Annotated in this window: 50 protein-coding genes, 1 tRNA gene and 1 pseudogene (1 of these 52 running past the window's edge); 18 read left to right on the top strand and 34 right to left on the bottom strand. The window is 72.1% G+C overall.

The window, feature by feature from the left end:
- Both Q5762_RS12805 and Q5762_RS12800 read right to left on the bottom strand, forming a co-directional pair.
- On the bottom strand, positions 1-1,101 hold the 5' portion of the coding sequence (locus Q5762_RS12805; RefSeq protein ID WP_315892164.1) for a hypothetical protein. It extends 519 nt beyond the left edge of the window; 1,101 of the gene's 1,620 nt are visible here — the first part of the coding sequence; the start codon lies at positions 1,099-1,101; its stop codon lies off the left edge, out of view.
- Positions 1,102-1,309: 208 nt separating this feature from the next.
- Complete coding sequence (locus tag Q5762_RS12800) at positions 1,310-2,410, bottom strand: hypothetical protein (protein WP_399495095.1); 1,101 nt, start codon at positions 2,408-2,410, stop codon at positions 1,310-1,312.
- Between the two features lie 240 nt (positions 2,411-2,650).
- Here Q5762_RS12800 and Q5762_RS12795 point away from each other — a divergent pair, with 240 nt between their 5' ends.
- Entirely contained in the window at positions 2,651-3,244 is a 594-nt protein-coding gene (locus tag Q5762_RS12795) for a histidine phosphatase family protein (protein ID WP_315892162.1), read from the top strand.
- A gap of 25 nt (positions 3,245-3,269) precedes the next feature.
- Here the strand turns inward: Q5762_RS12795 and Q5762_RS12790 are convergent, their stop codons facing one another.
- A complete protein-coding gene (locus Q5762_RS12790) occupies positions 3,270-4,583 on the bottom strand; it encodes a tetratricopeptide repeat protein (protein WP_315892161.1) in 1,314 nt (437 codons plus the stop codon).
- 323 nt (positions 4,584-4,906) lie between these two features.
- Here Q5762_RS12790 and Q5762_RS12785 point away from each other — a divergent pair, with 323 nt between their 5' ends.
- Positions 4,907-5,380 carry a hypothetical protein gene (locus tag Q5762_RS12785; RefSeq protein WP_399495093.1) on the top strand — a complete coding sequence of 158 codons (474 nt, stop codon included), beginning with the start codon at positions 4,907-4,909 and terminating at the stop codon, positions 5,378-5,380.
- Between the two features lie 58 nt (positions 5,381-5,438).
- Positions 5,439-6,314 carry a fused MFS/spermidine synthase gene (locus tag Q5762_RS12780; protein WP_315892321.1) on the top strand — a complete coding sequence of 292 codons (876 nt, stop codon included), beginning with the start codon at positions 5,439-5,441 and terminating at the stop codon, positions 6,312-6,314.
- Positions 6,315-6,357: 43 nt separating this feature from the next.
- Here the strand turns inward: Q5762_RS12780 and Q5762_RS12775 are convergent, their stop codons facing one another.
- On the bottom strand, positions 6,358-6,906 hold the full coding sequence (locus tag Q5762_RS12775; protein ID WP_315892160.1) for a hypothetical protein: 549 nt from the start codon (positions 6,904-6,906) through the stop codon (positions 6,358-6,360).
- Positions 6,907-6,974: 68 nt separating this feature from the next.
- Between Q5762_RS12775 and Q5762_RS12770 the strand changes: the two genes are divergently transcribed.
- Positions 6,975-7,676 (top strand): response regulator transcription factor, encoded by a 702-nt coding sequence (locus tag Q5762_RS12770; RefSeq protein ID WP_315892159.1) that lies wholly within the window; start codon positions 6,975-6,977, stop codon positions 7,674-7,676.
- Complete coding sequence (locus Q5762_RS12765) at positions 7,673-9,097, top strand: HAMP domain-containing sensor histidine kinase (RefSeq protein WP_315892158.1); 1,425 nt, start codon at positions 7,673-7,675, stop codon at positions 9,095-9,097. The genes Q5762_RS12770 and Q5762_RS12765 overlap by 4 nt, the downstream gene beginning before the upstream one ends.
- A gap of 7 nt (positions 9,098-9,104) precedes the next feature.
- Here Q5762_RS12765 and Q5762_RS12760 read toward each other — a convergent pair.
- Positions 9,105-9,473 (bottom strand): annotated as a pseudogene (locus Q5762_RS12760) (winged helix-turn-helix transcriptional regulator); the annotation flags it as partial.
- Between the two features lie 387 nt (positions 9,474-9,860).
- Between Q5762_RS12760 and Q5762_RS12755 the strand changes: the two are divergent.
- Positions 9,861-11,360 (top strand): cellulose binding domain-containing protein, encoded by a 1,500-nt coding sequence (locus Q5762_RS12755; RefSeq protein ID WP_315892157.1) that lies wholly within the window; start codon positions 9,861-9,863, stop codon positions 11,358-11,360.
- A 151-nt stretch (positions 11,361-11,511) separates the two neighbouring features.
- Here Q5762_RS12755 and Q5762_RS12750 read toward each other — a convergent pair whose 3' ends face one another.
- From Q5762_RS12750 to Q5762_RS12700, 11 genes are all read right to left on the bottom strand, one after another.
- A complete protein-coding gene (locus Q5762_RS12750; protein ID WP_315892156.1) occupies positions 11,512-12,336 on the bottom strand; it encodes a carbohydrate ABC transporter permease in 825 nt (274 codons plus the stop codon).
- Positions 12,336-13,355, bottom strand: a complete 1,020-nt coding sequence (locus Q5762_RS12745) for a sugar ABC transporter permease (RefSeq protein WP_315892155.1) — start codon at positions 13,353-13,355, stop codon at positions 12,336-12,338. Before Q5762_RS12745 ends, Q5762_RS12750 begins: the two co-directional genes overlap by 1 nt.
- Positions 13,356-13,359: 4 nt before the next feature.
- Positions 13,360-14,634, bottom strand: a complete 1,275-nt coding sequence (locus Q5762_RS12740; RefSeq protein WP_315892154.1) for an ABC transporter substrate-binding protein — start codon at positions 14,632-14,634, stop codon at positions 13,360-13,362.
- 145 nt (positions 14,635-14,779) lie between these two features.
- On the bottom strand, positions 14,780-14,989 hold the full coding sequence (locus tag Q5762_RS12735) for a hypothetical protein (protein ID WP_315892153.1): 210 nt from the start codon (positions 14,987-14,989) through the stop codon (positions 14,780-14,782).
- Positions 14,990-15,022: 33 nt separating this feature from the next.
- The gene (locus Q5762_RS12730; RefSeq protein WP_315892152.1) at positions 15,023-15,571 is read right to left on the bottom strand and encodes a hypothetical protein; all 549 of its coding nucleotides are present in this window, start codon (positions 15,569-15,571) and stop codon (positions 15,023-15,025) included.
- 137 nt (positions 15,572-15,708) lie between these two features.
- Entirely contained in the window at positions 15,709-16,188 is a 480-nt protein-coding gene (locus Q5762_RS12725; RefSeq protein ID WP_315892151.1) for a hypothetical protein, read from the bottom strand.
- A gap of 86 nt (positions 16,189-16,274) precedes the next feature.
- Positions 16,275-17,525, bottom strand: a complete 1,251-nt coding sequence (locus tag Q5762_RS12720; RefSeq protein WP_315892150.1) for a helix-turn-helix domain-containing protein — start codon at positions 17,523-17,525, stop codon at positions 16,275-16,277.
- Between the two features lie 165 nt (positions 17,526-17,690).
- Positions 17,691-17,763: transfer RNA gene (locus Q5762_RS12715), tRNA-His, on the bottom strand.
- A gap of 154 nt (positions 17,764-17,917) precedes the next feature.
- The gene (gene orn / locus Q5762_RS12710) at positions 17,918-18,520 is read right to left on the bottom strand and encodes an oligoribonuclease (RefSeq protein WP_315892149.1); all 603 of its coding nucleotides are present in this window, start codon (positions 18,518-18,520) and stop codon (positions 17,918-17,920) included.
- Between the two features lie 152 nt (positions 18,521-18,672).
- A complete protein-coding gene (locus Q5762_RS12705; protein WP_315892148.1) occupies positions 18,673-19,842 on the bottom strand; it encodes a helix-turn-helix domain-containing protein in 1,170 nt (389 codons plus the stop codon).
- Positions 19,843-20,239: 397 nt separating this feature from the next.
- Positions 20,240-20,659 carry a hypothetical protein gene (locus Q5762_RS12700; RefSeq protein ID WP_315892147.1) on the bottom strand — a complete coding sequence of 140 codons (420 nt, stop codon included), beginning with the start codon at positions 20,657-20,659 and terminating at the stop codon, positions 20,240-20,242.
- Between the two features lie 390 nt (positions 20,660-21,049).
- On the opposite strand from Q5762_RS12700, the gene Q5762_RS12695 reads away from it, so the two are divergent.
- Together Q5762_RS12695 and Q5762_RS12690 are read left to right on the top strand one after the other, a co-directional pair.
- A complete protein-coding gene (locus tag Q5762_RS12695; RefSeq protein WP_137989180.1) occupies positions 21,050-21,571 on the top strand; it encodes a universal stress protein in 522 nt (173 codons plus the stop codon).
- 226 nt (positions 21,572-21,797) lie between these two features.
- A complete protein-coding gene (locus tag Q5762_RS12690) occupies positions 21,798-22,361 on the top strand; it encodes a GPR1/FUN34/YaaH family transporter (protein WP_315892146.1) in 564 nt (187 codons plus the stop codon).
- A gap of 289 nt (positions 22,362-22,650) precedes the next feature.
- Here the strand turns inward: Q5762_RS12690 and glmS are convergent, their stop codons facing one another.
- Complete coding sequence (glmS, locus tag Q5762_RS12685; RefSeq protein WP_315892145.1) at positions 22,651-24,468, bottom strand: glutamine--fructose-6-phosphate transaminase (isomerizing); 1,818 nt, start codon at positions 24,466-24,468, stop codon at positions 22,651-22,653.
- Positions 24,469-24,523: 55 nt separating this feature from the next.
- Positions 24,524-24,799 carry a hypothetical protein gene (locus Q5762_RS12680; RefSeq protein ID WP_315892144.1) on the bottom strand — a complete coding sequence of 92 codons (276 nt, stop codon included), beginning with the start codon at positions 24,797-24,799 and terminating at the stop codon, positions 24,524-24,526.
- Positions 24,800-24,986: 187 nt separating this feature from the next.
- On the opposite strand from Q5762_RS12680, the gene Q5762_RS12675 reads away from it, so the two are divergent.
- Positions 24,987-26,606, top strand: a complete 1,620-nt coding sequence (locus Q5762_RS12675; protein WP_399495014.1) for a beta-N-acetylhexosaminidase — start codon at positions 24,987-24,989, stop codon at positions 26,604-26,606.
- Positions 26,607-26,669: 63 nt separating this feature from the next.
- Here Q5762_RS12675 and Q5762_RS12670 read toward each other — a convergent pair whose 3' ends face one another.
- From Q5762_RS12670 to Q5762_RS12625, 10 genes are all read right to left on the bottom strand, one after another.
- Positions 26,670-28,442 (bottom strand): IucA/IucC family siderophore biosynthesis protein, encoded by a 1,773-nt coding sequence (locus Q5762_RS12670; protein ID WP_315892142.1) that lies wholly within the window; start codon positions 28,440-28,442, stop codon positions 26,670-26,672.
- Positions 28,439-28,969, bottom strand: coding sequence for a GNAT family N-acetyltransferase (locus tag Q5762_RS12665; RefSeq protein WP_315892141.1), 531 nt, complete (start codon positions 28,967-28,969; stop codon positions 28,439-28,441). Before Q5762_RS12665 ends, Q5762_RS12670 begins: the two co-directional genes overlap by 4 nt.
- Positions 28,966-30,267, bottom strand: a complete 1,302-nt coding sequence (locus Q5762_RS12660; protein WP_315892140.1) for a lysine N(6)-hydroxylase/L-ornithine N(5)-oxygenase family protein — start codon at positions 30,265-30,267, stop codon at positions 28,966-28,968. Before Q5762_RS12660 ends, Q5762_RS12665 begins: the two co-directional genes overlap by 4 nt.
- Positions 30,248-31,753, bottom strand: coding sequence for an aspartate aminotransferase family protein (locus Q5762_RS12655; RefSeq protein WP_315892139.1), 1,506 nt, complete (start codon positions 31,751-31,753; stop codon positions 30,248-30,250). Before Q5762_RS12655 ends, Q5762_RS12660 begins: the two co-directional genes overlap by 20 nt.
- A 135-nt stretch (positions 31,754-31,888) precedes the next feature.
- Positions 31,889-32,737 (bottom strand): siderophore-interacting protein, encoded by an 849-nt coding sequence (locus Q5762_RS12650; protein ID WP_315892138.1) that lies wholly within the window; start codon positions 32,735-32,737, stop codon positions 31,889-31,891.
- Positions 32,738-32,740: 3 nt separating this feature from the next.
- Positions 32,741-33,790, bottom strand: coding sequence for an ABC transporter substrate-binding protein (locus tag Q5762_RS12645; protein ID WP_315892137.1), 1,050 nt, complete (start codon positions 33,788-33,790; stop codon positions 32,741-32,743).
- 1,123 nt (positions 33,791-34,913) lie between these two features.
- Positions 34,914-36,077: an acyl-CoA dehydrogenase family protein gene (locus Q5762_RS12640; protein ID WP_315892136.1), complete on the bottom strand. Its 1,164-nt coding sequence runs from the start codon at positions 36,075-36,077 to the stop codon at positions 34,914-34,916.
- A gap of 7 nt (positions 36,078-36,084) precedes the next feature.
- Positions 36,085-37,023, bottom strand: coding sequence for a hydroxymethylglutaryl-CoA lyase (locus Q5762_RS12635; RefSeq protein WP_315892135.1), 939 nt, complete (start codon positions 37,021-37,023; stop codon positions 36,085-36,087).
- Positions 37,020-38,939, bottom strand: a complete 1,920-nt coding sequence (locus Q5762_RS12630; protein WP_315892134.1) for a biotin carboxylase N-terminal domain-containing protein — start codon at positions 38,937-38,939, stop codon at positions 37,020-37,022. Before Q5762_RS12630 ends, Q5762_RS12635 begins: the two co-directional genes overlap by 4 nt.
- A 26-nt stretch (positions 38,940-38,965) precedes the next feature.
- On the bottom strand, positions 38,966-40,582 hold the full coding sequence (locus tag Q5762_RS12625) for a carboxyl transferase domain-containing protein (protein WP_315892133.1): 1,617 nt from the start codon (positions 40,580-40,582) through the stop codon (positions 38,966-38,968).
- A gap of 87 nt (positions 40,583-40,669) precedes the next feature.
- Between Q5762_RS12625 and Q5762_RS12620 the strand changes: the two genes are divergently transcribed.
- The 5 genes from Q5762_RS12620 (at position 40,670) to Q5762_RS12600 (ending at position 43,494) form a co-directional block, all read left to right on the top strand.
- A complete protein-coding gene (locus Q5762_RS12620) occupies positions 40,670-41,278 on the top strand; it encodes a TetR/AcrR family transcriptional regulator (protein WP_315892132.1) in 609 nt (202 codons plus the stop codon).
- Positions 41,279-41,324: 46 nt separating this feature from the next.
- Positions 41,325-41,783 carry a hypothetical protein gene (locus Q5762_RS12615; RefSeq protein ID WP_315892131.1) on the top strand — a complete coding sequence of 153 codons (459 nt, stop codon included), beginning with the start codon at positions 41,325-41,327 and terminating at the stop codon, positions 41,781-41,783.
- A 71-nt stretch (positions 41,784-41,854) separates the two neighbouring features.
- Entirely contained in the window at positions 41,855-42,634 is a 780-nt protein-coding gene (locus Q5762_RS12610) for a phosphatase (RefSeq protein ID WP_315892130.1), read from the top strand.
- A 135-nt stretch (positions 42,635-42,769) separates the two neighbouring features.
- Positions 42,770-43,153: a type II toxin-antitoxin system RelE/ParE family toxin gene (locus Q5762_RS12605; protein ID WP_315892129.1), complete on the top strand. Its 384-nt coding sequence runs from the start codon at positions 42,770-42,772 to the stop codon at positions 43,151-43,153.
- A complete protein-coding gene (locus Q5762_RS12600; RefSeq protein WP_315892128.1) occupies positions 43,153-43,494 on the top strand; it encodes a helix-turn-helix transcriptional regulator in 342 nt (113 codons plus the stop codon). The genes Q5762_RS12605 and Q5762_RS12600 overlap by 1 nt, the downstream gene beginning before the upstream one ends.
- A 6-nt stretch (positions 43,495-43,500) precedes the next feature.
- On the opposite strand, the gene tesB is transcribed toward Q5762_RS12600, so the two are convergent.
- The 3 genes from tesB to Q5762_RS12585 all read right to left on the bottom strand — a co-directional run bounded on the left by tesB (position 43,501) and on the right by Q5762_RS12585 (position 46,849).
- The gene (gene tesB, locus Q5762_RS12595; RefSeq protein WP_315892127.1) at positions 43,501-44,367 is read right to left on the bottom strand and encodes an acyl-CoA thioesterase II; all 867 of its coding nucleotides are present in this window, start codon (positions 44,365-44,367) and stop codon (positions 43,501-43,503) included.
- Positions 44,368-44,372: 5 nt separating this feature from the next.
- On the bottom strand, positions 44,373-45,530 hold the full coding sequence (locus Q5762_RS12590) for an acyl-CoA dehydrogenase family protein (protein ID WP_315892126.1): 1,158 nt from the start codon (positions 45,528-45,530) through the stop codon (positions 44,373-44,375).
- A 143-nt stretch (positions 45,531-45,673) separates the two neighbouring features.
- A complete protein-coding gene (locus tag Q5762_RS12585) occupies positions 45,674-46,849 on the bottom strand; it encodes a helix-turn-helix transcriptional regulator (protein WP_315892125.1) in 1,176 nt (391 codons plus the stop codon).
- 152 nt (positions 46,850-47,001) lie between these two features.
- Here Q5762_RS12585 and Q5762_RS12580 point away from each other — a divergent pair, with 152 nt between their 5' ends.
- On the top strand, positions 47,002-47,661 hold the full coding sequence (locus Q5762_RS12580; RefSeq protein WP_315892124.1) for a hypothetical protein: 660 nt from the start codon (positions 47,002-47,004) through the stop codon (positions 47,659-47,661).
- An 18-nt stretch (positions 47,662-47,679) separates the two neighbouring features.
- On the opposite strand, the gene Q5762_RS12575 is transcribed toward Q5762_RS12580, so the two are convergent.
- Complete coding sequence (locus tag Q5762_RS12575) at positions 47,680-49,212, bottom strand: PucR family transcriptional regulator (protein WP_315892123.1); 1,533 nt, start codon at positions 49,210-49,212, stop codon at positions 47,680-47,682.
- 184 nt (positions 49,213-49,396) lie between these two features.
- On the opposite strand from Q5762_RS12575, the gene Q5762_RS12570 reads away from it, so the two are divergent.
- From Q5762_RS12570 to Q5762_RS12560, 3 genes are all read left to right on the top strand, one after another.
- Positions 49,397-50,875 (top strand): sodium:solute symporter, encoded by a 1,479-nt coding sequence (locus tag Q5762_RS12570; protein ID WP_315892122.1) that lies wholly within the window; start codon positions 49,397-49,399, stop codon positions 50,873-50,875.
- Positions 50,876-50,960: 85 nt separating this feature from the next.
- On the top strand, positions 50,961-51,935 hold the full coding sequence (gene speB, locus Q5762_RS12565; protein WP_315892121.1) for an agmatinase: 975 nt from the start codon (positions 50,961-50,963) through the stop codon (positions 51,933-51,935).
- A gap of 131 nt (positions 51,936-52,066) precedes the next feature.
- Positions 52,067-53,749: a thiamine pyrophosphate-binding protein gene (locus Q5762_RS12560; RefSeq protein WP_315892120.1), complete on the top strand. Its 1,683-nt coding sequence runs from the start codon at positions 52,067-52,069 to the stop codon at positions 53,747-53,749.
- 52 nt (positions 53,750-53,801) lie between these two features.
- On the opposite strand, the gene Q5762_RS12555 is transcribed toward Q5762_RS12560, so the two are convergent.
- Positions 53,802-54,740, bottom strand: a complete 939-nt coding sequence (locus tag Q5762_RS12555; RefSeq protein ID WP_315892119.1) for a sigma-70 family RNA polymerase sigma factor — start codon at positions 54,738-54,740, stop codon at positions 53,802-53,804.
- Between the two features lie 10 nt (positions 54,741-54,750).
- Complete coding sequence (locus Q5762_RS12550) at positions 54,751-55,965, bottom strand: FAD-dependent oxidoreductase (protein ID WP_315892118.1); 1,215 nt, start codon at positions 55,963-55,965, stop codon at positions 54,751-54,753.
- Between the last annotated feature and the right edge of the window lie 29 nt (positions 55,966-55,994).

Raw genomic sequence — 55,994 nt, 5'->3', positions numbered from 1 at the left:
CACCGCGTCGTCGCGGCGGGGCTGCGGCGGTTCACCTGCGACGACCCGGTCGCGGTGGCCGGTGAACGACCAGCGGTCGCGGGTCCAGCGGTCCGCGACCCGCGCGCCTTCCGGAAGCTCCCGCAGCAGGTCGAGCGCGCGCCAGACCGCGTCCCAGGTCGGCCGGAGCTGGGTGACGATCAGCCGGCGGATCTCCCGCTCGGCGCGGTGCAGTTCGCCGAGCCGGTCGTCGGCGCTCTCGCCGTCCTCGGCGGAGGCCAGCGCCTGCCGGGCCCGGTCGTAGCGCTCGATCGCGGGCGCGAGCAGCCGGTTGTCGAAGGCCGGGTCGGTCGCCGGTCCCGCGGGCGGGCAGAGCAGCTGCCCGTCCCGGTCCCGCCCGAGCTCGGCGCGCAGCGCCGCCTCGGCCCCCGACTCGTCGTCGTAGGGGTCGATCCAGGCGAGGAGCGCGCCGAGGTGCTGGTCCTCCAGGGAGGACTGGCCCGTCGCCCAGTGCCGGTTCAGCAGGTCCGTCGCCGAGAGCAGCAGCGAGGAGCCCGGCACCCGGGCCCGCTCGCCGAAGTGCGTCAGCCAGCGGCCGAGCAGCGGTACGCGCGGTGGCGCGGGGAACGGCGTCTCCGGGTCCTGTTCGGCCGTGCGCCGGAATCGCATCGACCGCCCGAGCAGCCGTACGTACTCGATGCCCGCCCGGCTCGGCACGACCAACTGCGGCGCGTCCGCGCACAGGTCGACCTCGACCTTGACCTTCTTCCCCGTCTCCGGGTCCGTCTCTCCCCCAGCCTTCGGCCGGGAGGTGCCCCCACGCTCGGCCGCCTCGACGACGTCCGTGAACCCGTCGATGTACGGCAGGACTTCCTCGGCCAGGTCCGCGAGGAACGCGAACCGCAGATCCCGGTCGCGCGGCTGCGCCACGACCAGCAGCCGGGGCTCGTCACGGTCCGTCCCGACGAGCGCCCCGAGCGGAGCGCCCGCCTCACCGGCGGTCGTCAGCGGTACGAGAACGAGGGGCCGCTCGGAGACATGCCGGTGCCGGACGGTGGCCAACGGCTGTGCCCGCCCGGACTCGACGGCCTCAAGGCGGGCGAGGGTGGAGATCAACGACATGAGCGGCCTCCGAGGGGACGTTCCGCCCCCGGGCGTCGGGTGGATCGACGGTCGGCGAGCCCCTGCGGGCGGTGCCCGGAGCGGACGTCCTGCGCGGGGCGGCGGCATCTCGGCCCCTGTCGGCGGTGCGCGCGGACGTCCTCCGCGCGGCGGGCCGCGAGAGGCCGCCAGCCGGAGGCTGTGCGCCGCGTCGGTACGAGGGTCCGGCTCAGCATGCGAGCGACCCCTGCCCGGTCCGGGCGGCGGGCGCGCCCGCGAGCGCCTCCGCGCGCAGCGCCTGCGCCCGGCGGAGCGCCTCGACCGTAGGGTCGTCCGCGTCGCCCTCCTCGCCGCGGGCCGCCGCCAGGACCGCGCCGACCGTCGTCAGGCCGCCCAACTCGCCCCGTACCGAGCGGCCCAGGGTCTCCACCGCGCCCGCCTCCCGGGCCCGGTCACGGCAGTGGAAGGCCAGCTCACAGGCGGACAGGCACTCCGGGGCGTACGCGTGCGGCACCGACTCCACGGCCGCCGTCAGTTCCTCCGCCGAGCAGGTCTCCACGTCGAAGGTGACGCCCTCGGGCAGCGCGGCCGCGATGTCCTCGACGCGGGTGAGCCGGGTCAGCTGACGACGGGTCACCGACAGCTGCTTGCGTACGTCGACGACCGAGGCCGTCGGCAGGTTGGAGAAGTCCTTGGGGCAGACGAGGACCACGTGGTGCGCCACCTCCGCGCCCTCGGTCAGCGCCGCGACCCGCTCCAGGGCCAGGACGTACACCGCCGACTGGCGGGCCGCCGCGCCCACCTTCGCCGCGTCCGCCGAACCGTCGACCATCGGGAAGGACTTGATCTCCACGACCGTCCACCGGCCGTCGGGGTGCACCACCACGGCGTCCGGCTCCAGATAGGCGGGGGAGCCCGCCACCTCCAGGGCCAGCATCGGGTGGTCGAGCAGCGCCCACCCGCCGGCGGCGGTCGCCTCGCGCAGCGCAAGGGCCGTGCGGGCCGCGCGGCCCTGGGGGCCGGCCGCCGCGAGATCCGGGCGCCGGACCGCCCCGGGCTCCTCGACGCCGAGCAGCCGCAGCAACTCCCGCCCGCCGTCCGCCTTGACCTTCGCCTCGAAGGCGTTGCCCCGCATGATCGCGAACTGCGACTGCCCGTACGCCGACGGCGCACCGAGCTTCGCCGCCAGCACGGTCTTGTCCACCCCGGCACCGTCGAGCAGCGCACGGCGCCGGCAGCCGGGGTTGGCGGCGAGCGCCGCCAGGGCCCGGGCGTCCAGCGGAGTCGGCACCACGGCCGGCCCGCGCAGCTCGGCGAGCCGCGCCCACACGCGCGGCTGGGCCGGGACCGGGACCGGCGCCGCGGCGGGGGCCGCGGCCGGGGAGGCCCCGTGCCGTCGTGTCGTCTGCGGAGGGAGAGGGGCTCCGCTGTCGAGGGATTCGCTCACCCGCCGAAGTCTCGCATCCGCCACTGACATCCGGCCGGGGTTGCCCGGGCGTCGCCGCGAATTCAGGTGGGCGATGATGGAGAGACATCGGAAACACAGCCCGTCGAACACTCAGGAGCCTTCATGGCACCGCGCATCCTGCTCGCCCGGCACGGGCAGACGGAATGGTCGCTGCTCGGCCGCCACACCGGCAGGACGGACATCCCCCTCCTCGACGAGGGCCGACGCGGCGCGAAGCTGCTCGGCGAGCGGTTGCACCGGGGAGTGTGGAACGGTCTGCCGAACCTGGAGATCCGTACCAGCCCGCTGGTCCGCGCACGGGAGACCTGCGACCTCGCGGGCTTCGGCGACCGGGCCCGGGACTGGGACGCGCTGATGGAGTGGGACTACGGGGCGTACGAGGGGCTCACCCCGGCGCAGATCCAGGAGCGGCAGCCGGGCTGGCTGCTGTGGCGGGACGCCGTCCCGGAGGGGGAGAGCCTGGCCCAGGTCTCCGCGCGCGCCGACGAGGTCGTGGAGTGGGCGCGCTCGGAGGACCGGGACGTCCTGGTCTTCGCGCACGGGCACATCCTGCGCTCGCTCGCGGCCCGCTGGCTGGGCGAGGAGGTGTCCTTCGGCGCGCGGATCCGCCTCGATCCGACGAGCCTGTCAGTCCTGGGCTGGGCGTACGGCGAGCCGGCGCTCGAACGCTGGAACGACACGGGTCACCTGGAGTAGCCGCACAGCCCACGGCCGGTGCGGCTCAGCGCGCCGTCGTCGCCAGAACCCGGCTCGTCTCCGTGAGGATGCGGCGGATACGGGAGGACTGGACGTCGCCCAGGGTGTCCACCACGCGGCGGGCCTCCGCCGCCGCCTCGTCCGGGCGGCCGGCGTGCGCCAGATCGCTCGCCAGGTGGGCGCGGTAGAGCGCGAGGTTGCGGGCGAAGTGGGGGTTCTGGAGGACCGTCGCGCGGTGGGCGTGGCGGGCCGCCCGGCCCCAGTCGCCGAGCGCCGCCCAGCAGTGCGCCTCCTGCGCCTCCAGTTCCGGCTCCCCGAAGAACGACATCCACTCCGGGTCCCGGTCGCTCTGCCCCTTCGCGAAGTGGCCGTGCGCGCGGCCGAGGGCCTGCTCGCAGGCGGACCGGTCACCGAGCCCGGCCCAGGCCCCCGCCTCCCGGAGGGAGAGGAGGGAGAGCAGCCGCGCCGAGGCCAGCGGCTGGGCCGCCCGCAGCCCGGCCTGCGCGGCGCGGACCGCCTCCCGGTACCGGCCCGCGTCCCTGGCCAGGAACGACGTGTTGCAGAAGGCGTGCGCCTCCAGGGCGTAATCGCCCGCCACGCGCGCGGTGGCCAGGGCCTCGGCGTAGTGCGAGCGGGCGTCGTCGAAGCGGCCCGAGTCGTGAGCCAGCCAGCCGACCGAGATCGCGAGCTCGCCCGCGCCCGCGTGCAGCCGGTCCTCGGTGCAGCGGCGGGCCGTCGTGCCCGCGTCGAGCAGGGCGTACGCCGCGCGCAGCGGCTGGGCGGCGGCCTTGTACAGGCCTTCGGCGCCGTGCCGGTCGTCGAGCAGCCGGATCTGCCGTACGGCGTCCTCGACGGCGCGGACCTCGGCCTCGCCGATCCTGTGGGCCCCGCGGGGGGCGGGGATCGCGACGGCCGTGCCGCCGAGTCCCAGCGAGACGGCCGCCACGGTGGCGGTGCCGCTCGTCATGAATGCGCGACGCAGCACGTCGCTCTCCTCATCGTTCCGGGTCGTGATGGCGGGTGCGGGCGGTGCCCCGGCCGGGACGGCCGAGCAGGGCGGGACGGCCGCCGGCCGTCGGCCCCGTACCGCCTCGCGCGCCGAGAAGCCCAGGTCCGCCAGGGAGAGACCGGGGAACATGTGCAGGAACACCCGCTCGTACGCGTAGTTGGGGCAGCGGATCTCGCCCGCCTCCACGCGCCCGATGTAGCGGGCGTCGCACGCGACCTGCTCGCCGATCTCCCGCGCCGCCCGGCGGACGGCCGCGGCGAACTCCGCCGGCGAGTGCTGTCCGCGGAGCCGGCGGAAGGCGAGATTGGGAACTGCCCCTGACACCGCCATGGCCGAGCCCTCTCCTGTGCTGCCGGTGTTCCGGCGGGCATGAACGTACCTGCTGTGACCGAGCGGCCACGCGGTGTTTTGCCATAAATCGGATATCTCGCTCGCGATCTGCCATGAACTGCCATCCTTTGCGGCGGCGTGCCGCCGTAGCCGTTGACGCGCACGGGCGTTGAACCATGCGGAGAGACGGAACGTGTCTTCTCATGACGAGGAGGGGTCCCTTGTTGGAGATCGGATCGCAGTCGACCGCACGGCACGCACCCACCCCGGACGCCAGTGCCCCGCCCGCCGGCGCCATGACCACCGACGCCCTTTCCGGTGCCATGACCACCGACGTCCTGACCGGCGCCCCGTCGGCCGACGTCCTGACCGGCGCCCCGTCGGCCGACGTCCTGACCGGCGCCACGGCCGCCGGGGCCCCGTCCGCCGAACCCTGCGACCTGGTGACCGTGCCGGTCCGCCAGGGGCTGGAAGCCGTGGACATCCTCCGTCGCGGCGGGACCCCGGCCGTCGGCCCCGTGCTGCACGACGGCGCCTGCGACACCCTCGGCTTCCTGGTGCCGCCCGGCACGGCGGCGGGCTGGGACATGCCCGGCAGCGCGTGTACGCAGACCTCCGGGCGCGGCCTGCGGATCCCCGAACTGCCGGAGCTCCCCGAGCCCGCCGGTGACGCCCCCCGCCCGGCCGGCTGGCTCCTGCCGCCCGGGGACACCGGCGAGGTCACCGACCCGGCCGTGCTGCGCGAGGCCCTCGGCCAGGCGGCCCGCCTGATCGAGGCGGCCGACGGCTGCCGTTAGGCGCCCGCCCCGCGGGCCCGGCGCCTCGTCGGGCGGGGACCTGGCACGCATGCCGATAATGGGGCACGTGGCAAGGAACAAGCAGCGTGAACGGGCGGCCGCCGCCGTCGCCGTCGTCGAGACCGTCGACGGCGGACTCGCGGAGCTCATACCCGACCGGGAGCGGCCCCGCGGCTGGACGCTGCTGATCGATGGCGCCCCGCAGTCGCACGTCGACCTCGACGACCCGGCCCATCTCTCCTTCGAGTACCAGCGCCGCCTCGGCCACATCGCCGATCTCGCCGCCCCGCCGAACCGGCCCCTCCAGGTCGTCCACCTCGGCGGCGGGGCCTTCACGCTCGCCCGCTACATCGCCGCCACCCGGCCCCGCTCCACCCAGCAGATCGTCGAGCTCGACGGGTCGCTGGTCCAGCTCGTCCGCCGCGAGCTGCCGCTCGACACCGCCGCCCGGATCCGGGTCCGCTCCACCGACGCCCGCGCCGGGCTCGCGAAGGTGCAGGACGGCTGGGCGGACCTGATCATCGCCGACGTCTTCAGCGGGGCGCGCACCCCCGCGCATCTGACGAGTACGGAGTTCCTCGCCGAGGTCCGCAGGGTCCTGAGGCCCGGCGGTTTCTACGCGGCGAACCTCGCGGACGGGCCGCCGCTGACGCATCTGCGCGGCCAGATCGCGACCGCCGCCACCGTCTTCCCCGAACTCGCGCTGACCGCCGACCCGACCGTGCTGCGCGGCCGCCGCTTCGGCAACGCCGTGCTCCTCGCCTCCGACCGGGAGCTGCCGGTCGCCGAGCTGACCCGCCGGGTGGCGACCGACCCGCATGCCGGCCGGGTCGAACACGGCCGGGCGCTCGCCGACTTCACCGGTGGCGCGGCCCCGGTCACCGACGCGAGCGCCAAGCCCTCTCCCGTACCGCCGGCGGCCGTGTTCCGGTAGCCGTCGCCCTCGGAGGTCGTCGGCCCTCAGCGGTCGTCCGCCCTCAGCGGTCGTCGATCTCCACGCGGGGCGCGGTGTCGTGCCAGACGCAGAAGACCGACAGCTCGCGGCCGTCCTTGGTGAACGTGACCCGGATCCAGGTGGGTTGCTTCCACACCTGCATCTGCCAGCCCGAGGACGGGGTGGCCGCGACCAGTTCCGCGGAGGTCTTGCCGAGGTCGAAGACGACCCGGCCGCCGTCCACGGTGTAGCTCTTCACGTTCCCGCCGTCCTGCGGCGGCTCCGTGCTCGGCGGCTTCGAGGTGGTGGGCCGGCGCGACGGGGTCGCCGACGGCGTCGGTGCCGTGGTGCCCGCCGGCGGCGTGGCGGAGGCGGGGCGTCCCGGGTCGTGCGTGGAGGAGGCACGCGTCTCGCCGCCCTCGGCGTCCGGGTCGTCGCTGCTGGTCCCGGCCGGGATGGGCAGCGCGCGCGGCGGGTCGTAGACCGTACCCGCGAGCACGGTGTACACACCCCACCACGAGAGGGTGACCGCCGCGCCCGTGGCGAGCGACCACGCCATGGCGTGTACCAGTCCTCTACGCATCCCGGCCATACTGCACCACCGGGCGCGGAGCCGTCCCCGAGGGTCCGGGTTCGCCCGTATGGCGTACGGTGCGGGCCATGGCAAGTGTGCTCGTGGTCGAGGACGACCAGTTCGTGCGCTCCGCCCTCATCCGGCATCTGACCGAGGCATCCCACACCGTACGGAGCGTCGGCACGGCCCTGGAGGCGTTGCGCGAGGTCGCCCATTTCCGTTTCGACGTGGTCATCCTGGACCTCGGACTGCCCGATCTGGACGGGTCCGAGGCGCTGAAGATGCTGCGCGGCATCACCGACGTGCCGGTGATCATCGCGACCGCGCGGGACGACGAGACGGAGATCGTCCGGCTGCTCAACGACGGCGCGGACGACTACCTCACCAAGCCCTTCTCCGTGGAGCACCTGTCGGCCCGGATGGCCGCCGTGCTGCGGCGCTCGCGGGCCGCGGCCGGCGACGCCCCGCCGTCGCGGGTGATCCGGGTCGGCGGTCTGTCGATCGACCCGCTGCGCCGGCAGGCGGAGCTGGACGGGGCCGGGCTCGACCTGACCCGCCGGGAGTTCGACCTGCTGGCCTTCCTGGCCGGGCGGCCCGGTGTGGTGGTGCCGCGCAAGGAGCTGCTCGCCGAGGTGTGGCAGCAGTCCTACGGGGACGACCAGACCATCGACGTACATTTGTCGTGGCTGCGGCGGAAGTTGGGTGAAACGGCCGCCCGGCCCCGGTATCTCCACACGCTGCGCGGGGTGGGCGTGAAGCTGGAGCCGCCGCGGGAGCAGCAGCCGTGAGATGGGCCCTCGTCAAGGTGTCGCTGGCCGTCACCGCCATGGTCGTCGTCGCCTTCGCCGTACCGCTCGGCCTCGTCGTCAAGGAGATGGCGAGCGACCGGGCCTTCTCCAACGCCGAGCGGCGGGCCGCCGGGCTCGCGCCCGTGCTCGCCATCACCACCGACCGCGGCGAGCTCGAACGGGCCGTGGCCACCACAGAGGACGGGGCCGCCGGGCGGATGGCCGTCCATGTCCCGCCGTCCGACGAGGGCGGCGCCGCCTCGGACTCGCGCGGCCCGAGTGGCCAGGGCCTGGAGATCGGTACGCGGCGGGCCACCGAGAAGGACCTGCGGACCACCCGGGAACTGGGGCGCGCCACCATCGCCGAGGTGGCGGGCGGTTCCGTGCTGCTCCAGCCGACGGCGCTCTCCTCGGGCCAGGTCGCCGTAGTCGAGCTCTTCGTCCCCGAGGGCGAGGCCACCAACGGTGTCACCACCGCCTGGCTGGTCCTGGCCGGGGTCGGCATCGCCCTGATCGTCGGCTCCGTCGCGGTCGCCGACCGGCTCGGCGTACGGATGGTGCGGCCCGCGCAGCGCCTCGCGGGCGCCGCCCACGACCTCGGCGAGGGCAGGCTCGGGGCGCGCGTCCCCGAGGAGGGGCCGCCGGAACTCAAGTCGGCGGCCATCGCCTTCAACTCCATGGCCGACCAGGTCGTCCAGCTCCTCGCCAACGAGCGCGAGCTCGCCGCCGACCTCTCGCACCGGCTGCGTACCCCGCTGACCGTGCTCCGCCTCAACGCCGCCTCGCTCGGCTCCGGGCCGGCCGCCGAGCAGACCCGGGCCGCCGTCGAGCAGCTGGAACGCGAGGTCGACACGATCATCCGTACGGCCCGGGACGCCAAGCCGCAGACGCAAGGCCCCGGGCCTGGCTCAGGATGCGACGCCTCCGAGGTCGTCCGGGACCGGATGGACTTCTGGTCCGCGCTCGCCGAGGACGAGGGCCGCAAGGTACGGGTCGCGGGCGTCGAGCGGCCGGTACGGATCCCGGTGGCGCGCCCCGAGCTGGTCGCCGCGCTGGACGCGCTGCTCGGCAACGTCTTCCGGCACACCCCGGAGGGGACGGCGTTCTCCGTCGACCTCCACAACGGCGACGACGCCGTCATCGTGCTTGTCTCCGACGCGGGGCCCGGCATCGCCGACCCGGCCGCGGCCCTGACCCGCGGCAACAGCGGCCGGCGCGACGGCTCGACCGGGCTCGGCCTGGACATCGTCCGGCAGATGGCGGAGGCCACCGGCGGCGACGTCCGCATCGGGCACTCGGTGCTCGGCGGTACGGAGGTCCGGATCTGGATCGGCCTGGACGGCCGCCGCTCCGGTGCGGCGGGCGGGCGGCCCGTACGGCGCGGCCGCCGCAAGAAGCCGTCCGCACAGCGCGCGCGGTGAGCGGGGGCTAGCGGGTCTTCCGCACGTGGGTGGTGTCGGCGTCGAGGCCGGCTCCGTCGGCGCCGGTAGGCGTGAACTCCGGCACGGGTGTGCCGTGCAGGTCGAGCAGGGTGGAGTGGGTCTCGCCGGGTGCGAAGGCGTGCCGCTCTCCCCACTGGCGCAGCGTGAGGATGACGGGGAAGAGCGCGCGTCCGGCGTCGGTGAGCACGTACTCCTGGCGGCGGCCCGAGAGCGCGGTGCGCTGGGCGAGGACTCCGTGGGCGGTGAGCTCGCGGAGGCGGTCCGTGAGGATGTTGCGGGCGATGCCGGTCCGCCGATGCAACTCGGTGAACGACCGTGCCCCGTCCATCGCGTCGCGGACGACGAGCAGGCTCCACCACCGCCTACGGCTGGACGGGCTCCAGCCTCCTCGGGGCCGGATTCGCGGCCTGCGCCCTGGCCGTCCGGGCGCTCGACAGGCGGCGGCCCGGCGCCGGGCCGGCGGCGGGCCGGCTGCGGGCGTGGACGGGTCGGCGGCGGGCCGGCGGCGGGCGTGGACGGGTCGGCGGCTGCGGACCCGGGCCGGTCGGCGGCGGATCCGGACGAGTCTGCGGCGGATCCGGACCGGTCGGAGGCGGTGAACCTTTCCTCGTCCCGATGCCTTCCTTAAGCGGAGCCTAAGGATCCCCAACCCTGGCCTCCTCATAGGCATTTGTCCGTTTCCCTGTCGCTAGCGTGCTGCCGCACCCCACCCTCACCCCCGGCACACAGAGGCAGGCACGCGATGGGCACCAGTTCGCACCGGCGCAGGACGAGCGGCAGGACCAAGGTCATCGGCGTGGTCGTCGCGGCAGCGGTGATCGGCGGCGCGGCCGTCGCCCTCACCGGCACCGCGCAGGCCGCAGCCGTGGGCGCCGCGTACACCCGAACCAGCTCCTGGACCGGCGGCTACACCGGGCAGTACGTGGTGACCAATGAGACCTCCAGCGTCCAGTCGGGGGGCTGGACGCTGGAGTTCGACCTGCCGGCCGGGACGACGATCGGCTCGCTCTGGAACGGCGAGCACACCGTCTCCGGCCGGCACGTCACCGTGAAGCCGGCCAGCTGGAACAAGGAGCTGGCCCCCGGGCAGTCCGTCACCGTCGGCTTCGTGACCTCGGCGACCGGTGAGGCGGGCGACCCCGCCAACTGCCTGATCAACAAGGCGACCTGTTCCGTCGGCGGCGCCACCCCGACGCCCAGCGGCCGGCCCACCGAGCAGCCCACCGCCACCGCGCCCCCGACCGCGACCGCCACCCCGAGCGCGCCCGCCACCACGGCCCCGACCACCGCGCCGACCACGGCCCCGCCGAGCCCCGCCCCGACGGCGACCGCCACCGGCACCCCGTCCGCCGCCGCCAGGTTCGCGCCCTACGTCGACACCTCCCTCTACCCGGCCTACGACCTGCTGGCGACCGCCGACGCCACCGGGGTGAAGGAGTTCAACCTCGCCTTCATCACCTCCGGCGGCTCCTGCGCCCCGCTCTGGGGTGGCGTGACCGACCTGGCGAACGACAAGGTGGCCGCCCAGATCGACGCCCTGCGCGCCAAGGGCGGCGACGTCCGGGTCTCCTTCGGCGGCGCAGCCGGCCACGAACTGGCCCTGAACTGCGCCAACTCCGCCGACCTCGCCGCCGCCTACGGCAAGGTCGTCGACCGGTACAAGCTCACCAAGGTCGACTTCGACATCGAGGGCGCCGCCCTGCCGGACACCGCCGCCAACACCCGCCGCTCTCAGGCCATCGCCCAGCTCCAGAAGTCCCACCCCGGCCTGAACGTCTCCTTCACCCTGCCGGTCATGCCCGAGGGCCTGACCCAGCCCGGCGTGGACCTGCTCGCGGACGCCAAGAAGAACGGCGTCCGCGTCGACGCCGTCAACATCATGGCGATGGACTACGGACCGGCCTACAGCGGCGACATGGGTACGTACGCGATCCAGGCCGCGACCGCCACCCAGGCCCAGATCAAGGGCGTCCTCGGACTGAGCGACGCCGCCGCCTGGAAGGCCGTCGCGGTCACGCCGATGATCGGGGTCAACGACGTGACGACCGAGATATTCAAGGTCGACGACGCCACCCAGCTGGTCGACTTCGCGAAGTCCAAGGGCATCGGCTGGCTCTCGATGTGGTCCTCGACCCGTGACAAGCAGTGCGCGGCGGGCGAGGTCAACTACGCCGACGCGACCTGCTCCTCGATCCTCCAGCAGCCACTGGCCTTCACCAAGGCCTTCGCCGCCTACAAGTAGCCCGAGTCCCCAAGCGGCCCCCGTACCCCCCGTACCCCCCCGACCCCCCCTCTCCCCCCCACAACGCGCGCCCCGGCCGGATCCCCCACCCCCGGCCGGGGCGCGCCCCTTCACCGCCGCCCCGGACCCGTCCCGGCCTCCACCTCGCCGGTCAGCCCTTCACCGCGCCCCGCATGATCCCGCCGACGATCTGCCGCCCGAAGACGACGAAGACGACGAGCAGCGGCAGCGTCCCGAGCAGCGCCCCCGCCATGATCACCGACTGGTCGGGGATGTACCCCCGCCCGAGCCCCGCGAGCGCCACCTGGACCGTCGGGCTGCCGTTCTGCGTCAGCGCGATCACCGGCCAGAAGAAGTCGTTCCACGCCATCACGAACGTCAGCATCGCGAGCACCGCCATCGCCGGCCGCGCCGCCGGGAAGACCACGTGCCAGACGAGCCGCAGCGTGCCCGCCCCGTCCATCCGGGCCGCCTCGATCAGCTCCGAGGGGAGCGCCCGGCTCAGATGCTGGCGCATGAAGAAGACCCCGAACGCGGAGACCAGCGCCGGCAGCACCACGGACTGCAGCCGGTCGGTCCACGACACCTCGGCGATCAGCATGAATAGCGGTACGACGGCCAGCTGCGGCGGCACCATCATCGTGCCGATCACCACCAGCAGCAGCGCGTTCTTGAACCGGAACCGCAGCTTGGCGAAGGCGAAGCCCGCGAGCGTGGAGAAGAGTACGGTGCCGGCCGCCACCGCCCCCGCGACGACGGTGGTGTTCAGCAGTGCCACCCCCAGATTCGCGTCGGTCCACGCGGTGGCGAGGTTCTCGGGCAGGTTGCCGCCGAACCAGAGCGGGGGAGGGGTCCGGGCGAGCCGCTGGTTGTCCCGGGAGGCGGCGATCGCCGTCCACACCAGGGGAAAGAGGGACCCGGCGGTGAAGAGGAGGAGCAAGGCGTACGTCAGCGGTCCCACCCTCGGCGTACGCATCAGGACTCCCCCCGCCCGGCGAACCACGGCCGCAGCAGCCGCGCCACCGCGCCGATCAGGAGCAGAAGCAGGAACATCGCCCAGGCGATCGCCGAGGCCCGCCCCAGATGGTGGTTCACCCACCCCTGCTCGTACAGATAGAGCCCCAGCGTCTGGTACTGGTGATCCGCGCCGCCCGTCGCCCCCGCGCCGCCGTTGAACAGCAGCGGCTCGCCGAAGAGCTGCGTCGCGCCGATCGTCGACACCACGACCGTGAACAGGATCGTCGGCCGCAGCGCCGGCACCGTCACATGGACGAACTGCCGCCACCGCGAGGCCCCGTCCAGCTCCGCCGCCTCGTACAGCTCGCCCGGGATCGCCTGCATCGCCGCCAGGTAGATCAGCGCGTTGTACCCCGTCCAGCGCCAGATCACGATCGTCGAGACCGCGGCCCGCGAGGCCCAGGTCCCGTTCTGCCAGTCGACCGGCCCGAACCCGACGCTCCCGAGCACCCAGTTGACGAATCCGTGGTCCCGCCCGAAGAGCAGCACGAAGACCAGCGTGGCGGCGGCCACCGAGGTGGCGTACGGGGTGAGGGCCGCGACCCGGAAGAACGTCCGGCCGCGCAGCCGGGAATTGAGCAGATGCGCGAGGCCGAGCGCGATCAGCAGCTGCGGAACGGTCGACAGGATCCCGATCGTGACGGTGTTCCCCAGCGCGTTCCAGAAGAAGTCGTCGTCCAGGAGCCGGGTGAAGTTCCGCGCCCCCACCCACTCCATCCGGTCGGGCGCGGTCAGCTCGACCCGGTGCAGCGAGGCCCAGCCGGTGTAGAGAAGCGGGAAGAGCCCGAAGGCGGCGAAGAGAACGAAGAAGGGGGCGATGAGGGCGTACGGCGCGGAGCGCACGTCGAGGCGGTGCCGGCGGACGCGCCGCGTGGCGCCGCTCGTGACGGCGGGGGGCGTGGTGGAGGGCGCGGTGGGGGGCGCGGTGGGGGGCGCTTCCTGCGCCGGTACGGCGACATCGGCTTCGGCCTCGGTCATCGGTTCACCGGTCCAGGGCGTTGTCGATCGTCTTCACGGCCGCGTCCCAGCCGGCCCGGGGCGGCCGCCCCTTCTGGTCGACCTGCAGCATGCCGATGTCGGCCAGGTTCTGGGCGATGACCGCGTCCTTCGGCCCGGTGACGGCCACGGGGACGCCGCGGGCGGCCGCGGCGAAGATGGCACCGACGGGCGCGCCGCCGAAGTACGCGTGCCGGGCGCCGGAGACGACGGGCAGGGCGAGGGCGGTGGGGGAGCTGGGGAAGCTACCCCGCTTCTCGAAGAGCGTCGCCTGTTGGGCGGGCGCGGTCAGCCAGGCCACCAGCTTCGCCGCCTCCGCCCGGTGCTTCCCGGCCGACGGTACGACGAGGAAGGAGCCGCCCCAGTTGCCGGGCCGGGGCGCCGCCGCGACATCCCACACGCCCCGGCCGGCGGGCCCGGCCTTGTCCTGGATGTAGCCGAGCATCCAGGCCGGACAGGAGACGGTGGCGAACCGCCCGTTGGCGTACGCCTGGTCCCAGGCGGGCGTGAACTGCTGGAGCCGCGCGGTCAGCCCCTCGGTGGCGAAGGCGGCGGCCAGATCCCAAGCCCGCCGAACGGCAGGATTGCCTTTATAGATGACCTCGCCGTCGGCGTCGTAAAAGCGAAGTGGACTGCTGCCGGTGATCGCCGCCATGACCCCGGAGGCGGAGTCGACGAAGGCAACCCCCTCGGGCGCTGTGGCCCGGAACCTCCGACCGGCATCCAGATACTTCTCCCAGTCCCCGGCCCAGAGCCGCCCGACGGCGCTTCGGTCCGTGGGCAGTCCGGCCCGCGCGAACAGATCCTTGCGATAACAGACGGCCTGCGGCCCGATGTCCGTCCCCAGCGCGACCGTTCGACCGAGGCGATCGGTCCCTTGCGCCCATTTCCACGGCAGGAAGGCGCCTTTGTCGACACCGGGCACAGCGCCGAGGTCTTCGAGCCGGTGCCCCTGGGTGGCGGTGATCTCGGCGATGTTGTTCACCTCGACGGCCTGGACGTCGGCGAGCCCGGAGTCGGACACGAGGTGGGTGAGCAGCTGCGGGTAGTAGTTATCGTTCCGCTCGATCGAGGTCTGCCGCACGACGACCCCGGGGTGCATCCGCATGTACGCGTCGTAGAGCCCGGCCTCCTTGAGCCCGAAGGCCCCGAACACCCCGACGGTGAGCGTGACCCGCCCACCCTCCGCACCGCGCCCGCCGGCACACCCGCCCGCCAGCGCACCGACAAGCACGGCGACGACGACACGGCTCCAACGCATGGGGCGGCCTCCCGGGTGCCAGCGCCTGGTGACCGACGCCACGTTAGGCCCCCACCCCACCCCCCACCCCGACCACGCCACACCCGCTCACCCGAAGGGCCCCGGAAATCGCCGGCCCTGACCCGCCGGGGCGCTCTTCGAACCGCTAGCGCGCGATGACGAACCCGCGGGTGGGCTGGTGACGGTCCGCGGCGGCCACGGCAGCGAGGGTGGCGTCAGTGATGTCCCGCTGGTCGACGGGGTCCACTACGCGCCAGGCGCCCGACCGGTTCTGAGGGTCTACCGGTGTGAGGACCCCCGGGAGTCCGTACCTGCGCATCGAGTCGTACAGAGGCGAGACGTCGCGCGCGTCCATGACCCTGCTCCTTTCCCTTGGGAGCCAACGAGCCTATTCCCCGGGGTCGGGCAGGGAGGCGCATCCGCCCGGGTTGATCGGACCGCAGCCGCCGGGCATCGGGGTGTGCGAGCACTTCGCGGTGACCGTGACATTCGACTTCTTCGGTCCCGTCCAGAGATCGGCGTCGGGGGTATGGCCCGCCTGTTCGATGAGGGCCATGGTGCGGGTGAGGACGTTCGGGCCGTGGCGGGACGCGTCGGGTCGCTCGGGGTAGTGGTGGACGGCGCGGCCGAGGCGGCCGCACAGGGTCGCGTACAGGTGCGTGTGGAGGATGAGGGCATGCCACCCTTCATCCACCTCGCGCGTGGGGGCGATGCGAACCGTCGGGAACAGGCTCGCGGCGTGCACGAACTTCAGGGCCTCGGTGACGATCCGGCCCGCCATCGAGGGCTGCATACCGGGGTTGTTGTCGAGGACCGCGTGCATCACGCCGTTGAATGCCGCATCGCTCAGTAAGGCTCGGGCGCCGGGTGATCCGCCGCCGTCGGGATTGACGGAGCAGGGCGGCGGGACGGGTTCCGGCTGGTTCTTGCAGGCCATGGGTTCCTCCTGGTGGATTTCCGATGTGCGTGGACCCGCCCCGCGTGGGGCGGGAGTTCAGAGGGTGATGCCGACGGCGAGGACGGCGAGCATGCCCAGGACGATCAGGCAGTAGAGCGTCTGCCGCTGCCACTCGGTCACTGGACGTCCGGCGCGATCGGTGGCAGGTCGGAGCGGCCGACGAACGACGGGAGGGTCTGGTTCTGCTTGGCGCGGTGCTCGCGGAGGGTGCGGATCAGATCGCGGGCCACGAGCGCGAGCTGCCTGGTGTACGACCAGGTGCCGAGCGGTCCGTCCTCGGGGCCGTCCGCCTTCAGCTTGGCCCAGGTCTCCAGGACCCCGTTCCCGCGGATGCCCCGCTCGTCCGGCCGGATTCCCTCCACGCCTCCGGAGAGCCCGGCGCAGCGGGTCAGCAGCCGGTCGGTGAGGTCGGCGAGGGCGACGTCGCCAGGGTGGTTGTTCAGGCCCAGCGCCTCCGCGATATCTCGCTCCGCGGCCTTCTCGGCGTGTTCCTCGAATTCGTCGCACGCCCGGAGGAGGAGCGCGGCGAACCGGGCCTCAACTCCAGGCACGGGCTCGACGCCGTCCGATCGGTCGTGCTGGATATGCTCGCGCATGGCCGCTCCCTACCGTCGTTGACCTGCGGTACGAACGACGGTAGGGCCGCATACGGGCAGTAGAGGGGGGAAATCTCCCCCCTTCGTCACGCGGCCAACAGGCCCACGTTCACAGCCAGCTCGGACGCCCGGCGGCGGCGCGCTGCGACCTTCGACTCGACCTCCTCCAGGATGATCGAGCGGGCATAGCCGTTGTACCGGATCGTCTCCGGTGCGGCCTCGTACGCCTGTGACAGCGTCGCGATCGCTACGTCCGGCTGGCCGTCGAGCTGGTAGCCGCGGGCCTGCTCGATACGGTGCCGGGCCCGGCGCGGCCGGGACGGAATCGCTGTCGCGTCCGCGCGCGCGGCCTGCCGTACGGATTCCGGTCCGGCGTGCAGCTCGACGGCGACGGTGACCGCGTGGGCGCCCATGATGGCCTGCGAGAACGACGTGACCGGGTGGTAGTACGTCTCGGGCAGCCGCTCGGCCATCCTCTTCGCCTCGTCCCAGTGCCGCCACGCGGTGGCGGTCTCGCCACGGCGCGCGGCTGTGTAGCCGACCTCGAAGGTCAGCGCGCCCGCGATGGCGAGGACGTCGTCGGTGGCGTTCGGGAGAAGGGGGTTGAGGTACGCGAGGGCGTCGAGGTTGACGGCGTCGGCGGCGTCGTAGTGGGAGGGGCCGGAGTCGCGGTGGGCCTGGGTCAGGAGCCATGAGGAGACGCCGATGGCGTGCGGGTCGTCGGACTGCTGGGCGGCGACCAGGCTGCGTTCGGCGACGCGCCACAGCAGTGACGAGTCGGGCTGGTAGGCGAGGAAGAACTGACTCAGGCTGTAGACCTCGGCGAGAACGGCCTGTGCGGCGCGCCAGTCGGGCGGTGACTCGGCGTGCTTCACGGCGAGTTGGGCGTCGCGAATCAGATCAGGGAGCAGCGCGCCGATGACCTCTCGGTGATTCGGCGCGGAGTGCCGGGCCGACCACGCGCGCGCGAGGCGGGCGGCGATGTGTCGGCCTGAGGGTGCTAGCTGCTCGGCGGCCGGGCCGAAGGAGTCGACTGCGGCGCGTACGGCAGCGAGGCGGGGGTGTCCAGGGCCGATGAAGAGGTCGACGTGCATGTCGGGGTGTCCTGTGAGGTCGGCGAGGTTGCGAACGCGCAGTGCCGAGGCGATGCGATAGACGGTCTCAACCCCGGGCGCCTGGGTTCGCCCGCGCTCCAGGTCCTTCACCCAGTCCGAGGACTTGCCGAGGAGGCCGGCCAGCACCTGACGGGTCATGCCACGGCGTTCGCGGAGAATCTGCATGCGCTGCCCGAAGGCGACCGGGTTGGCGTACGGGTCCGGGGTAGCGTCCGATGACAAGGCCTTGCCCCTCTCTCGACAGACTCGACACCTGACAGCGTATGGGGCGACGTCCCTGTCGTGTGATCCAGATCGCAGGAAATCACCGCCTGCCGCCCGACGGGGAGAGGGCCCCGGAAAACGACTGAGGCCCCGGTTCTTTCGAACCGGGGCCTCGGCCTTCAGGGTGAGTGACGGGACTCGAACCCGCGGCATCCTGGACCACAACCAGGTGCTCTACCAGCTGAGCTACACCCACCATGACCGGCGGTTTCCCGAAGGTTTCCCCGACCGGCCGAGAAGAAGTCTACAGGGTCTGGGAGGGTGCTCGCGCCCGCATTCGACCCGGGGGCGTCAGGGGGGCGTCAGGGGGCGTCCGGGGCGCGAGCGGGGGGCTTGGCCGGTCGTCCGGGCTACTCCGGGGGCAGGACGTGGCGGGACGCGATCTGCTTCGCCGTGTCCGAGTCCGGGCCGGGCTGCGGGACGAAGATCGCCTCGCGGTAGTAGCGCAGCTCGGCGATCGACTCGCGGATGTCGGCGAGAGCGCGGTGGTTGCCGCTCTTCTCCGGACTGTTGAAGTACGCCCTCGGGTACCAGCGGCGGGCCAGCTCCTTGACCGAGGAGACGTCGACGATCCGGTAGTGGAGGTGGTTCTCCAGAGCCGCCATGTCACGGGCGAGGAATCCGCGGTCGGTGGAGACCGAGTTCCCGCACAGCGGGGCCTTGCGGGGCTCCTTGACATGTTCGCGTACGTACGCGAGGACCTGCGCCTCCGCGTCGGCGAGGGTCGTGCCGCCGGCGAGGGCGTCGAGCAGGCCGGAGGACGTGTGCATCTCGCGCACGATCTCGGGCATGGTCTCCAGCGCCGCGTCCGGCGGACGGATCACGATGTCCACGCCGTCGCCGAGCACGTTCAGTTCCGAGTCGGTGACCAGTGCGGCCACCTCGATGAGTGCGTCGTCCGTCAACGAGAGCCCGGTCATCTCGCAGTCGATCCACACCATGCGATCGTTCATGCGTCCTACCTTAGGGCCTGTCCGGCGGGCGGACGGGGGCCGCGGCCCCGAGCCGTACCGGCGTACGCCGACGGGCGCCCGGGAGAGGTGTCCCCGGACGCCCGTCGGTTTCTATCGATGCGCGGCTTGTGGCGCGCGGTCTGGACGGCCCCCTAGGGGGCGCTGCGCTGGCCCGGCAGGGCCGGACGCCCGGAGGCGTACGCGTCGGACTGCGACTTCCCCGGCTCCAGCGGACCACCGGGCCGCCGGATCATCGGCGCGCCCTGCGACGGCACCAGCGGGTCGAGCACCGCCGTCGTCGTCTCGGACTGCGGGCGCCGGGCCCGGTAGGCCGCGCGGTACGCGGCCGGCGAGGAGCCGAGCTGGCGGCGGAAGTGCCCGCGCAGCGCCACCGGGGAGCGGAAGCCGCAGCGACCCGCGACCTCGTCGACCGAGTAGTCGGAGGTCTCGAGCAGCCGCTGCGCCTGCAGCACCCGCTGGGTGATCAGCCACTGCAGCGGTGCCGAGCCCGTCAGCGAACGGAAACGGCGGTCGAACGTCCGCCGTGACATGTACGCGCGAGCCGCCAGCGTCTCCACGTCGAACTGCTCGTGGAGGTGCTCCAGGGCCCAGGCGACGACCTCCGCGAGCGGGTCGGCGCCGATCTCCTCTGGTAAAGACCTGTCGAGGTAGCGCTCCTGACCGCCGCTGCGCCGCGGCGGGACGACCAGCCGGCGCGCAAGCGCGCCCGCGGCCTCCGCGCCGTGGTCGGTCCGCACGATGTGCAGACACAGGTCGATGCCGGCCGCGGTGCCGGCCGAGGTCAGTACGTCGCCGTCGTCGACGAAGAGCTCCCGCGGGTCCACATGGACCGACGGATAGCGCTTCGCGAGCGTCGGCGCGTACATCCAGTGTGTGGTGGCCGGGCGGCCGTCGAGCAGCCCGGCGGCGGCGAGCACGAACGCGCCGGTGCACAGCCCGACGATCCGCGCGCCCTCTTCGTGTGCCCGGCGCAGCGCTTCGAGTGCTTCCGGCGGCGGCGGCGAGGTGATCGACCGCCAGGCCGGTACGACGACGGTTCCGGCGCGACTGATCGCGTCCAGGCCGTACGGCGCGGTCAGTTCGAGGCCCCCTGTGGTCCGCAGCGGGCCTTCCTCGCCGGCGCACACCAGCAGCCGGTAGCGCGGCACTCCGGCGTCCTGCCGGTCGATTCCGAACACGGAGAGCGGGATGGAGCTCTCGAAGATGGGGCCACCACTGAACAGCAGCACTGCGACTACTTCGCGGCGGCGGCGCCCGGTCAGCTTCCGTGCGGCCTCCGTTACGGCGGAGTCCTGGCTCATGACGCTAAGCCCCCCTCGGTGTTCGCGTCTCCCTGGTCCTGTCGCTCCTGCACGTTTCCCCTCGGTTTTGCACGAGACCCCAGTCTTCGATACCCATGATCGAATCTACTGTGTTCCGTGGCGCCGGGGTGACAAGTTCTCCATCCGGCACATTGTCGACAAGGCAACTTGGCGCGAAGCATTCGATCACGAAGCGTTCCACTCGCGGGCCGCGCAGGGAAGAGCGCTGTGCCCGCATGGCCCGTCCCCGTAGGGTGCGTGGGCCCGGCCCGCGGCTTCCGGGCCTGGTGGCGAGGGGGTTGAGGGGGCGTTCCGACAAGGACTCGCCGGCTTTTGGAACTTGGCTGAAATTATACGGGTGTGGGTGTGCGAACCCGTCAGCTTCGCGAGGGACGCGTCAGCCCTGACGGTGGTTTCGGCCGCCGTGCGAGCGACGTGCCCGGGGTCCCGCGGACTCGGCCCGCAGACCGTGTTCCGCGCGGCGCAGCAGCACCCGGCAGACCGCCGTCACGGCGGCGAGCCCGAGGGCCGTTCCGGCGGCCCCGCCCAGCGAGGTGCCGTAGGCGACGAGGACGACCGGGACGAGCACGCAGCAGAAGACCGCCCACCGGACGACGTCGCCCGCCGGGTCCGCGGTCGCGCTCGCCGAAGTACCCCCCGGCGGCTCCGGTGGGCGCCTCCGGCCGGGCCCCGGCGCCGGCGCGGGGGAGTGAGCCGGGGGGTGAGCCGGGGAGTGGGCCGGGGAGTGGGCCGGGCTGTGGAGGTCGGAATGGAGGTCGGCGGGGCGGGCGGTGGCGGCGGCCGTTGGTGCGGGCACGGTCGGGGCTCCCTGCGACGGTGACTGGACCTGTGGGAACGAGAAGCGGAACGTTCCGGTCACTGCCGGGGGCGCCGACGGGCGTCCGTTTGGCCCCTGGTCGGCTCCCTGGTCGGCCGCCGGGTCGGTCCCCGCGAGGACGGCTGGAGGGCAGCTGTAGGGCACAGGCGGCATTGCCATAACGGGACGGGCTCGTGCATGCTCCCTGGAACGCCGTGCGAGCGCCGCGGGTGGGCCTGGACGGCTCTGGGCAGGAGAGGAGTGTCGCCGTACCCTTGGGGGTATGGGCTTGGGAAGATGATTCCCGGACACAGCTCCGCCGCCAACCGTTGTTCCGTACGACGTTCTCCACATTCCCTTCCCACAAGGATCTTCTTCGCCGAGACACCGATGGCCGGTCACGAATTCCCCGAACCCGCGGACCGCAAGCGCGTCGCCGACTCCACGGTCGACCCCCTCGCGGTGGAACAGCCACGTCACTCCTGTGACCCCGCCTTCCGGCACGGAGTGGTCGTCGGTTTCGACGGCTCCACGTCCAGTGAACGGGCCCTCGCCTACGCCATCGGCATGGCCCGGCGCTCCGGATCCGGCCTGATCATCGTGCACGTCGCCAACAGACTGCCCACGACCGTCTGGGCGGGCTGCGAGCCGCCGGTCTTCGTCGACGTCCCGGACCACCGCACCGAGGTGCTCGGTCTGGAGCTCGCCTGCGCGGACTATCTGGCCGAGGTTCCCTGGATCCTGGTCGAGCGCGGCGGTGACATCTGTCACGAGTTGGAGGAGGTCGGCCGCGAGTACTCGGCCGACGCGATCGTGGTCGGCTCGACGCACGGGATCGTCGGCCGGATCTTCGGCTCGGTGGCCGGCCGGCTCGCGAAGCGCGCGCAGCGGCCCGTCATCGTCATCCCGTGATCGCCACGCCCTGATCGCCCGATCGCCCTGTCCGCCCTCATCGTCCTGATCGTCAGGCCCTGTTCGTCATCCCCTGAGCTTCACTTTCTCGACGCCTCGTCAACTCCCTTGGTACGGCGATAATTTCTGCCGCCGTCAGGTGATTTGTTCGCTTGTGAAGGGTACTTAAAAGTCACCGGAACAAGCAGCTCACGCAGCACAACTGCCCACTTGAAGGGAGCCCGCCGTGGACAACGACGTCGCCGCGGGAAACACGACCTCCACTCTCGGCCACCTCGCGCTCGGACTGACCCTGCTGGCCTTCGGCATCGGCAGCACGGGCGTCATCGACAACGTCGCGGCGTCGGACGCCGCATCCCTCGCCACCTGGGTCGGCGGGGTGGCGCTCTTCCTCGTCGGTCTGCTCGCCCTGCGCGCCGGCAACGGCGGTGAGGGCACGGCCTATTCGGCGCTCGGCGCCTTCTGGTTCACCTGGGGGACCGGAGTCGGCGACGGCGGTTCGGCCGAGGCGACCGGTCTCTTCCTGCTGCTGTGGGCGCTGCTCGCGCTCACGCTGACCATGGCCGCCGCGGGCAGCGGTCTGTTCGGACAGGGCGTCTACGGGCTGTTGTTCGTCGCCCTGCTGCTGCTCGGCATCGGCGCCCTCGCCGACAACGGCGGGCTCGGGAAGGCGGGCGGCTGGGTCGCCGCGGTGGCGGGCCTGGTGGCCTGGTACGGCGCGACGGCGGCGGTGGCCCACTGGCCGACGTCGCTCAGCCGCTCGGGCCGCAGCGCGGCCGCGGCGAGCTGACGCGTAGCCCAGGAAGAAAGCGGTCCCCGCGCACGAGTGACGTGCGCGGGGACCGCTTTCGTGTCCGGCCGGGCGTCCGCCCTTCCGGGGACAGGTCCGGAATGCGGGCGGACGGGCTTTCCCGGCCGTGGTCGAGAGCTCCAGGTGACAGGCCCGGGCTGCACTCGACCTCCGGGGACAAGCCCGGAAGCTGCTGCTCGTCCTCCGGGACAAGCCCGGAAGCTGTTGCTCGTCCTCCGGGACAGGCCCGGAAGCTGTTGCTCGTCCTCCGGGCCGCGCCCGGAGGCTGCTACTCGACCGTGACGGACTTGGCCAGGTTGCGCGGCTTGTCGATGTCGCGGCCCATGGCGAGCGCCGTGTGGTAGGCGAGGAGCTGGAGCGGGATGCCCATCAGGATCGGGTCCAGCTCGTCCTCGTTCTTCGGCACGACGATGGTGTGGTCGGCCTTCACCTGCGGCTGGTGCGCGACCGCGAGGATGCGGCCGCTGCGGGCCTTGATCTCCTCGAGGGCGGCGCGGTTCTTCTCCAGCAGGTCGTCGTCGGGGACGATCGCGACCGTCGGCAGGGCCGGCTCGATCAGCGCGAGCGGACCGTGCTTCAGCTCGGAGGCCGGGTACGCCTCGGCGTGGATGTACGAGATCTCCTTGAGCTTCAGGGAGGCCTCAAGGGCGACGGGGTAGCCCCGCACGCGGCCGATGAACATCATCGACTGGGCGCCGGCGTACGCCTCGGCGATCTTCTTGATCTCGTCCTCGGTCTCGAGGATCTCGCTGATCTGGCCGGGCAGCTTGCGCAGGCCCTCGATGATCCGCTTGCCGTCGGTCACCGACAGGTCGCGGATGCGGCCGAGGTGCAGCGCGATCAGCGCGAACGCGGTGACCGTGTTGGTGAAGCACTTGGTGGAGACGACGCAGACCTCCGGGCCGGCGTGCACGTACACGCCGCCGTCGGCCTCACGGGCGATGGCCGAGCCGACCACGTTGACGACGCCGATGACGCGGGCGCCCTTCCGCTTCAGCTCCTGCACGGCGGCGAGCACGTCGTACGTCTCACCCGACTGGGAGACGGCGATGTACAGGGTGTCGGGGTCCACGACCGGGTTGCGGTAGCGGAACTCCGAGGCCGGCTCGGCGTCGGCGGGGATCCGCGCCATGGACTCGATGAGCCCGGCGCCGATGAGACCGGCGTGGTACGAGGTGCCACAGCCGAGGATCTTGATCCGGCGGATCGAGCGGGCCTCGCGGGCGTCCAGGTTCAGGCCGCCCAGGTGGACGGTGGAGAACCGGTCGTCGATCCGGCCGCGCAGCACGCGGTCGACCGCGTCGGGCTGCTCGGAGATCTCCTTGTGCATGTACGTGTCGTGGCCGCCCATGTCGTAGGAGGCGGCCTCCCACTCGACGGTCTCCGGGGTGGCCGTGGTCGTGGCGCCCGAGGTGGTGTACGTACGGAAGTCGTCGGCCTTCAGGGTGGCCATCTCGCCGTCGTCGAGGGTGACGACCTGGCGGGTGTGGGCGATCAGGGCGGCGACGTCCGAGGCGACGAACATCTCCTTCTCGCCGATGCCGAGGACGACCGGGGAGCCGTTGCGGGCCACCACGATGCGGTCGTTGAACTCGGCGTGCATGACGGCGATGCCGTAGGTGCCCTCGATGTGCTTGAGCGCCTCGCGGACCTTCTCCTCCAGGGTGGTGGCCTGGGAGCGGGCGATCAGGTGGGTGATGACCTCGGTGTCGGTCTCGGAGGCGAAGACGACGCCGTCCGCCTCCAGCTTGGCGCGCAGCTCCTGGGCGTTGTCCACGATGCCGTTGTGGACGACCGCGACCTTGTTCTCCGGGTCCAGGTGCGGGTGCGAGTTGATGTCGCTCGGCGCGCCGTGGGTGGCCCAGCGGGTGTGGGCGATGCCGGTGGTGCCGGTGAAGCGCTTGGGGACACGGGCTTCCAGGTCACGGACCCGGCCCTTGGCCTTGACCATCTTCAGGCCGGCGGCCTTCGGGCTGGTGATGACGATGCCCGCGGAGTCGTAACCCCGGTACTCCAGCCGCTGCAGGCCTTCCAGCAGCAGCGGGGCGACGTCGCGCTTTCCGATGTAACCGACAATTCCGCACATAAAGGTGTTACCCCTCCAGGTTGGTGAACGTGCCCCGCCGTGTGTCCGTCATGACTCAGCCGTAGACGATCCGGCGCAGCTGCCGGAGCGAGAGCTCCGGTGGCGCCACGGCGCGGTGCGGCAGCTCGGCCGCGACGCGCTCGAAAATCTCGGCGTTCACGGCGCCGCCCGACTGCAGCTCGCGGTGGCGGCGGCGGACGAAGTCCTCGGTCGACTCGTCGAAGTACGCCAGCACGTCGAGTACCACCCGGGCTGCCTCACCGCGCTGGAGCGCGGTGCTGCGCACCAGGTGGTCGATGAGGTCGTCATGCGACGGGCGGCGATCGAGCACCTGTGAATACTGAGGGGTACCCCCGGCTCTTCGCAAGAATCCTGCCCGAATTCGGGCAGATGGCTTCATGATCACCGTCCTGGCGGGGGAATTGGTCTATACCTTGACCCGCGGAAGTGGTCCACGGTACGCATGGTGACTGTTCGGATACGCATACCCACAGCCGCGAAGTCCACCGAAAGGGACCATGCCTGTGAGACAGCGCAGAACGCTTCCCCGTGTGCTCGGCGCCCTGCTGCTCCTTGCGGCGGCCGGCATCTCCTGCGTCGGAGCCGCCCCCGCCTCCCACTCCGTCGCCGAACCCACCACCCGCCCGCTCGGCCAGATCGTCCCCGTCCCCGCCTCCGTGGCACCGGCCGGGCAGCCGTACGCGATCACCGGCGCCACCCGCATCCGGATCGACGAGCGCTCCCGCGAGTCCCGCGCGATCGCCGACTACCTCGCCGGCATCCTGCGCCCCTCCACCGGCCACTCCCTGCGCGTCGTCGACGAGGACGAGGCGCGCGGCGGCATCCGGCTCCGCCTCAGCGGCGCGGAGAAGTCGCTCGGCGACGAGGGCTACCGGCTCCAGTCCGGACGCGACGGCATCACCCTCACGGCCCACCGGCCCGCCGGACTCTTCCGCGGCGTCCAGACCCTGCGCCAGCAGCTCCCGGCCGCCGTCGAGATGAGGACCGTCCAGTCCGGGCCCTGGAACGTCGCGGGCGGCACCATCACCGACACCCCGCGCTACGCCTACCGCGGCGCGATGCTCGACGTCTCCCGGCACTTCTTCACCGTCGACCAGGTCAAGCGGTACATCGACCAGCTCGCCCTCTACAAGGTGAACAAGCTGCACCTGCACCTCTCCGACGACCAGGGCTGGCGCATCGCCATCGACTCCTGGCCTCGGCTCGCCACCTACGGCGGCTCCACCCAGGTCGGCGGCGGCCCCGGCGGCTACTACACCAAGGACGACTACAAGGAGATCGTCCGCTACGCCGCCTCCCGCTATCAGGAGGTCGTCCCCGAGATCGACCTGCCCGGCCACACCAACGCCGCCCTCGCCTCGTACGCCGAGCTGAACTGCGACGGCGTCGCCCCGCCGCTCTACACCGGCACCGCCGTCGGCTTCAGCTCGCTGTGCGTGCCGAAGGACATCACGTACGACTTCGTGGACGACGTCATCCGCGAGCTCGCCGCACTCACCCCGGGCAAGTACCTCCACATCGGCGGCGACGAGGCGCACTCCACGCCCCAAGCGGACTACGAGGCCTTCATGGCGAAGGTCCAGCCGATCGTCGCCGCGTACGGCAAGACCGTCGTCGGCTGGCACCAGCTCACCGGCGCCACGCCCGCCAAGGGCGCGCTCGCCCAGTACTGGGGCCTCGACCGTACGGGCGCGGCGGAGAAGGAGCAGGTCGCGGCCGCCGCGCGGAACGGTACCGGGCTGATCCTCTCGCCCGCCGACCGGGTCTACCTCGACATGAAGTACGACAAGGACACCAAGCTGGGCCTCGCCTGGGCCGGCTACGTCGAGGTGCAGAGGTCGTACGACTGGAACCCGGCTGCCTACCTGGCGGGGGCGCCCGCCGAGGCCGTCAAGGGCGTCGAGGCGCCGCTCTGGACGGAGACGATCTCGCAGAACGCGGACATCGACCAGATGGCCTTCCCGCGCCTGCCGGGCGTGGCCGAACTGGGCTGGTCCCCGGCGGCCACGCACGACTGGGAGAGGTACCGCGTGCGCCTTGCGGCGCAGGGGCCGCGTTTCGAGGCCCTCGGGATCGACTACTACCGGTCGCCTCAGGTTCCGTGGCCGGCGCAGTGACGTAAGGACGGGCTCCCCGGAGGACCATACTCCGGGGAGCCCGCCTGTTCTTGAGGGGCTGAGCTACCGTGCGAACCGCGCGATCGGGTTCACCAGGTCGCCGACCAGCTGGAGCGCCGCCGACGGATCCGACAGGTCCACCATCTGCTGGTTGTTGCGCAGCTGGAGGCGGTTGAGCGCGGAGAGCGCGAACGTCTCGGCGAACAGGTCGTACCGGTCGAACTTCTCCGCCAGCTCCGGCTTCGACTCCTGGTAGCCGCGCACGCACTCCGCGACCGTCCGCCAGAACGCGTCCTCGTCGAGCGTGCCCTCCGCCGCCAGCGTCGCCGCGAAGAAGCGGAAGAAGCAGTCGAAGACGTCCGTGAAGATCGAAAGCAGCTTCATGTCCTCCGGGACGTCCGCCCGGATCCGCTCCACCGCCGGCGGCAGCACCGCCGTCGGGTCCATCACGCAGATCTCCTCGGCGATGTCCTTGAACACCGCCCGGACGACCGCGCCCCGCTCGTCGAGGACCAGGATCACGTTCTCGCCGTGCGGCATGTAGACCAGGTCGTACGCGTAGAAGCTGTGCAGCAGCGGCAGCAGGTACGCGTCCAGGTAGCCGCGCAGCCACTCCGTCGGCACCTGGCCCGAGTCCTTGATCAGCGCGGCGGCGAAGGACGCGCCCGCGTGGTCGACATGGAGCAGCGAGGCCATCGTCGCGAGCCGCTCGCCCGGGGCGAGGGAGGCCACCGGCGACTCGCGCCAGAGCGCGGCGAGCATCTTGCGGTACGGGGAGTAGCGGTCGGTGGCCGCCTCGTACTCCAGGTGCCGGTAGCCGACCGCCGCCCGCTCGCGGATGATCGAGAAGCGGGCCGTGGCGAAGACGGGGTCGGCGTCGATCAGCCCCGCCAGCCAGTCGTTGATCGCGGGGGTCGCCTCCATGTACGCCGCCGAGAGCCCGCGCATGAAGCCCATGTTGAGGACCGAGATCGCGGTCTTCACGTAGTGCTTGGCCGGGTCGGCGGTGTTGAAGAAGGTACGGATCGACTGCTGCGCCAGATAGCCGTCGTCGCCCTCGCCCAGGTACACCAGGCGTTCCTGCGCCACCTCGGCGGCGAAGGTGACGGACAGCTTGTTCCACCACTGCCAGGGGTGGACCGGCATCAGCAGGTAGTCGGCGAGGTCCAGGCCCCGCTCGGCGAGGGTCGCGGCGAAGCCGTCGACCGCCGTGTCCCCCAGCTCGGTGCGGATGAACGCGTCGTACTCGATGCCCGCGCCGGCCGTGAAGGTGGTGCGGTCGCGGCGCGCGGCCAGCCAGATCAGGTGGACGGGGGTGGCGGCCTCGGGGGCGTACGCGTGGTACTCGTCGATGCCGAAGCCGAGCCGGCCGTTGTTGGCGACGAAACAGGGGTGGCCCTCGGTCATCCCGGTCTCGATCGCCTGGAAGTCCGCGCGCGCCAGCTCGGCGGCGGTGACGGGCGGCTTGGTCGCCTTGTACGCCGTACCGGAGAGGGTGGAGGAGACCTCCTCCAGGTAGACGGGCAGGACCTCGTCGCTCAGGCCGAGCGAGCCGCGCAGCTCGGTGACGAACTGCAGCGCGTCGAGCGGGAGGTGCTCGTCGCCGCGGTGGCGGCTGATCGACTCGGCGTGGACCTGCCAGTGGTCGAGCGCGTACCGGTCGGCGGTGAAGCGGTACTCGACCGTGCCGTCGTCGCTGAGGACGCGGTAGCGGTCCTCCCCGAGCTCCTGCGGGTTGAGCAGCCGCTCGTGGGCGAACTCGGCGAGGCCCTTGCGGATCAGCGCCCGGTTGGCGTCGGCCCAGCGGGCGGGGGTGAGGTGGGCGACGGGGTTCATATGCGTACTCCCACGGCGGCTTCGAACTGGGCGCGGGTGCAGAAGGACAGCAGCGCCTTCTTCTCCGGCTTCTGGATCTCGCGCTCGGCCACGAAGCCGACGGCCTCGTTGAGCGCGTGGACGGCCTTGTTGGCCACGTCCGGCTCGACGACGACCCGCTCGGTCGCCGGGTCGGCGAACAGCTCGCGCATCACGGCGGTGATGACCCGGCGGGTGAAGCCGTGCACGGGGGTGTCGGTGGGCGCGACGAGGAAGTGCATGCCGACGTCACCGGGGAGCGGCTCGTACAGTCCGACCAGCTCCAGCTGGGAGGGGTCGTACCGCTCCATGAGGATCGCGGGCACGTCGTCGACGAGGCCGATGAAGGCCTCGTGGTGCGGGTTGGCGGCGAATGCCATGTACTCGCGCTCGACGTCCTGGAGCTTCGCGTCCTGCATCATCCAGAAGGCGGCCTTGGGGTGGGTGACCCAGGCGTGGATCAGCTCGGCGTCCGCGAGCGGATCGAGGGGGCGGAAGCGGATGCTCATACTGCGAACTCCTGGAACGCGATGGTCTTCTCGACGGGGTAGTGGTCGTAGCCCAGCATCGCTCCGATGATGTACGCGTTGCGGTACGCGCCCATGCCCAGGTCGGGCGAGGTGATGGAGTGCGTGTGCACGGAGGCGTTCTGCAGGAAGACGCCGCGGCCCGTCGTGTCGATCGAATAGTTGCGGGCGACGTCGAAGCGGCCCTGCCCGTCCCACATGAGGCGGTCCTTGACCGGCTCCAGGAACGCGGGGACGGTGTACTTGTAGCCGGTGGCGAGGATCAGGCCCTCGGTCTCCAGCGTGAAGTCCTTCCCCTGCTCCTCCTGATGGAAGCCGAGCGTGTACGTGCCGCTGGTGCCCGTGCCGCCGGTGTCCGTGCCGCTGGTGTCGTCGTACGCGGCGGAGTGCAGCGCCGAGTTGGTCAGCAGACGAGTCTGGACCGGTCCGGCCAGGTTCTTCTGGTAGAGCAGGTCGAAGATGGCGTCGATCAGCTCGCCGTCGATGCCCTTGAACAGGTTCTTCTGCTGGTTCTCCAGGCGGCTGCGGGTCTGCTCGGGCAGCGCGTGGAAGTAGTCCACGTACTCCGGCGAGGTCATCTCCAGGGTCAGCTTGGTGTACTCCAGCGGGAAGAAGCGCGGGGAGCGGGTCACCCAGTTGAGCCGGTAGCCGTGGACGTCGATCTCGGAGAGGAGGTCGTAGTAGATCTCCGCCGCGCTCTGGCCGCTGCCGACCAGGGTGATCGACTTCTTCTTCTGCAGCGCTTCCTTGTTCTGGAGGTAGCGCGAGTTGTGGATCACGTCGCCGCCGAGGCCCTGGCAGGAGTCGGGGACGTACGGCGGGGTGCCGGTGCCGAGCACGAGCCGGCGGGCCCGGAACGATTCTCCGGCCTCCGTCGTCACCACGTACTCCTCGGCGGTCTCGTCGTAGGTGACGGCGGTGACCGTGGTGGAGAAGCGGATGCTGCTCAGCTGGTCGGCGGCCCAGCGGCAGTAGTCGTTGTACTCGGTCCGCAGCGGGTAGAAGTTCTCGCGGATGTAGAACGAGTACAGCCGCCCCTTCGCCTTCAGGTAGTTCAGGAAGGAGTACGGGGAGGTCGGGTCGGCCATCGTGACCAGGTCCGACATGAAGGGCGTCTGGAGGTGGGCGCCTTCGAGGAACATCCCGGAGTGCCATTCGAAGTCCGGCTTGGACTCCAGGAAGAGGCCGTTCAGTTCGTCGAGGGGCTCGGTGAGGCAGGCGAGGCCGAGGTTGAACGGCCCGAGCCCGATGCCGATGAAGTCAAGAGGCTGCGTGGACAAGGGTCTCTCCCAGGTACTGCTCGGCGTGGCCGGCTATCAGATCGAGGACGGCGGCGATGTCGGGCACGGTCGTCTCGGGGTTGAGCAGGGTGAACTTCAGGTACTGGCGGCCGTCGACCTTCGTCCCGGCGACCACGGCCTCGCCGGAGGCGAAGAGCGCCTTGCGGGCGTAGAGGTTGGCGCGGTCGATCTCGGCGGGGGAGGTGACGGCCTCGGGGATGTAGCGGTAGACGAGCGTGGACAGCTGCGGCTGGACGACCACGTCGTAGCGGGGGTCGGCGGCGAGGAGTTCGAAGCCGGCCGCGGCCAGGTCGCAGACCTCGTCGAAGAGCTCGCCGACGCCGTCGGCGCCCATCACGCGCAGGGTCATCCACAGCTTGAGCGCGTCGAAGCGGCGGGTGGTCTGGAGCGACTTGTCGACCTGGTTCGGGATCTGCTCGGCGACCGTGGGGGTCCCCCCTGCTCGAGCGGAGCCGAGAGCTTGGGGGAGCGGGTTGAGGTAGTCCGCGTGGTACGTGGCGTGGCGCAGGGTGGCCCCGTCCCGGACCAGGAGGGCGGAGGAGCTCACCGGCTGGAAGAAGGACTTGTGGAAGTCGACGGTGACGGAGTCGGCCCGCTCGATGCCGTCCAGGAGGTGGCGGCGGGTGCGCGAGGCGAGCAGCCCGCAGCCGTAGGCGGCGTCGACGTGCATCCAGGCGCCGTACTCGTCGGCCAGGGCGGCGATCTCGTGCAGCGGGTCGATGGAGCCGAAGTCGGTGGTGCCGGCGGTGGCGACGATCGCCATCGGGGTCAGGCCCTCGGCGCGGCAGGCCTCCAACTCGGCGGCGAGGACGACGGACTGCATGCGCCTGGTCCGGTCGACCGGGATGGAGATGACGGCGTCGGGGCCGAGGCCGAGGAGACCGGCGGACTTCTGGACGCTGAAGTGGCTGCAGTCGGAGGTGAAGACGCGGAGCTTGGACAGGTCGCTCGTCTTCGCCTCCTCGCGGGCCAGGAGGAGGGCCTGGAGGTTGGACTGCGAACCCCCGCTGGTGAAGACGCCGTCGGCGGAGCCATCGGCGGACGGAGCGTTGGTGGCCTCGAATCCGATCCGGCCGTTCGTCCAGTCGATCAGCTTGCGCTCGATGAGGGTGCCGCCGGCGCTCTGGTCCCAGGTGTCCAGCGAGGAGTTGACCGCCGAGAGGACGGCCTCGCCGAGGACGGCGGGGATGACGACCGGGCAGTTGAGGTGGCCCAGGTAGCGCGGGTGGTGGAAGTAGACGGCGTCGCGGAGGTAGACGCTCTCCAGCTCGTCGAGGGCGGCGGAGGAGTCGCCGAGCGGCTTGTCGAGGTCGACGGCGGCGACGGTGGGGGCCAGCGCGGCGGGGGTGACACCGGTGAACGGGCGGCGCGTCGTGGCGAGTTTCCTCGCCACCCGCTCGACTCCTTCGGTGACGGAGCGCCGGTAGCTCTCCGCCGTGGCGTCGTTGAGCAGGTGCGAGCGCATGGGGATGGTCCTCCGGACAGGGAGCGGGGAGAGGGGCGATGCAGAAGTAAGGTTAGCCTAACCTAAGTTTGCGAGCAAAAGACCCCCCACCTAGGACAGGTGAGGGGTCGTCGGGCGTACGGAAGGGCTGTGCCGCTACGCGTCTTCCGACGTCTCCGCAGGTGCCTCGCGCAAGGCGTCCTCGGACAGGCCCTTGCGCCAGTAGCCGACGAACGTGACGCGCCGGCGGTCGAGTTCGCGGTCGCGTACGAAGTGACGGCGCAGCTCCTTCACCGAGCCGGACTCGCCCGCGATCCAGACGTACGGGGATGTGCCCGGCAGTTCGGCGGCGCGCACCGCGTCCACGGCGGACGGCGCCCCCTCCTCCCGTACGAGCCAGGTGACCGTGGCGTCGGCCTCGGTGGTCAGCTCGGTCCGGTCGCCGGAGTACGGGACTTCGACGTGGACCAGGGCGGGGATCCCGGCCGGCAGCCACTCCAGGATCGCCGAGGCGGCCGGCAGGGCCGTCTCGTCCGCCCAGATGACGACGGAGTCGGCGTCGGGCGGGAGTTGGAAGCGGACGCCGGTGTTCTCGGCGACCGCCGGGCCGAGCACGACGACCCGGTCACCGGGCTCGGCCTGCTGGGCCCAGCGGCAGGCGGGGCCGCCGTCCTCGTGGAGGGCGAAGTCGATGTCGACCTCGGCCGGGTCGTGGCGTTGCTCCCGGACGGTGTACGAGCGCATCACGGCCCGCTCGTCGTCCGGCATCGCGCGCCAGGCGCCCAGGATCGCGTACATGTCCGGGTCGTCCAGCGGCGGCAGGACCGGGGCCTCCTGGCCGGGGTGGGGCAGGAAGAGGGAGAGCGACTGGTCGCGCCCACCGGCGGCGAAGGCCTTCAGGTCGGTGCCGGTGAAGGTGATCCGGACCAGGGACGGGCCGAGCCGCCTCGTCCGGTCGACCTGGAGGGAGAAGAACTGGAACGGGGCGGTCTCGGCGTTCGTCATGGGTCAGGACACCTTCTTCGCGTTCTCCAGGGCCTTCGCCAGGTCCTCGAGGAGCGGGGCGCACTTGGCGTACGAGTAGATGGGCTCGGTCACGCGCGGGATGACCTGGCCGGCCTTGACGGCGGGCAGCGCGGCCCAGGTCGGCTTGGCCTTGAGCGCCTCGGGCTGGAGGGCCGAGGTGCGGTTGTCGAGCATGATGATGTCGGCCTGGTACTTGTCGACGTTCTCCCAGCTCAGGCCCTCGAACCAGCCGCCCTGGTCAAGCTTGGTGGGCGTGACGATGTTGACGCCCAGCTCCTTGAAGTAGACCGTGTCGGTCGGCCGGACCGGGGTGGAGACGTAGAACAGGTCGGGGGAGCCGGAGCCGATCAGGACCTTGATGTCCTTCTTGCCCTTGGCGGCCTGGCGGACGCGCTCGGCGGCGGCCTCGAAGCGGGCCTTGTCGTCCTGGATCTGCTTGGTCTTCACATCGGCGCCCAGGGAGGCGGCGAGGTCGGCGTGGCGCTGGAGGACGGCCGGCATCGACTTGTCGGCGGCCCACAGGGCGACGCTCGGCGCGATCTTGAGGATCTTGTCCTTCTGCTCGGCCGGGACGTACCAGAGGTCGTTCTTCTCCCACATGTCGGTGATGAGGAGCTCGGGCTGGAGCTTGAGGTACTCCTCGATCTTGAACTCGCCCCAGACGTTGCCGAGGACCTTGACCTTGGCGATGTCGAGGTCGCCGGCCTGGACGTCCGGCTTCTTCTCCTTGGTCTTCGGGTCCTCGACGTAGGTCGGACCGAAGACGCCCTTGACCTCGATGCCGAAGTCCTTGAGGGCGGCGGCCATTCCGGTGAAGGCGACGATGTTCTTCGGGGTGGACTTCGCCTCGACGGCCGTACCGCGGTCGTCGGTGAACTTCCACGGACCGGCCTTCTGCCCGGTGTCGGCGGCATCGCCGCCGCCCGCGCTCTTGGTGCCACAGGCGGCGAGCGCGGCGCCGAGCCCGAGGGCGCCGCCGGCGGTGAGCAGGCCACGACGGGTGAGGGAGGTGACTCGGGCGTTGCTGGGCATGGAGGTGTCGCTTTCGGTACGTGCCGGGTACGGCCGGGGCAAGTCGAAGGTAGGTTAGCCTAACCTCATGTGGATCAGGAGGGGTGGGGCTGAGGTCTGCGTCACATGCCACTGGAATATGCGGTTGGCGTATGCGGGCGCTTCTGAAGTCCGGTCGGACAGGGGCCGGTTACGTGACTCCTGCCGCAATTCACGGCGTTCGTGAGCGCGGCGGCGGAGGGCCACCTCGGCTGACGCCCTCGCGGGGGCGTTACCGTGCAGCGACCGACCGCCGGTGGGCGGCCGGGCCCCACGCCCCGCTGATCACCGTCCGGGGGAGATTCCCCCACCCCACCCCACCCCACCCCACCCCACCCCTTCCCGAACCCCCTGCCGGGAGCGGGTGGGTGGACGTAACTGCGTTGTACTCGCGGTAACCCTGCATGGGTTGTGGGTGTTTCCGGGCGAAACGGCCAAGGGGGCCGGGAGTTCGGGCAGTTATGTTCACTCGCGCAGGCCTGGGGCATGGGGCGCCTGTTTTCCCTGTACGGCGCGGCGGCGGTGAGCGCGGCCGGAGCGAGGGGCCGAGGGGGACGGAGGCTGCCGGCCTGCCCGAAGGCGATCTTGTTCCCCCGCGATTACGGGGGTCGCCCCATCCCGGTTCGAGGTCACCCCAAGCCCTCGGCAGGGTTTCGGGAAGGGGTGGTCACTCCCGCTACTGGAACCGTTCCACAGGCGTGCGCAGGCCGACTCGGCGTCGGTCAGCGGTGTCGTGCGGTGCGCGCTGTAGTAGAGAGAGACGCTCATGGCGGAAGCGTATGACGGGGGTGTGACAGCGGGCCGAGTGCCGGGCCGGCCCCCGCCCGGGACCGAGGCCGACCGAGCTCGGATCAGCCCTCCGGCCGCGAAGTCCACGGCTGGTACTCCAGCCGGACTTTGATGTCCTGCCTGGTCGGCCGCCGGGTGGTGGGGAGCGTACTGGGGTGGTGCCGAGTGCGGGGCGGGGCCGAGCACGGCGATCCATGCCGCGCAAGACCACCCGCCGCGCACGCGCCGATCCCCGCCCAGGCGCGAACTCGCGCCCCGCGTGGCCCCGCCCCCAGGGCCCGCCGCCCCGGGGACCGGCCCCGCCCCGCCCCCTCCGTCACGCCGCCGACAAGCCCAGTTCCCTTGCGATCAGCATGCGCTGGACCTCGCTCGTGCCCTCGCCGATCTCCAGGATCTTGGAGTCGCGCCACATGCGGGCCACCGGGTACTCGTTCATGAAGCCGTAGCCGCCGTGGATCTGGGTGGCCTCGCGGGCGTTGTCGACGGCGACCGTGGAGGAGTACAGCTTCGCCAGCGCCGCCTCCTTCTTGAACGGCTCGCCGAGGACCAGACGGGACGCCGCGTCGCGCCAGCCGATGCGGGCCATGTGCGCCCGCATCTCCATGTCCGCGATCTTGAACTGGATGGCCTGGTTGTCGCCGATCGGGCGGCCGAAGGCGTGACGTTCCTTCGCGTACTTCACGGACTCGTCCACACAGCCCTGCGCGAGCCCCGTCGCGAGCGCCGAGATCGCGATCCGGCCCTCGTCCAGGATCCGCAGGAACTGCGCGTACCCGCGGCCCTCCTCGCCCAGCAGGTTCGCGGCGGGCACGCGGACGTCGTCGAAGGACAGCTCGCGGGTGTCCGAGGCGTTCCAGCCGACCTTGGAGTACGGCGCGGCCACCGTGAAGCCGGGGGTGCCGGACGGGACGATGATCGACGAGATCAGGGGGCGGCCGTCCGCCTTGCGGCCGGTCACGGCCGTCACCGTGACCAGGCCCGTGATGTCCGTACCGGAGTTGGTGATGAAGCACTTCGAGCCGTTGATGACCCAGTCGTCGCCGTCGCGTACGGCCGTCGTGCGGGTCCCGCCCGCGTCCGAGCCCGCGCCGGGCTCCGTCAGGCCGAACGCGCCCAGGATCTCGCCGCTGCACATCCGCGGCAGCCACTCCTGCTTCTGCTCCTCGGTGCCGAAGCGGTAGACGGGCATCGCGCCGAGCGAGACCCCCGCCTCCAGGGTGATGGCGACGGAGGAGTCGACGCGGGCGAGCTCTTCGAGGGCGATGCCGAGGGCGAGGTAGTCGCCGCCCATGCCGCCGTACTCCTCGGGGAACGGCAGCCCGAACAGGCCCATGCGGCCCATCTCGCGGACGATCTCGTACGGGAACTCGTGGCGCTCGTAGTAGTCGCCGATCTTCGGGGCGACGACATCGTGCGCGAACTCCTCGACGGTGCGGCGGAGTTCCTCGTGCTCTTCGGAGAGCCGGTGGTCGAGGGACATGGTTACGTCACTCCTTGTGGGAGAGGGCGCGGACGGTACGGGACGGGCTCGGTCGGCCCAGTTGTTCGGCCATCCACGCGCTGGTGGCGGTGAGGGCGGCGAGGTCGACCCCGGTCTCGATGCCGAGGCCGTCGAGCATCCACACGAGGTCCTCGGTGGCGAGGTTGCCGGTGGCGCTCTTGGCGTAGGGGCAGCCGCCGAGGCCGCCGGCGGAGGCGTCGACGGTGGTGACGCCGTGCCGGAGGGCGGCGAGGGTGTTGGAGAGGGCCTGGCCGTAGGTGTCGTGGAAGTGGACGGCCAGGCGGGAGGTGGGTACGTCGGCCTCGTTCAGGGCCTGGAGGAGCTGCGTGACGTGGCCCGGGGTCGCGACGCCGATCGTGTCGCCGAGGCTCAGCTCGTCGCAGCCCATGTCGGCGAGGGCCTTGGTGACGCGGACGACCTGGGGGATGGGGACGGGCCCCTCCCAGGGGTCGCCGAAGCACATGGAGAGGTAGCCGCGGATGCGGAGGCCCTGCTCTATGGCGCGGGTGACGACGGGCTCGAACATGGCGAGCGCCTCGTCGACGGTCCGGTTGAGGTTGGCCTTCGCGAAGGACTCGGTGGCGGAGGCGAAGACGGCGACGTCGCGGGCGCCGAGGGCGAGGGCGCGGTCGAGACCGCGTTCGTTGGGGACGAGGACGGGGAGCCGTACGGGGAGGTCGCCGACCTGAGGGAACAGCTCCTCGGCGTCGGCGAGCTGGGGGACCCACTTGGGGTGGACGAAGCTGGTCGCCTCGACGGTGGAGAGCCCGGCGGCGGCGAGGCGACGGACGAACTCGGCCTTGGTGGCGGTCGGGACGACGGTCTTCTCGTTCTGGAGACCGTCGCGGGGGCCGACCTCGTGGATCCGGACGCTGCCCGGGAGGGTGGGGTCGGTCACGGTCATGGGCAGACCGGGCGCGGTCATGCTTCCTCCCTGGGGGCCACGACGGCGAGGATCTGGTCCATGGCGACGGTGGAGCCGGGCGTGACGTCCAGCTCGGTGACGGTGCCGGCGTGCGGGGCGGAGATGACGTGCTCCATCTTCATGGCCTCGACGACGAGGAGGCTCTGCCCGGCGACGACCTCGTCCCCGACGGCCACCTTGACGACGGTGACGGTTCCGGGCATGGGCGCGGCGAGCGTGTCGGCCCCGGAGTGCGCCGCCCCGGAGAGCGCGGCGGCGACGGGGTCGTGGTCCTGGACGTGCCAGGAGTCGCCGTCGCGGCCCAACCAGTTGCCGCTGCGGTGGAAGTGGTGGGTGATTCCGTCCACCGAGACGGTGACCGTCCCGGCCGTGACGCTCGCCCCCACCGGAGCCTGTGCTGTCACGGGTTCGAGTCCCGCTACTCGCAGCGGGCTGACGAGGGGAGCGGGGCTGCCGCCGAGACGCCACCCGCTCGGTACGGAGAAGGGGTCCGTCCAGCCGTCCCGGGACTCGGGAGCCAGTTCCGCGAGCCGCACGGCCGCCGCCGCCGCGTACACCTCGTCCGGGACGCCCTCCGGGACCAGGGTCTCCGCGTCCCGTTCCACCAGGCCCGTGTCCAGGTCGCCCGCGACCACCGACTCGTGGGCCAGTAGGCGGCGCAGGAAGCCCGCGTTCGTGGGGACGCCCAGGGTTACCGTGTTCGCCAGGGCCGCGCGGAGGCGGCGGAGGGCCGCCGGTCGGTCCGCCGCGTGGACGATCACCTTCGAGAGCATCGGGTCGTACAGGCTGCCGACCTCCGTGCCCTCGCTCAGGCCGGAGTCCGTGCGCACCCCGTCTCCCTGCGGCTCGTGCAGGGAGAGGACCGTGCCGCCCGACGGGAGGAAGCCGCGCGAGGGGTCCTCCGCGCAGATCCTTGCCTCGATCGACCAGCCGCTGAGGTGGATGTCCGACTGTGCGAACGCCAGCTCCTCGCCCGCCGCCACCCGCAGCTGCCACTCCACCAGGTCCACGCCCGTGATCAGCTCCGTCACCGGGTGTTCCACCTGGAGGCGGGTGTTCATCTCCATGAAGTAGTACGAGGACGGGTCGTCGCCCGGCACGATGAACTCGACCGTTCCCGCGCCCCGGTATCCGCACGACCTCGCCGCCTCCACCGCCGCCGCGCCCATCTGCTCCCGGAGTTCCGGGGTCAGGAGCACGCTCGGGGCCTCTTCGATGATCTTCTGGTGGCGCCGCTGCAACGAGCATTCACGCTCGCCCAGGTGCACCACGTTGCCGTGCGCGTCCGCCAGGACCTGGATCTCGATGTGGCGCGGGCGGTCGATCCAGCGCTCCACCAGGAGCGTGTCGTCGCCGAACGAGGAGCGAGCCTCCCGCCTTGCCGACGCGATCTCGTCCGTCAGCGTCGACAGGTCGCGTACCAGGCGCATGCCCTTCCCGCCGCCGCCCGCCGACGGCTTCAGCAGCACCGGCGCGCCCAGCTCCCGCGCCGCCGCCTCCAGTTCCGGGTCCGCCGCGCCCGGCACCACCGGGACGCCCGCGGCCTTCACGGTCTCCTTCGCCCGGATCTTGTCGCCCATCAGTGAAATGGCCGTTGCCGGGGGGCCGATGAACGTCAGGCCCGCCTCCTCGCAGGCCCGCGCGAAAGCCGCGTTCTCCGCCAGGAAGCCGTACCCCGGGTGCACCGCCTGCGCGCCCGTGCGCCGGGCCGCGTCCAGCAGCGCCGCCACCGACAGGTACGACTCCGAGGCCGGCGGCGGGCCGATCCGTACCGCGGTGTCCGCCTCCCGGACATGGCGGGCGTCCGCGTCCGCGTCGCTGTACACCGCCACCGACCGGACGCCCAGTGCGCGCAACGTGCGGATGACGCGGACCGCGATCTCGCCACGGTTCGCGACGAGCACTGTGTCGAACATCTTCTGAGGCATCTTCTGAGGTCCCCTCACATCCGGAAGACGCCGAACTGGGGGTCACCCAGCGGCGCGTTGGCGCAGGCCGTCAGGGCGAGGCCCACCACCTGGCGGGTCTCCATCGGGTCGATGACCCCGTCGTCCCAGAGCCGCGCCGTGGCGTAGTACGCGCTGCCCTGGGTCTCGTACTGCGCGCGGATCGGGGCCTTGAAGGCCTCCTCGTCCTCCGCGCTCCACTCGTCGCCGCGGGCGTCGTGCTGGTCCCGCTTGACCGTCGCGAGGACGGACGCCGCCTGCTCGCCGCCCATGACCGAGATTTTGGCGTTGGGCCACATCCACAGGAACCGCGGCGAGTACGCCCGGCCGCACATCGAGTAGTTGCCCGCGCCGTACGAGCCGCCGACGACCACGGTCAGCTTCGGCACGCGCGTGGTCGCCACCGCCGTGACCATCTTCGCGCCGTGCTTGGCGATGCCGCCCGCCTCGTAGTCCTTGCCGACCATGAAGCCCGAGATGTTCTGGAGGAAGAGGAGCGGGATCCCGCGCTGGTCGCACAGCTCGATGAAGTGCGCGCCCTTCTGCGCCGACTCCGAGAACAGGATGCCGTTGTTGGCGACGATCCCCACCGGGTGCCCGTGGATCCGGGCGAAGCCGGTGATCAGCGTCTGCCCGTACTCCGCCTTGAACTCCTGGAAGCGCGACGCGTCCACGATCCGCGCGATCACCTCCCGTACGTCGTACGGGGTACGGGAGTCCACCGGCACCGCGCCGTACAGCCCCGCCGGGTCCACCTTCGGCTCCTCGGCCGGCTCGACCGACCAGGGGAGCGGCCCCCGGGAGGGGAGCGTCGCGACGATGTTCCGGACGATGCGGAGCGCGTGCGCGTCGTCCTCCGCCAGGTGGTCGGTGACGCCCGACGTACGGGAGTGGACCTCGCCGCCGCCCAGCTCCTCCGCCGTGACGACCTCGCCGGTCGCCGCCTTCACCAGCGGCGGTCCGCCGAGGAAGATCGTGCCCTGGTTCCGTACGATCACGGCCTCGTCGCTCATCGCCGGGACGTACGCGCCGCCGGCCGTGCACGAGCCGAGGACCGCCGCGATCTGCGGGATGCCGGCGCCCGACATCCGGGCCTGGTTGTAGAAGATCCGGCCGAAGTGCTCGCGGTCCGGGAAGACCTCGTCCTGCATCGGCAGGAACGCGCCGCCCGAGTCCACCAGGTAGAGGCAGGGGAGACGATTCTCCAGCGCCACCTCCTGGGCCCGGAGGTGCTTCTTGACCGTCATCGGGTAGTACGTGCCGCCCTTGACGGTCGCGTCGTTCGCGACGATCACGCACTCCCGGCCGGAGACGCGGCCGATGCCCGCGATCACGCCGGCGGCCGGCGCCGCGTCCCCGTACATCCCGTTCGCCGCGAGGGGTGCCAGCTCCAGGAAGGGCGAACCCGGGTCGAGGAGGGTGTCCACCCGGTCCCGTGGCAGCAGCTTGCCGCGCGCGGTGTGCCGGGCGCGGGCCTTCTCGCCGCCGCCGAGCGCGACCGCCGCGAGCTTGGCGCGGAGCGTGGTGGCCAGCTCCTCGTGCGCCGCCTCGTTGGCCTGCCAGGCCGCGGACGCGGGGTCCGCCGCGCTCGTCAGCACAGGTGCCTGCTGCATCCCTCGAGCTCCCTTGCTCGGTTAATGAGCGTTAACGTATGTCCTTCAGGTTAACGACCGCTAACCCTGTTGTCTAGAATCGTCTTCATGACCACCACCGCCAGGACCGACGCCCCCACGCGACGCGAGCAGATCCTCAAAGAGGCCGCTCGCCTCTTCGCCGAGCGCGGCTTCCACGGCGTGGGAGTCGACGAGATAGGAGCGGCGGTCGGGATCAGCGGTCCCGGCCTCTACCGGCACTTCCCCGGCAAGGACGCGATGCTCGCGGAGCTGCTCGTCGGGATCAGTGAGCGGCTCCTCGACGGGGGGCGGCTGCGCGTCGGCGACGCGGCGGGTGACCCGCGGGAACTGCTCCGCGCGCTCATCGACGGGCACATCGACTTCGCGCTCGACGACCGGCCGCTGATCACCCTCCACGACCGGGAGCTCGACCGGCTCAAGGACGAGGACCGCAAGCGGGTGCGGCAGTTGCAGCGGCAGTACGTGGAGTTGTGGGTGGCGGTGGTACGGGAGCTGTATCCCGGGGCGTCCGAGGGGGAGGCGCGGGCGGCCGTTCACGCCGTCTTCGGGCTGCTGAACTCGACGCCGCACCTCGCCGCGCTGGGGCGCGAGTCGATGGAGGAGCTGCTGCGCCGGCTCGCCCACGGGGCGTTCGGGGCGCTGGGCGGACAGCCGGGCGATCAGATCCCCGGGTGACCGGCCGGCCGGATCCCGGCGGGTTCACGTCTGACACGACGAGTCCATGACACGCGGGGATTCGGGGGAGTCGCCCGACCGGGCGGCGGTACTGCGGGAGATCGGCGCCGCCCTGGTGGAGGCGGTGCCCGAGGGCTGGCGCCGCGTCCGGTTCGAGTTCTTCGGCACGGTCCAGGTCGACTCGGCCCTCCTGGAGTCGGTGTCGGACGACGGGTCGGCCAGCCGGCACTCCGTGCCGAGGGTGGCCATGCGGGAGTTCGACCGGTTGCGTTCCACGATGTACCGGCCGGGCGCGGGCACCTGGTTCACCGCCCGCTACGTCATCGAACGCTCGGGGGAGTCCACGATCGACTTCGATCACGACAACGAACCGGGTTTCGTCCCGCAGTTGACCGCGGGCGCCTACCTGGTCGACTTCGAGCGCTTTCCCCGCGACGAGGAGAACACCCCCGAGTGGCTGCGGGACAGGCTCCGCGAGGCCCGGGCCGCCCGGGCGCGGGCGTGAGGCGCGACTCGACCGGGAGTGCGAGGGAATCGGCTGGGACTCCGGCCCGGCGGCCCGGCAGAATGAGCACCATGCCGATACTCAGTCGCCCCGCCCTTGTCGAGCACCTCGTACGGACCCGGATCGCGGGAGACGTCGCCACGCCGCGTGACAACAACCTCTCCCACTACCGCAAGCTCGCCAACGGCGACCGGCACTACTGGCTCGGGCTCGAGCTCGGGGACCGGTGGACCGACGAGCAGGACGTGCTCGCCGTGATGGCCGAGCGGTGCGGGGTGAACGACGACCCCGCCCACCGCGCCGGGCAGGACACCATCGACCCCGAGCTGACCGTCGACGCGATCGACCGGGCCGCCGCCCGCCTGCGCAAGGCCGCCGCGGGGAAGGAGCGGGTGCTCTTCGCGACCGGGCACCCGGGTGCGCTGATCGACGCCCACAGCCGGGTCGCCGCCGGGCTGCGGGCCAAGGGCTGCGACATCGTACGGATCCCCGGCGGGCTCACCGCCGACGAGGGGTACGTCGTGCAGTTCGCGGACGTCGCCGTCTTCGAGCGGGGCGCGACCCTCTGGCACACCCATTCCCCCGAGCCCATGAACGCGATCCTGGACGGCCTGGAGGCCCTGGGCGAGCCGCTGCCCGACCTCGTCGTCGCCGACCACGGCTGGGCCGGCCGGGCAGGTCAGCGCGGGATCGACTCCGTCGGTTACGCCGACTGCAACGACCCCGCCCTCTTCATCGGCGAGGCCGAGGGCACCATGCAGGTCACGATCCCGCTGGACGACCACGTCATCGACCCCCGCTCCTACGAGCCGCTCACCGACTACCTGCTGGACGCGTCCGGCCTGCTCTGACGCCGCGCCGGACCGCGGGTGCGCCGTGAAGGGGCGGACCGGTCGTCCGTCCACACGGTCGAACCATCGCTCGGTCGGGGGACTTTCCGCGACTTCCGGTGCGTCATATAGTGGGGGGTATATATGTTCGGCTGTATGGAAGATCCCTACACTGTCGAGATCGAGCCGGAGGTCCGCCTGTGGCTGGCAAACCTGCCGGTGCGCGACTACCTCAACGTCGAGGACATCGTCGACCGTCTCGTGCATTTTCCGACCACTCTCGGGGAGCCGTACGCACGCCACCTGGGAGGTCCCGTCCGTGAGTTGCGCTTCAGCCTTGGGCATGACCGTGATGCCGTACGGATTCCGTATTGGCTCGGCCCGGGACGGAGGATCATCCTGCTGACGGTTTTCCGCAAGAGCAGGCAACGCGAGGCGGCGGAAGTGGACCGCGCGCTCCGGACCCAGGCGGTCTGCGCGGCCGAGCACGGGCCCGCCCATGAGGAATTCGCTCGCAACATCGAGGAGGAGCGGCACTGATGACAGGCCACATGCGATGGAAGCTCGCCCGTGACAAGCAGGTTGCCGAGGGGATCAGTGAAGGTCCCGAGGTGGCGAGGATGCGCGAGGAGATCCGGCTGGCTCACGACCTCGGGCAGGCTGTCTACGACCGGCGGACCGAGCTCGGACTTTCCCAGACCGAGCTGGCCAAGCTGGCCGGTATGACCCAGCCGCAGATTTCCAAGCTGGAGCTGGGCGGGACCATGCCGACGCTGCCCCTGCTGGCCCGGCTGGCGCGGGCGATGGACGCGGCCCTCGAACTGGAGCTGGTCGGGGACACCTCGCGCGTCGCCTTCACCGCGCGTACCAGCGCGGCCTGATCCGCGTCAGTCGCGGCGCGGAACGCGAACGACACCCTCCTGGATGACGGAGATCGCCAGCCGGCCGTCCTGCGTGTAGATCCGGGCCTGGCCCAGGCCACGGCCGCCCGAGGCGGACGGCGACTCCTGGTCGTACAGCAGCCATTCGTCGGCCCGGAACGGCCGGTGGAACCACATCGCGTGGTCCAGCGAGGCCCCGACGACGTCCCCGACCGCCCAGCCACCCCGCCCGTGGGCGAGCAGCACCGAGTCGAGCAGCGTCATGTCGGAGACGTACGTCGCCAGGCAGACGTGGAGCAGAGGATCGTCGGCCAGCTTGCCGTTCGTACGGAACCAGACCTGCGAGCGCGGCTCGCGCGGCTCACCGACCGAGCCCCAGGGCGGGGTGTCGACGTACCGCAGGTCCACCGCCGCCCGCGCCTCCACCAGCCGTGCGGCGACATCCGCCGGGAGGTGGCGGGGCAGCATCTCGGCGGCCGTCGGCAGCGTCTCCGGGTCCGGCGAGGCGGGCATGTCGTACTGGTGCTCAAGCCCCTCCTCGTACGTCTGGAAGGACGCGGAGAGGTGGAAGATCGGCTGCCCGTGCTGGACGGCGACGACCCGCCGGGTGGTGAAGGACCGGCCGTCGCGGATCCGGTCGACCGTGTACACGATCGGCGCGCCCGGGTCCCCGGCGCGCAGGAAGTACGCGTGCAGGGAGTGCGCGAGGCGGTCCTCGGGGACGGTCCGGCCCGCCGCGACCAGCGCCTGGGCGGCCACCTGGCCGCCGAAGACGCGGGGGACGACGGCGGACCGGGACTGTCCCCGGAAGAAGTCCTGCTCGATCTGCTCCAGGTCGAGCAGATCGAGCAGGGCGTCCAGAGCCTGGGTCACGTGGACTACAGGCCCATCGACTTCGCGATGATCGACTTCATGATCTCGCTGGTGCCGCCGTAGATGCGGTTGACGCGGTTGTCCGCGTACAGGCGGGCGATCGGGTACTCGTTCATGTAGCCGTAGCCGCCGTGCAGCTGGAGGCAGCGGTCGATGACGCGGTGCGCGACCTCGGTGCAGAAGAGCTTGGCGCTCGCGGCCTCGGCCGGGGTCAGCTCGCCGGCGTCCAGGGCCTCCAGGGCGCGGTCGGCGACGGCCTCGGCCGCGTCCACCTCGGCCTGGCAGGCGGCCAGTTCGAACTTGGTGTTCTGGAAGGAGGCGACCGGCTTGCCGAAGACCGTGCGGTCCGTGACGTACTGCTGGGCGAACCGGACGGCGGCCTTGGCCTGCGCGTAGGCGCCGAAGGCGATGCCCCAGCGCTCGGACGCCAGGTTGTGGCCGAGGTAGGAGAAGCCCTTGCCCTCCTCGCCGAGGAGGTCCTCGACGGGCACCTTGACGTCGACGAACGCCAGCTCGGCGGTGTCGGAGGTGCGCAGGCCGAGCTTGTCCAGCTTGCGGCCGATGGAGTAGCCCTCGGACTTGGTGTCCACGGCGAAGAGGGAGATGCCGAAGCGGCGGTCCTCGGCCGTCGGGGCGGACGTACGGGCGCAGACGATCACGCGGTCGGCGTGGACGCCACCGGTGATGAAGGTCTTGGCGCCGTTGAGGACGTAGTGCGTGCCGTCCTCGGAGAGCTTGGCCGTGGTCTTCATGCCCGCGACGTCGGAGCCGGTGCCCGGCTCGGTCATCGCAAGCGCCCACATCTCCTCGCCGGTGACGAACTTCGGCAGGTAGCGCTTCTTCTGCTCGTCGGTGGAGAGCATCTTGATGTAGGGGAGCGCCAGCAGCACGTGCACGCCGGAGCCGCCGAACTGCACGCCCGCGCGCGAGGTCTCCTCGTAGAGGACGGCCTCGAACTTGTGGGTGTCCAGGCCCGCGCCGCCGAACTCCTCGGGGACGTTGATGCCGAAGATGCCCAGCTCGCCGAGCTTGTCGTAGAACTCGCGCGGCGCCTGGCCCGCGGCGAACCACTCGTCGTAGACGGGGACGACCTCGGCCTCGATGAAGGCGCGGATGGTCTCCCGGAACGCCTCGTGGTCCTCGTTGAATACGGTACGGCGCACGAGCCGCCTCCTTCGGAGTCCTGGACATAAGTCTAAGCGCTTGCTCAGTCAAGTTACCCACCGGTTCTTGTCGCTGTCCAGGGCTGAGCGGCCAGGGTTGCCCACATCACTTTCGGCCGTCGGACCGGTCGCCGCCGGACAGGTCAGGGAGAAGGGATCCAGCGGCGGCCGAGGGTGTCGTACTCGAACACGGGTCCCTCGATCGCGCTCGTACGGAACGGGCGGCCGCCGTCGTCGATCCGGACCGTGCCCGAGCGGCCCGCGCCGCTCCACTCCAGCTCCAGATACCAACGGCAGTCGCAGCCCGCCGTACGGGCGTTGACGAGCAGCTCCTCCGGGGCGGTGGAGGTGATGGCGTACGGGAGGGAGACGGCGGGGATCGGTGCGCCCTCCTCGCCCACGAGGGCGTCGAAGCCGGCCACGGACCGGGCGACGGGGCGGGGCTTGTCCAGGTTCACGTCGAAGTGGCGGGGGCTGACGGCGCCGCCGCAGCCGTTGTCCATCCGGTACGCGTTCCAGGCGGGCGGCTCCGCACGGCCGGTGACCCGTACGTGCAGCGCCTGGAGCACGACCGCCTCCGTCGCGGACCTGCCCTGGAGGGAGACGCGCACGAGGGTGTCCCCGCCGTGCACGGCCCCCTGCGCGCCCGCCCACGGCGCCGCGTCCTGGGCCGCCGGGGGCGGGGGGACACGGTCGGGGCCCCGGTCGACGAGGTAGGTGTGGCCGCAGCCCTGCTTCCAGACCTGGGACGCGACGGTCCAGGTAAAGGGGGGAGCGGGGGTGGTGGTGGGCTTCGCGGCCAGGGTTACGGGAGCGGTGGGGGTGTTGGGGACGGCGGAGGTGTGGGGAACGGTGGGGGTCGTGGGCGTTGACGGGCCGAGGGTGAGGAGGGCCAGTGCGGCAGCCGCGACGGCGACGGCGGCGGGGCCCGCTCGGCGCAGCCGCGGGCGGCGGGCGGGAGTCTCGGCCGGCGGGGCGGGCTCCGGTTCCGGCCCCGGTGCCGGTTCCGGCCCCGGTTCCGTTTTCGGCTCCGGTGCGGGCGGAGGCGTGGGTGTCGGCGGGCGCCGGATCCGGTCCGCGCCGGTCCACAGCCGGTGGAGCGCGCGCCGCTCCTCCTCGGTCGCCCCGCAGAGCCGCGCCAACCGGTCGATCACGGTGAACCGTTCCGGCACGGTCTCACCGGAGCAGTACCGGAAGAGCGTGGAGGTGCTCACGTTGAGCCGTCGCGCGAGAGCGCCGTAGCTGCGCCCCGAGCGCTCCTTCAGCGTGCGCACCTGCCGGGCGAACTCCTCGACCGCCGGGTCCTTCGTACGTCCCATCCGCGTTCCACCCCCTTGTACGTACTCCCACGTCAGCGGGGGTGGAACGGTTCCGGCACGGCCGGGCCGCGCGCCACCGTTGCGTCCGCCGTTCCTCCGCCCGGATGCTGACGGTGTCTTCACGACCCGCACGTCACAGGGGGATGCCCGCCATGGTCACGTTCCGCTCCGCTCTCGCCGTCTCCGGTGCCGCTCTCGGCCTGGTGGCGCTGGCCGCCGTACCGTCCGCCACCGCCGCGCCCTCGGCGCCGGCGCCCTACGCCTCGTCGGCGGCGGCCGACGCCGCCGCCGCGCTTCGGCCGGCCTTCCTGTCGGCCGGTCAGATGCCGCCGTCCAGCACGCCGTGGACGGCCGACCCGGTCGCCAAGGGGTTGCCGGAGACCGGTGTGTTCTGTGCCCCGGGCGTGCTCCCCGAGCACGGCACCCGCCACCGCGTGTTCCGTACCGAGCTGGACACCGGCGGCGTCCAGGTCACCACGGTCGCGGCGACCGAGGCCAAGGCGGCCGCGCTCGTCGACGCGCTGCGGCAGGGGTTCCTCGGCTGCGGGGAGCGCATCGAGCGCGAGAACCCCGGGGTGGAGGCGGGCAGCCTGTACCACGGGAAGGTCGAGGTGGAGGAGGGCGCGTACGTCTACAGCCTGGACACCCGGCACCTCGAGATCGGCTCCACGGACATCTTCCTGTTCTCCGTGGGCCGGGACGGACGGACCGTCACCTACGTGCAGTGGGGGCAGCTGGGCGACCTGGAGGACGCCCCGCTGACCGACTTCAGGACCACCACGCGCACCGCGGTGAACAAGCTCCTGCCCTGACCCGGAGGGCTCGGACGGTCACACCCGGCCGAGGGCGAACCACAGCTCCATCCGTACGTCGGCGTCGTCCAGGTCCATGTCGAGGAGCGTGGCGCAGCGGCCGATCCGCTGGCGGACGGTGTTGCGGTGGATGTCGAGGGCGACGGCCGTGCGGTCCCAACTGCCGTGCAGCGAGAGCCAGGTGCGCAGCGTCTCGGTCAGCGGTTCGTTGAGGGGGGCGAGCAGGGTCCGGGCGTACGCGGTGGCCTCCGCCGCGTCCAGGAGCGCGCCGAACCCGGCGGGCCGGTGGCGTACGAGGTCCGTGCGGCTCGCCTCGGCCCTGCGGAGCGCCCGCGCGGCCTGGGCGTCGGCGACGGCGAGGTCGCGGGCCTCGACGGGGGAGCTGACGCCGAGGGTCCAGCCGGGCTGGGCGGTCACGGGTGAGGAGGCGGGCAGCAGGAGCCGGACGGCCACGGGGGTGCCGTCCGGCCGGGTCCTGCCCGCCTCCCCGTCGGTGCCCGAGCCCGAGCCCGAGCCCGAGCCCGAGCCCGAGCCCGCGCCCCCGCCCCCGCCCCCGACCCCGCCCGCGTCCAGCAGGGGAGTCCCCAGCGCCGCCGCCAGGCTCGGGGCCGCGAACGGGGTGCCGTCGCCGCCACGGGCGTGGACGACCGTCCAGGGGCCCGCGCCGAGGGCCCGGGAAGCCTCCTTCGCCCCGGCGCCGAGGAGGAGCCGGACCAGGGCCGTGTCCCGGGCCGAGACGTCCGCGCCCCGGTGCGGGGCGGTCAGCAGCGAGAGCAGGACGACCGCGACGCCCGCGATCGTGTGGTCCCCCGGCTCCCGGCTCTCCGTCGCGACCCCGAGGGTCAGCCCCTCCCCGCCGCCCAGCGCGTACGCGGCCAGCCGCAGCCCGGCGCCCTCGCCGCTCGCGGAGGCCGGGCCGCCGGGCCGGGGGCCGACCACCCCCGCCAGTTCCCTGAGCGCCGTGGCCACCGCGTCCGGCAGCTCCCGGCCCGCCGCCGCGTACGGCGTGCCGTCCGTCGCGTAGAGCACGGCGTGCCCGCCGAGCCGGGACGCGAGCGCGCCGAGGACCGCCGGGACCGGCGCCGGCCGGGCGGCGGCCGTCGCCAGCGACTGCTGGGCCTCGGTCACCCGCCGCAGCTCCCGGTGGCGGGCCTCCGCCATCAGCCGCCAGACCGCCCGGGCCACCGCCGTGAACGGTGTGTGTGGCGGTACCTCGACCAGCGGCAGCCCGTGCCGCTCGCACGCGGCGACGAGCGCCGCGGGCACCGTGTCGTACACCGGTGCGACGCCGAACCCGAGCGCCGCCGCACCCGCCGCCACCACCCGCTCGACGTAGTGCGCCGGGTGGGTGAGCTGTACGCCCGCCGTCATCAGCAGCTCGCCGCCGAGCAGATACGGGTACGGGTCGGCCATCTCGGAGGTGTGCACCCAGTGGATGGCGGCGTCGGCCGGGCCCGCCAGGAGCCGCAGCCCGAGGTCCTGGCGGCTGAGCAGTGCGGCCAGCGAGACGGGAGGGGCCGGTGGTGTCGACGTGGGTTCCTGGGCGGGCATCGCTGTGGACCTTTCGTACATCGCACCGGGTGAACTGTGGATGAAACTTACGCTTCAGGGACGCTTTCCGGCCACCTAACCTCGTGCCATCCAGCGGCCGCGGGTACGGGCGGATGTCCTCGCGAACAGTCACTGGAGTCACTCCACCGCACGACACGCCACCGAACGAACGAGGGAGGGCCCCATGGCCGTCGACTACACAGTGATCGTCCTGTATTTGGCCGGCATGCTCGCGATGGGCTGGTGGGGCATGCGCCGCGCCAAGTCCAAGAGCGAGTTCCTGGTGGCGGGCCGCCGGCTCGGCCCCTGGATGTACTCCGGGACCATGGCCGCCATCGTCCTCGGCGGCGCTTCGACGATCGGTGGTGTGGGCCTCGGCTACAAGTACGGCCTCTCGGGTGCCTGGATGGTCTTCGCCATCGGCCTCGGCCTGCTGGCCCTCTCCGTCTTCTTCTCCGCGCGGATCGCGCGCCTGAAGGTCTACACGGTCTCCGAGATGCTCGACCTCCGCTACGGCGGCAAGGCCGGCGTCATCTCGGGCGTGGTCATGTGGGCGTACACGCTGATGCTCGCGGTCACCTCGACCATCGCGTACGCCACGATCTTCGACGTCCTCTTCGACCTGCCGCGCACGGTCGCGATCGTCCTCGGCGGCGCCATCGTCGTGGCGTACTCGACGCTCGGCGGCATGTGGTCCATCACCCTCACCGACATGGTGCAGTTCGTGGTGAAGACCATCGGCGTGCTGATCCTGCTGCTCCCGATCGCCGTGATCAAGGCGGGCGGCTTCGCCGAGATGAAGGCCCAGCTGCCCACCGAGTACTTCGCGCCGCTCGGCATCGGCGGCGAGACGATCTTCACGTACGTGCTGATCTACACCTTCGGCATGCTCATCGGTCAGGACATCTGGCAGCGCGTCTTCACCGCCCGGACCGACAAGGTCGCCCAGTGGGGCGGCACGGTCGCCGGTACGTACTGTCTCGTCTACGCCCTGGCCGGCGCCGTCATCGGCACGGCGGCGAAGGTGCTCTACCCGAAGCTGCCCAGCGCCGACGACGCCTTCGCGACCATCGTCAAGGACGAGCTGCCGATGGGTGTGCGGGGTCTGGTCCTCGCCGCCGCGCTCGCCGCCGTCATGTCCACCTCCTCGGGCGCGCTGATCGCCTGCGCCACCGTCGCCAACAACGACATCTGGGCGAAGCTGCGCGGGGTGACGTCCAAGAGCGGCGGCGAGGAGCACGACGAGGTGAAGGGGAACCGTCTCTTCATCCTCCTCATGGGCATCGCCACCATCCTCATCGCCATCGCCCTGAACGACGTCGTGCAGGCGCTGACCGTCGCGTACAACCTGCTGGTCGGCGGGCTGCTCGTGCCGATCCTCGGCGGTCTGCTGTGGCGCCGGGGCACGGTGCAGGGCGCCCTGGCCGCGGTCACGGTCGGCGGCCTCTCCGTCATTGGCCTGATGTGGGCTTACGGAATCCTGGCAAATGAGCCTGTTTACTATGGTTTGTTGGCATCGCTCGCCGCATATGTGATCGTTTCCCTGGCGACCCGCCCGACGGACGCCGCCGTGCTCGCGAACTGGCGAGCCCGGCTGGCGGGCCAGGACACCCCCGAAGCCGACGTGACGCCGGAGACCGTGCCGGCCGCCGCGACCGGCTGACGGCACCGCAGACTCCCGGTCGGGGCCCGAGAAGACCCTCGGGCCCCGACCGGACACAACCGACCCACCCCAGGAGGACCCGACCATGAGCAGCAGCGACCAGAACGCCTTCCGCGGCCCGACCGACTCGTCCCGCATCCCGCGGTACGCCGGTCCCGCGACGTTCGCCCGGCTGCCGCGACTCGACGAGGTCGGCACCACCGACGTCGCCGTGGTCGGCATCCCCTTCGACAGCGGTGTCTCCTACCGCCCCGGCGCCCGCTTCGGCGGCAACGCCATCCGCGAGGCCTCCCGCCTGCTGCGCCCGTACAACCCGGCGCAGGACGCCTCGCCGTTCGCCCTGGCCCAGGTCGCCGACGCCGGTGACATCGCGGCCAACCCGTTCAACATCAACGAGGCCGTCGAGACGATCGAGGCCGCGGCCGACGACCTGCTCGCGACCGGCGCCCGCATGATGACCCTCGGCGGTGACCACACCGTCGCGCTGCCGCTGCTGCGCTCGGTCGCCAAGAAGCACGGCCCGGTCGCGCTGCTCCACTTCGACGCGCACCTCGACACCTGGGACACGTACTTCGGCGCCGAGTACACCCACGGCACGCCGTTCCGCCGCGCCGTCGAGGAGGGCATCCTCGACACCTCCGCCCTCTCGCACGTCGGCACGCGCGGCCCGCTGTACGGCAAGCAGGACCTGACCGACGACGAGAAGATGGGCTTCGGCATCGTCACCTCGGCGGACATCTACCGCCGCGGCGCCGACGAGGTCGCCGACCAGCTGCGCCAGCGCATCGGCGACCGCCCGCTGTACATCTCCATCGACATCGACTGCCTCGACCCGGCCCACGCCCCCGGCACCGGCACCCCGGAGGCGGGCGGCATGACCTCCCGCGAGCTCCTGGAGATCCTGCGCGGCCTGTCCTCCTGCAACCTGGTCTCGGCGGACGTGGTCGAGGTCGCCCCGGCCTACGACCACGCGGAGATCACGGCGGTGGCGGCCTCCCACACGGCGTACGAACTGACCACGATCATGAGCCGCCAGATCGCGGCGAGCCGCGCGAAGTAACCCCCCTTGGTGGTTCGTGGGCATGCGTTCCTCCCCCAGACTCCGTCCGGGGGTACCCCCAGGCGGAACGGGTGGGCACGAACCACCCACCGGGCCGCACCCGACCACCGAGCCACGCCCAGAGGGACCTCATGACCCACGACCACGACCTCGTACTCCGGCCCACCGCCGCGCAGACGGAGGCCGCCCTGAACCCGCCCGCCGGGCGGAACGGCGGTGACCTCGTCGTAGAGACCCTCGCCGGTCTCGGCGCGACCACCGTCTTCGGGCTCCCCGGCCAGCACGCGCTCGGCATGTTCGACGCGCTGCGCCGCTCCTCCCTCTCGTACGTCGGACTGCGCGTCGAGAACAACGCGGGCTTCGCGGCCGACGCGTACGGCCGGATGACCGGCGAGGCGGCCCCCCTGCTGCTCTCCACCGGCCCCGGCGCGCTCATGTCGCTCGCCGCGCTCCAGGAGGCGGCGGCCGCCTCCGCGCCCGTCCTCGCGATCGGCAGCCAGGTCCCGGTGGCCGGGCTCGGCGGCGGGCGGCACGGGTACCTGCACGAGCTGCGCGACCAGCAGGCGTCGTTCCGGGACATCGTGAAGTCCGTGCACACGGTCCGTACGCAGTCCCAGATCCCGTCCGCCATCGCGGCGGCCTGGGAGTCGGCGCTGACCGCCCCGCACGGGCCGGTCTGGGTGGAGATCCCGCAGGACGTGCTGCTCGCGGAGACGACCCTGCCGGTCGTCACGGCGATGGACGCGACGCCCGAGGAGGTCGTCCCGCGCCCCGAGCTGACGGCCGTGGCGGCCCACCTCCTGGCGAACGCCGAGCGTCCGGCGATCATCGCCGGTGGCGGAGTCGTACGTTCCGACGCCACCGGCAAGCTGCGCGCGCTCGCCGAGCGGATCGACGCGCCCGTGGTCACCACCTTCGGCGGCAAGGGCGCCTTCCCGTGGGAGCACCCGCTGTCGCTCCAGTCCTGGCTGGAGGACCGGCACACCACGGACTTCCTGGAGGACGCGGACGTCCTGCTGGTCGTCGGCTCCGGGCTCGGCGAGCTGTCCTCGAACTACCACACGTTCGCGCCGCGCGGCCGGGTGATCCAGATCGAGGCGGACGCGGGCAAGCTGGAGTCCAACCACCCGGCGCTCGGCATCCACGCGGACGCCCGCCTCGCGCTCCAGGCGCTCCTGGAGACGGTTCCGGAGCGCCGCGACGAGAGCGCACCGGACCGCGTCAAGGCCGTCCTGACGAAGGTCAGGGACCGGATCGCGGCCCAGGACCTCGGCCTGGAGCAGCGGATCGTGGCGTCGGTGCGGGAGGCGCTGCCGGACGACTCGCCGAGCTTCTGGGACATGACGATCCTGGCGTACTGGGCCTGGTCGGCGTTCGACGCCCGCCACCCGAACACCATGCACTCGGCCCAGGGCGCCGGCGGCCTCGGCTACGGCTTCCCCGCCGCCCTCGGCGCGGCCGCGGCCGACCCGAGCCGGCCGGTGCTCGCGGTGTCGGGCGACGGTGGCGCGATGTACTCGATCGCGGAGCTGGCGACGGCCAAGCAGTACGGCTCGAACGTCACGTGGCTGATCGTCGACGACGGCGGCTACGGCATCCTGCGCGAGTACATGACGGACGCCTTCGGCGAGGCGACGGCGACGGAGCTGGCCCGCCCGGACTTCGTGGCCCTGGCCGAGTCCTTCGGCGTCCCGGCCCTCACCACGACCCCGGAGTCCCTGACGGCCGACCTCGCGAAGTCGCTGGCGACCCCGGGCCCGTCGGTCGTGGTCCTCCCGGCCCTGCTCCGCATGTTCGAGCCGACGCACCTCTGAGCGGGGCACCCGGCGGGCCACCGGCCCACCGGGCCTCCTCAGGCGGCGCCGGTCACCACGCCTCGATGACCGGCGCGTCGGGTTCGTGCTGCCGCCAGGCCTCGTCGAGGCGCCCGAGCCGGTCCGCGGCGGCGATGCCGCACAGGGACGCGACCTTGCCGTCGCTGACTTCGAACGCCACGGCGCCCGCGACCCGGCCGTCGACCACGGCGAGGACGGCCGGGGAGCCGTTGACCAGCGCGATATGCATCGCGGGCGAGCCGCCGGCAAGCCGCCGCTTCGCCTCCGTGGGCTTGAAGCCGGCCCGTACGAGGGAGGCGACCCGTTCGCGCGTCGTGTACCGCAGCAGCCGCTTGGCCAGTCCGGCGCCGTCCGAGACCATCGTCACGTCCTCGGTGAGCAGCGCCACCAGCCGGTCGGTGCGCCCGGACGTGGCGGCGGCGAGGAACTCCTCGACGACCCGGCGCGCGGACACGGGGTCGGCCTCGGCGCCGCGGCGGCGCTCGGCGGCGACCCGGGTCCTGGCCCGGTGGGCGTGCTGCTGGCTGGCGGACTCGGTGATGTCGAGGATCCCGGCGATCTCGGCGTGGCTGTACGAGAAGGCCTCACGCAGCACGTAGACGGCCCGCTCGACCGGCGCGAGGCGCTCCATGAGGGTCAGTACGGCCAGGGACACCGATTCGCGCTGCTCGAAGGTGTCGGCAGGGCCGAGCATCGGGTCGCCCTGGAGGAGCGGTTCGGGCAGCCAGGCACCGGCCGTCCGCTCGTGGCGGGCCTGCGCCGAGCGCAGCCGGTCGAGGCAGAGGTTGGTGGCGACCTTGGTCAGCCAGGCCTCCGGCACCTCGACGTGCTCGCGGTCCGCGGCCTGCCAGCGCAGGAACGTGTCCTGCACGGCGTCCTCGGCGTCGGCGGCCGAGCCGAGCAGACGGTACGCCAGCGAGGCCAGCCGGCCCCGGCTGGCCTCGAAGCGGTCGACGGCTACGGTGTCCATGGGGCACAGCCTAGGCGGCGGCCCTCACGCTCACACCGGCCTGGTCGGGCGCGGTGGCCATGCGGCGCTTGCGCTTCGGCATGCCGAAGGTCGGGTGGTCGATGCCCCACGCGGCCCCCTTGAGCACGCCGGACTTGAGCCGCGCGGCGGTCCGGCCGCCCAGGAACCAGGGCTTCGACCGGGCGTCCCCGTCCACCACCTGGAAGATCGCGTCCCGCCGCCCGAGACTGATGTGGTTGCCGTGGTACTTCAGCGCGGTGGCCGGGACCTCGTCGCCGGTCAGGCGGGCGATGATCGCGGCGGTCGCCTGCATGTTGGTGAGGCCCGCAGAGGCGCAGGACATCGGCAGCGGCCGGCCGTTCCCGCCGATCGCGTACGCGCTGTCACCGGCGGCGTAGACGTCCGGGTGGGAGACCGAGCGCATGGTGGAGTCGACGACGATCTGGCCGGTCCCGGCGACCTCCAGGCCGCTGGCGGCCGCGATGGGGTGCACGGCGAACCCGGCCGTCCAGACGGTGACGTCGGCCGGGATGGCCGTACCGTCGGCGGCGATCGCCCGGGCCGGCTCGACGGCTTCGATGCCGGTGTGCTCGTGGACGGTGATGCCGAGCCGGTCGAAGGCCTGGCGCAGGTGGCGGCGGGCCTTGGGGGAGAGCCAGGCCCCCAGCTCGCCGCGGGCGGCGAGCGCGACCGAGAGGTCGGGCCGGGACTCGGCGAACTCGGTGGCGGTCTCGATGCCGGTCAGCCCCTCACCGACGACAAGGACGGTGCCGCCCGCGCCCAGGCCGGCCAGGCGCTCGCGCAGCCGCAGCGCCGAGGACCGGCCGGTCACGTCGAAGGCGTGCTCGGCCACGCCGGGGACGCCGTGGTGGGCGACGGAGCTGCCGAGCGCGTAGAGAAGCGTGTCGTACGCGATCTCGCCGTCGCCCCCCGCACCCTCCGTGCCGTCCTCGCCGGTCACGGCGACCGTCCTGCGCTCGGGGTCGACGCCGGTGACGCGCGCCAGGCGCAGCCGTACCCCGGTGCCCGCGAACACGTCGGCGAGCTTGCGGGGGGCGAGGTCCTGGCCGCTCGCGAGCTGGTGGAGCCGCATCCGCTCGACGAACTCGGGCACGGCGTTGACGACGGTGATCTCGGTGTCGGCGGGGGAGAGCCGGCGGCCCAGGTTGCCGGCGGCGAAGGCCCCTGCGTATCCGGCGCCGAGAACGACGATGCGGTGCTTCATGGCGTTGCCCCTGTCTCGTTGGAGTGCCC

This window comes from Streptomyces sp. P9(2023) (assembly GCF_032436795.1).
Taxonomy (GTDB): Bacteria; Actinomycetota; Actinomycetes; order Streptomycetales; family Streptomycetaceae; genus Streptomyces.
The sequence above is the reverse complement of the archived record's forward strand: the minus strand, read 5'-3'. Positions and strand labels throughout refer to the sequence as shown.

What these genes read in the sequence shown, in the direction of transcription:
- Q5762_RS12625 (WP_315892133.1), bottom strand. Translation starts at nt 40,582, where the DNA reads ATGCAGCAGGCACCTGTGCTGACGAGCGCGGCGGACCCCGCGTCCGCG.
- Q5762_RS12620 (WP_315892132.1), top strand. Translation starts at nt 40,670, where the DNA reads ATGACCACCACCGCCAGGACCGACGCCCCCACGCGACGCGAGCAGATC.
- Q5762_RS12795 (WP_315892162.1), top strand. Translation starts at nt 2,651, where the DNA reads ATGGCACCGCGCATCCTGCTCGCCCGGCACGGGCAGACGGAATGGTCG.
- Q5762_RS12655 (WP_315892139.1), bottom strand. Translation starts at nt 31,753, where the DNA reads ATGCGCTCGCACCTGCTCAACGACGCCACGGCGGAGAGCTACCGGCGC.
- glmS (WP_315892145.1), bottom strand. Translation starts at nt 24,468, where the DNA reads ATGTGCGGAATTGTCGGTTACATCGGAAAGCGCGACGTCGCCCCGCTG.
- Q5762_RS12555 (WP_315892119.1), bottom strand. Translation starts at nt 54,740, where the DNA reads ATGGACACCGTAGCCGTCGACCGCTTCGAGGCCAGCCGGGGCCGGCTG.
- Q5762_RS12585 (WP_315892125.1), bottom strand. Translation starts at nt 46,849, where the DNA reads ATGGGACGTACGAAGGACCCGGCGGTCGAGGAGTTCGCCCGGCAGGTG.
- Q5762_RS12750 (WP_315892156.1), bottom strand. Translation starts at nt 12,336, where the DNA reads ATGCGTACGCCGAGGGTGGGACCGCTGACGTACGCCTTGCTCCTCCTC.
- Q5762_RS12670 (WP_315892142.1), bottom strand. Translation starts at nt 28,442, where the DNA reads ATGAACCCCGTCGCCCACCTCACCCCCGCCCGCTGGGCCGACGCCAAC.
- Q5762_RS12615 (WP_315892131.1), top strand. Translation starts at nt 41,325, where the DNA reads ATGACACGCGGGGATTCGGGGGAGTCGCCCGACCGGGCGGCGGTACTG.
- orn (WP_315892149.1), bottom strand. Translation starts at nt 18,520, where the DNA reads ATGAACGATCGCATGGTGTGGATCGACTGCGAGATGACCGGGCTCTCG.
- Q5762_RS12770 (WP_315892159.1), top strand. Translation starts at nt 6,975, where the DNA reads ATGGCAAGTGTGCTCGTGGTCGAGGACGACCAGTTCGTGCGCTCCGCC.
- Q5762_RS12740 (WP_315892154.1), bottom strand. Translation starts at nt 14,634, where the DNA reads ATGCGTTGGAGCCGTGTCGTCGTCGCCGTGCTTGTCGGTGCGCTGGCG.
- Q5762_RS12570 (WP_315892122.1), top strand. Translation starts at nt 49,397, where the DNA reads ATGGCCGTCGACTACACAGTGATCGTCCTGTATTTGGCCGGCATGCTC.
- Q5762_RS12645 (WP_315892137.1), bottom strand. Translation starts at nt 33,790, where the DNA reads ATGCCCAGCAACGCCCGAGTCACCTCCCTCACCCGTCGTGGCCTGCTC.
- Q5762_RS12775 (WP_315892160.1), bottom strand. Translation starts at nt 6,906, where the DNA reads ATGGCCGGGATGCGTAGAGGACTGGTACACGCCATGGCGTGGTCGCTC.
- Q5762_RS12735 (WP_315892153.1), bottom strand. Translation starts at nt 14,989, where the DNA reads ATGGACGCGCGCGACGTCTCGCCTCTGTACGACTCGATGCGCAGGTAC.
- Q5762_RS12785 (WP_399495093.1), top strand. Translation starts at nt 4,907, where the DNA reads ATGACCACCGACGTCCTGACCGGCGCCCCGTCGGCCGACGTCCTGACC.
- Q5762_RS12695 (WP_137989180.1), top strand. Translation starts at nt 21,050, where the DNA reads ATGGCCGGTCACGAATTCCCCGAACCCGCGGACCGCAAGCGCGTCGCC.
- Q5762_RS12600 (WP_315892128.1), top strand. Translation starts at nt 43,153, where the DNA reads ATGACAGGCCACATGCGATGGAAGCTCGCCCGTGACAAGCAGGTTGCC.
- Q5762_RS12780 (WP_315892321.1), top strand. Translation starts at nt 5,439, where the DNA reads ATGGGGCACGTGGCAAGGAACAAGCAGCGTGAACGGGCGGCCGCCGCC.
- Q5762_RS12575 (WP_315892123.1), bottom strand. Translation starts at nt 49,212, where the DNA reads ATGCCCGCCCAGGAACCCACGTCGACACCACCGGCCCCTCCCGTCTCG.
- Q5762_RS12580 (WP_315892124.1), top strand. Translation starts at nt 47,002, where the DNA reads ATGGTCACGTTCCGCTCCGCTCTCGCCGTCTCCGGTGCCGCTCTCGGC.
- Q5762_RS12705 (WP_315892148.1), bottom strand. Translation starts at nt 19,842, where the DNA reads ATGAGCCAGGACTCCGCCGTAACGGAGGCCGCACGGAAGCTGACCGGG.
- Q5762_RS12610 (WP_315892130.1), top strand. Translation starts at nt 41,855, where the DNA reads ATGCCGATACTCAGTCGCCCCGCCCTTGTCGAGCACCTCGTACGGACC.
- Q5762_RS12635 (WP_315892135.1), bottom strand. Translation starts at nt 37,023, where the DNA reads ATGACCGCGCCCGGTCTGCCCATGACCGTGACCGACCCCACCCTCCCG.
- Q5762_RS12725 (WP_315892151.1), bottom strand. Translation starts at nt 16,188, where the DNA reads ATGCGCGAGCATATCCAGCACGACCGATCGGACGGCGTCGAGCCCGTG.
- Q5762_RS12675 (WP_399495014.1), top strand. Translation starts at nt 24,987, where the DNA reads ATGCCTGTGAGACAGCGCAGAACGCTTCCCCGTGTGCTCGGCGCCCTG.
- Q5762_RS12630 (WP_315892134.1), bottom strand. Translation starts at nt 38,939, where the DNA reads ATGTTCGACACAGTGCTCGTCGCGAACCGTGGCGAGATCGCGGTCCGC.
- speB (WP_315892121.1), top strand. Translation starts at nt 50,961, where the DNA reads ATGAGCAGCAGCGACCAGAACGCCTTCCGCGGCCCGACCGACTCGTCC.
- Q5762_RS12640 (WP_315892136.1), bottom strand. Translation starts at nt 36,077, where the DNA reads ATGTCCCTCGACCACCGGCTCTCCGAAGAGCACGAGGAACTCCGCCGC.
- Q5762_RS12665 (WP_315892141.1), bottom strand. Translation starts at nt 28,969, where the DNA reads ATGAGCATCCGCTTCCGCCCCCTCGATCCGCTCGCGGACGCCGAGCTG.
- Q5762_RS12790 (WP_315892161.1), bottom strand. Translation starts at nt 4,583, where the DNA reads ATGGCGGTGTCAGGGGCAGTTCCCAATCTCGCCTTCCGCCGGCTCCGC.
- Q5762_RS12550 (WP_315892118.1), bottom strand. Translation starts at nt 55,965, where the DNA reads ATGAAGCACCGCATCGTCGTTCTCGGCGCCGGATACGCAGGGGCCTTC.
- Q5762_RS12755 (WP_315892157.1), top strand. Translation starts at nt 9,861, where the DNA reads ATGGGCACCAGTTCGCACCGGCGCAGGACGAGCGGCAGGACCAAGGTC.
- Q5762_RS12745 (WP_315892155.1), bottom strand. Translation starts at nt 13,355, where the DNA reads ATGACCGAGGCCGAAGCCGATGTCGCCGTACCGGCGCAGGAAGCGCCC.
- Q5762_RS12730 (WP_315892152.1), bottom strand. Translation starts at nt 15,571, where the DNA reads ATGGCCTGCAAGAACCAGCCGGAACCCGTCCCGCCGCCCTGCTCCGTC.
- Q5762_RS12605 (WP_315892129.1), top strand. Translation starts at nt 42,770, where the DNA reads ATGGAAGATCCCTACACTGTCGAGATCGAGCCGGAGGTCCGCCTGTGG.
- Q5762_RS12560 (WP_315892120.1), top strand. Translation starts at nt 52,067, where the DNA reads ATGACCCACGACCACGACCTCGTACTCCGGCCCACCGCCGCGCAGACG.
- Q5762_RS12650 (WP_315892138.1), bottom strand. Translation starts at nt 32,737, where the DNA reads ATGACGAACGCCGAGACCGCCCCGTTCCAGTTCTTCTCCCTCCAGGTC.